The following is a 57,671-nucleotide window of genomic DNA, read 5'->3' on the forward strand; positions in this document are numbered from 1 at the left end:
TAAATATTTGTGTAAGTATTTATATAAGTATTTGGTGGGTTAAAAAATGGGGGTTATATTTTAATGATAATAAAAAATGCAAGATATAATATACTATTATTAGGATTAAAAGGCTTGACTTAGGGAAGATAAATTCCCTAAGTTTAGAAATATTAAAAAAATTTTAATATTTTAAAAAATACTCTTGAATTTTTTTAGGATCACTTGTTTTTGTAAGCGCTAACATAAGCAAAACTCTTGCTTTTTGAGGATTCAAATCTTCAGCACTAATAAAACCTAATTTTTCATCTGAATCACTCACAGCAACACGACCTGCTACAACCCTTGAACTTACAACAACATCAAGTCCTTTTTTTATAAGCTCTTTTAAAACATTTTTTTGATCTTCATGTATACTTCCTGCACCACTTCCTGCAACAACTATGCCCTTAGTTCCATGTTCAAATAAAGCTTTTGCAGCGACACCACTACCATCATTTGAATAGCTATAAAGAATATCTACTTTTGGCAAACTTGTGAGTTTGCTTACATCAAAAGGAGCGTTTTTTGCATGAGCTTTAGTAACATTATTATAGAAAAAGACTTTACCATCTACTATATAACCCAAATCCCCAAAATCAGGAGAAGAGAAAGCATCAACATTTAAACTATGGGTTTTTACTACACCTCTAGCACTTAAAATTTTATCATTCATAGCTACCATAACACCCTTGCCCTTAGACTCTTTATCAGCAGCTAATGCTACAGCATTGTAAAGATTTTTTGGCCCATCTGCACTTATAGCAGTTGATGGACGCATAGCGCCAACTAAAACTACAGGCTTATCACTTTTAATGGTTAAATTTAGAAAATAAGCAGTTTCTTCCATGGTATCAGTACCATGAGTTATAACCACACCATCCACCCCTTCAGCAAAAAGCTTATTGATTTCTTTAGCAAGCTTTAGCCAAATTTCATCACGCATATTTGAACTATCAATATTTGCTATTTGTTCCCCACTAATATTAGCTAAATCTTGAATTTGTGGAATCGCTTTGATTAAAACATCTACACCAACAACCCCAGCTGTATAACCTGTTGTGGCAACAGCACTATCAATAGAACCCGCTATAGTTCCACCTGTTGCTAAAATAGCAATCTTTGGTTTAGCTTCTGCCATACATGCTCCTATAGATAAAAATACTAATACACATAATAGTAACTTTTTCACAATTCTCCCCTTATTTTGTTAAAATTCGTTTCATTAATGAAACTTATATAATATTAATAAATAATAAATAAAAATTTTATAAAATTTATAAAATTTCTTTAATAACAAATTGTGGAGTTACTAATCCTCTAAATTCATTCTTAGAAATACTTCCAAGCAAAGAAATATTTTGATTCAATTCTGGCTCTTTATCAAAATTAAAAAATAAAGCTTCTATGGTTTTATTTTCCTTGGTTAAAATAAGCTTTAAGTGTTTTTCATCTTTACCTAGAAGTTTTTTATTTTTTACACAAAGATTTTCTAAAACAAAAAAAGGTCGTGGATTTTTATGTCCAAAAGGTTCAAAAGATTCTAAAATTTCAAGCATTTCAAAATCAATTTCGCTAGGTTCTAAGATTCCTAAAATTTCATCCGTATCCAAAAATTCACTTACAGAAATTTGCGAACATTCTTTTTTGATTTTATTTTTAAATTGTTCAAAATTTTCAGAGTTTAAACTGATTCCAGCAGCACCTTTATGACCGCCATAATTGCTTAATATAGAATTTGTCTTAGAAATTAAAGCTAAAATATCAATCTTGCCAACACTTCTTGCACTGCCTTTTAAGTGTTCTTCATTTTGAGAAAATACAAAAGCAGGTTTATTAAAATGTTTAGCTAAACGACTTGCCACAATCCCTAAAACCCCTTCATGCCAATTTAAGCCCGATACCACAATACAAGAATCGTTTTCATCGATTTGATTTAAACTATCTTCAAAAAGCTGTTTTTCTTCATCTTTACGACTTTCATTAAAACTAACAATTTGCTCTAGATATTCTAAAGCTTTATTAAAATCTTTAGTGTGTAAAAATTCATAAGAAATACTTGCATCATCCATTCTTCCAGCACTATTTATAAGCGGAGCAATTAAAAACCCTATATTATCAAGAGCAAATTTATCCTTTTGATAATAATGCTTAATAGCCCTAAAAGCAGCTCTTTTGGATTTGTTAATATGATCTATACCACGCCTTACTAAAGCACGATTTAAATCTCTAAGCTCCATCATATCTGCAATAATTGCAATCGCCAAAAGTTCTAAAAATTTACTCATATCGTATTTAAGCTTGCAAACTTCTTTTAAAGCCGCTATCAAATACCAAGCTACCTGTGCTCCACAAATTTCAATTTCTGGAAAATCACAATCTTTTTGCTTTGGATTGATAATGGCAAAAGCATCAGGCAAAACATCTTGAGGCATATGATGATCAGTGATAATCAAATCTATATTTTTTTCTTTGCAGAGTTTGGCTGCTTCAAGAGCAGCTATTCCATTATCTACTGTTATTATTAAATTTACATCAAGTTCGTTGATAATCTCAGCATTTAATCCATATCCATCTTTAAAACGATTTGGAATTCTTACTATATAATCAAAACCTATATCATCAAAAAATTCCGCCATAATAACACAAGAAATGATTCCATCAACATCATAATCCCCTACTATAGCGACTTTCTCATTTTTTTCTACAGCTTCTTTGATGCGATTAGCTGCTTTATATGCATCCTTTAAACAGCATGGCAAAGGCAGATCACAAAGTTTGGTATGCAAATCTTTTTCAAAGCGTGAAGCCAAAATTTTTTTAATTTCATTTTTATTAATTATCTTCATAGTTTATAGCTGCCTTGATAAAACCGCAAATCACAGGATTAACATGCTCAAGTCTTGAAGTAAATTCTGGATGAAATTGCACAGCCAAGAAAAAAGGATGACAGTTAAGCTCAACTGCTTCGATCAATCCTTTGCTTTCACCACTTACAATCAAACCGTGTTTTTCAAAATCTGCTCTATATTTTGGATTTGCTTCATAGCGATGACGATGGCGTTCTTTTACACTTTTTGCTTCATTATAAACCTTAGCCAAAAGGGATTTTTCCTTAATATCGCATTTATAAGCTCCTAAACGCATAGTTCCGCCTAAAGGAGTTTTTGCAGTACGAATTTGTTTTTCTCCATTTGTATCCATAAATTCATCAATCAAATAAACCACAGGATTTTGGCATTTCTCATCAAATTCACTTGAATTTGCATCTTTAAGTTTTAATACATTTCTAGCAAATTCCACCAAAGCAAGCTGCATACCCAAACAAATTCCTAAAAAAGGAATTTTATTTTCTCTTGCGTATTGAATGGCTTTTATCTTACCTTCTACACCACGATATCCAAATCCCCCTGCAACTAAAATTCCACTCACATCTTTAAATACTTCAGCACTTTCCATATTTTCAAGTTTTTCACTATCTACCCATTTTAACTCCACTTTAGTATCTAGGGCTGCACCTGCGTGTATAATAGCTTCAGTAAGGCTTTTATAGCTTTCTTTTAAATCCACATATTTACCTACAAAAGCGATTTTAACTTCATTACTTGGAGCTATAACTCTTTTTACCAAAGAATCCCAATTTTCCATATTAGGTTTTAAATTTTTCAAATCCAAAATTTCAGCAATAGGGCTTAAAATATCTTGCTTTAAAAAATTAAGTGGAATTTGATAAATACTAGCCGCATCAACACTTTCTATCACGCAATTTTTTTCCACCCCACAAGAAATAGCAATTTTATCTTTTAAATCTCTATCAAGAGCTTTTTCACTACGACAAATAATCATATCAGGACTAATGCCTATGCGTCTTAACTCGCCTACACTATGTTGAGTTGGCTTTGTTTTTAATTCCCCTGCAGCCTTGATAAACGGTACTAGAGTAAGATGAATATTCATAGCATTATTTTTACCCACTTCCAAACGCAAAGCACGAATAGCTTCTAAAAAAGGCAAGCCTTCTATATCCCCAACAGTTCCGCCTATTTCAACGATAAGTATATCTTTGCCTTCTCCTGCTTTTTTAATGCGATCTTTGATTTCTCCTACTATATGAGGGATAACTTGAATGGTTTTGCCAAGATATTCTCCACGCCTTTCTTTTTCAATCACACTTTGATAAACCCGTCCTGTAGTAAAGTTATTATCTTGAGATAAACTCTCATCCAAAAAACGCTCATAATGCCCCAAATCAAGATCCGTTTCTGCTCCATCATCAGTTACAAAAACCTCTCCATGCTCAAAAGGACTCATAGTGCCTGGATCAACATTGATATAAGGATCAGCTTTTAAAATACTCACTTTAAGCCCTGAATTTTTTAAAAGTGTTGCGATAGAAGCAGCAGCTATCCCTTTACCCAAAGAACTTAAAACTCCACCTGTTACAAAAATATATTTTGTTTGTTTCATTGATAATAAGCCTTATTTTTTTATCTAATTATAGCTTGATAAAACTTTTTATTTCATTAGAATTTTAAGTAAAAAATGCAAGAATTACAAAAAATATTTTTATCAAAAAAGGAATAAGCATGCAAATCACTTTACTTTTTCACACTCCATTATCTGTTTGTTCTCATGCAACAAGAACTTGTTGGCAAAGCTTTGAAAAAGGCGATTGCGGTGGCGAAAAAGATAAAGAACTTATCGATCGCGTGGGCAACAAATTCAAACACGCTTCAACCTTAGAACATCTAAACTATACTTTTTATATACAAGGAATTTCAAGAGCTTGCTTACAAGAAGTTGCAAGACACCGTCACACTAGTCCTAGTGTAAAAAGCACGCGTTATACCTTAAAAGAACTTCGCAATGAAGCTGAATTTAAAATAGGAGATTTTGAAAATGCAAGCCGTTATCTTGTGCTTTGTGGTAATGAAGAGGTTGATAACGCAAGCATTAAAGCCTTAGAAAATTTACGCACTATTTTACAAAAAAGCATTAGTCTAGATATAGCCAAATACTGCTTACCAGAAAGCTATAAAACCGAACTTACACTAACAATTAATGCAAGAAGTTTACAAAATTTCATATCTTTGCGTAGTTCAAAATCAGCTCTTTGGGAGATTAGAAATTTAGCAAATGCTTTATTTGAAGCCTTACCACAAGAACACAAATTTATATTTGAACATTGCTTACATAAAGATATAGAATAAATCATACTAATTTTATCTTATTTAAAATATTTTTATGCTACCATTATATAAAATCAAGCCTTTATACAAGTATATTTTCATATACCTTGTGCTTGATTATAGTTTCTTATAAGGACTTTTTATGGATAAACAATTTTTTCAAGATTTTCTAATGATTTCACAAGCTCATACTATAACTACTCTTGCTATGCTTTGTGTTGTTTTTTACGCATTAAAAAAAATGCGGGATATAAAAATCAATTTTTCTCTTCGCATGCTATTTGCGCTTTTAATGGGTTTGGGGTTTGGTTTTGCTTTGCAATATTTGGCAAATTTTCCAGATGCTAAAGAAGCAAGTAATATTCTTTGGTATAGTGAAACAAAACATTGGTTTGCATTTGTAAGTTCTGTTTTTGTAGCTTTTATAAAAATGTTGGTTGTTCCCCTTGTAAGCATTTGCATTATAAAAGTAATTATAGAAATTGATAAAAATATCAAAATATCCTCCTTGCTTGGAATAAGTCTTTTTTGGATACTCTTTAGCACAGCCATAGCTGCAACCTTGGGTATATTTTTAGGTTATAGTTTTGATTTAGGAAGTAATTTTGCTATACATGAAGGAGATAAACAAATTCGCGAAATTCAAACTTTTTCAAATATTATACTAGGGCTAATACCTAGCAACATCATTACAGCTATTAATAAAGAAAATATTATAGCTATTGTCATTTTTTCTTTTTTTGTAGGAATTAGTGCTAAAAAAATTTCTAAAAAAGAAGAGTATGAACAAGCCTTTAAAAGTTTTCATAATTTTATCCTAATCTTTTATAATATTATGATGAACATGACTGCTACAGTTATTAGATTTATGCCTTATGCTGTAGTTTGTATGATGGCTAATGTGCTTTTAAGCAATGGTTTTGAAGCTATCAAAACAGCTGGGCTTTTTATAATGCTTATTTATATGGCTATGTTTATAATGTTTGGGGTGCATTTTTTACTTCTTGCTTCACAAGGGCTAAACCCTATAAAATATGCAAAAAAAGCATTTCCTGTATGGTTATTTGCATTTAGCTCAAGATCTTCTTTGGGCACTTTGCCTATGACCACTTCAACTTTGCAAAATAAATTTGGAGTTAATTCAGCTATAGCTAATTTTGTAGCATCTATAGGTACAACAACAGGACTTAATGGTTGTGCAGGATATTTTCCAGCTTTAGCGGCAGTTTTTGTAGCTTTTGCTACACATACACATATTGATTTTACATTTGCTTTAATGATAGTTTTGGTAGCTGTTATTGGATCCTTGGGTATAGCTGGGGTACCTGGAAGTGCAACTATGGCAGCTTCTATTATGCTAGCAGGGATTGGATTTGGTAATAATTTTGTCATGCTAAGTTTGATTTTAGCCATAGATCCTATTATAGATATGGCAAGAACAGCAAGCAATGTCTCAGGAGCTATGACTTCGGCACTTTGTACTGCAAAAAATCTAAAAGCTCTAGATAAAGAAATTTACAATTCTTAATCTTTTAAAACCCAATGCTTTTCATTGGGTTTTAGTATTTATTGGCAACCTTCACATTCTATGCTACGATCTGCAACATTAACTTTTTCACTATCAGGGCTTTCGCTTCTTAAATAATAAGTAGATTTTACTCCAAGCTCCCAAGCGAGTTGATAAATTTCATTTAAATATCCCCCACTTGCTTTATCAAGTGATAAAAAGATATTTAAACTCTGCCCTTGATCGATCCATTTACCACGCACAGCAGCAGCCTTTACAAGAATTTTTTGATCAAGTTCGTAGGCTGGAGTATAGTATTGCCAAGTATCAAGGCTTAAATTTGGCACAACAACAGGTATCATACCACTTAAATTTTGTTCAAACCACTTTCTTTTGTAAACAGGTTCTATAGTCTGCGTAGTACCCACCAAGATAGAAATAGAAGAAGTAGGCGCAATGGCCATCAAATAACCATTTCTCATACCATCTTTTTTAACTTTTTCTCTAAGTTTAACCCAGTCGCATTCACTTTGATCAAATAAGCCTTCTCTTAAAGTTAAAGCTTTAGCCTTAGGACTTGCTACATCAATAGGAAAAATCCCCTTGCTCCAATTTGATCCTTCAAAATCTTCATAAGAACCTTTTTCAAGAGCTAAATTTGAACTCGCATTAATAGCTTCAAAGCTAATTTGCTCCATAATCTCATCGATTTTATTTAAATGCTCATCGCTTCCCCAATGAATCTTAGCCTCAGCAAGCATTTGTGCTTCACCCATCACTCCAAGTCCTATGGCGCGAGATTTTAAATTTGTATCTTTTACTTTTCTATGAGGATAAAAATTTAAATCAATTACATTATCAAGCATACGAATAGCCGTTGGCACAACACGCTCTATATCTTCTTTAGTATATACTTTGCTAAGATTTATACTTGCTAAATTACAAACGGCTGTTTTTCCATCATTTTTATATTTTTCCACTATATAAACTTTATTACCATCAATGCTATCTAAAGTTGATATTTTTTTGGCTGGTTTTTCATATCCCCCATCGATCACAACCTTTTGCTCTTCATCAAAATGAAGCTCATCTCCATTTTCAAAAACTACTTTAATTTGATAATAATTTGGCTCGGTATTTTGAAAAATTTCAGTACATAAATTTGAACTTCTAATAATTCCTACATGAGCATTTGGATTTGCTCTATTAGCACTATCCTTAAAACATAAAAATGGCAAGCCTGTTTCAAAATAATTTAGCAAAATTTTCTTCCAAAGCTCTTTAGCTTCTACGATTTCTTTGGTAATGCTTTCATCTTTTTCATATTCTTCATAGCGTTTTTCAAAAGCCTCGCCATATAAATCACACAAATCCGCTGTATCTGCAGGATCAAAAAGAGTCCATTTATCATTAGCTCTTACTCTCTTCATAAAAAGATCATTGATCCATAAAGCAGGGAAAAGTTCATGAGCACGGCGTCTTTCTTCACCTGAATTTTTACGCAAATCAATAAAATCACTTATATCCATGTGCCAAGGCTCTATATAAACCGCTATAGCCCCTTTTCTAGTACCTAGTTGATCTACTGCCACGGCAATATCGTTGGTAATTTTCAAGAAAGGTATAATCCCTCCTGCGGCATTTTTATGCCCATCTATGCTTCCACCCATAGCACGCACTTTAGACCAATCCCAACCTATACCACCACCAAATTTAGAAAGTAAAGCCATTTCTTGATAAGAATCAAAAATACCTTCAATATTATCAGGGGTTGATCCTATATAACAAGAGCTAAGTTGATGGCGCGTTGTTCTTGCATTAGATAAAGTTGGAGTTGCAAGCATGAGTTCAAATTTAGAAATAAGATCATAAAATTTCTTTGCCCATTCTTGGGGATTAAATTCATTCTGCGCTAAAAACATCGCAATGGCCATAAACATTTGTTGAGGAAGTTCTATAGGCATACCTTTACTATCTTTAATCAAGTATCTATCATATAAAGTTTTAATACCAAGATAAGTAAATTGCATATCGCGTTCAGGCTTAATATAAGCATTTAAATCATCTAAATCGTATTTTTCTTTAAGACCAAGTAAAATTCTTCCTTCTTTTTCGCCCTTTTCAAAATATTCACGCAAATGATTATAGCGATTCATACCATTAACTTTCTTATACAAATCAAATAAAAAAAGTCTAGCTGCAACAAAGGTCCAATTTGGACAATCAATATCTATCTTATCTACCGCGGTTTTAATTAAAGTTTTTTGAATTTCTTCAGTTGAAATTCCATCGCGAAATTGAATCTTTGCATCGAGTTCAAGTTCGCTTAAATTCACACCTTCTAAATCTTTTACAGCATCAGAGGTGCATTTTTTAATCTTAGAAATATCCAATTCTTCTGTGCGACCATTTCTTTTAATAACTTTCATTGCCTTCCTTGCTTTTTATTTAAATGTTCTTTTAAAAATTGCATCAACATTTTTTGTATAGTAGTTATAATCGAAACATTTTCTTACATCCTCTTCGCTCAAACTTTTTCTTAAATCCTCATCCTCTAAAAGTGCCAACAAAAACAAACTTTCATTTTTTTCATTGATAGCAGCCTTGCCATTTTGCAAATCCGCCCAAACTTTCATAGCATTTCTTTGAACTATTTTATAAGCTTCTTCACGACTAATGCCTTTAAATGGAAGCTCTAAAAGCACCCTCCCTGAAAATACAAGCCCGCCTGTAAGATTTAAATTTTTCATCATATTTTCAGGATAAACCAAAAGCTTATCAACCATATTTGTAAGACGCATAAGCATAAAATCAGCCGTGATAAAAGCATCAGGCAAAATAAATCTTTCGACACTAGAATGAGATATATCTCTTTCATGCCAAAGTGCAACATTTTCTAAAGCTGGAGTTACAAAAGATCTAAGCACACGACAAAGCCCTGTGATATTTTCACTTAAAACGGGATTTCTTTTATGTGGCATAGCTGAACTTCCCTTTTGTCCTACACTAAAATACTCTTCAGCCTCATAAACTTCAGTTCTTTGAAAATGTCTTATGGCTACAGCGATTTGCTCACAACTTGAAGCTAAAATCGCAATAGCAGAAATAACTTGAGCGTAACGATCTCTTTGAATCACCTGATTTGAAACAGGAGCAGCTTTAAGACCTAAATTTTTACAAACTTCTTCTTCAAATTCCAGAGGTGCATGAGCAAAATTTCCCATTGCACCGCTGATTTTTCCATAGCTTATCACTTCTTTTGCATGTTCTAAAAGCTCTTTTGCATGCAAAATTTCATCATACCAAATAGCTAACACCAAACCAAAAGTGATAGGCTCTCCATGAATTCCATGACTTCTTCCTACCATTAAGGTGTTTTTATGCTCCAAAGCACGCTTTTTGATCACTTCTAAAAGCAAAGAAACATCATCTAAAATAAGCTCCAAACTCTCTTTTATCTGTAAAGCAACAGCTGTATCTATACAATCAGAACTTGTCATTGCATAATGCACAAAACGACTCTCTTCTCCCAAACTTTCACTTACACTTGTAAGAAAAGCGATAACATCGTGTCTTGTGGTTTTTTCTATTTCATCTATTCTTGCAATATCAAATTTTGCATTTTTAAGAATTTTTTCGCAGTCTGTGTCATCAATGAGACCGAGTTTATTCCAAGCTTTTACAGCGGCTAATTCTACTTTTAACCACGCATCATATTTTGCTTGCATGTCCCATTTTTTAGCCATGATTTCTCTGCTATATCTTTCAACCATCTTTGAAACCTTTTTAGCTATAATTTTATATTTTAAAAAACGGAAATTATATCAAATTATCCTAAGAAAGTTATTAAATGGCCTACATAAAAATAAAACTCTCAAACAATGGAAAAAAGGCGTTTCAAGTCCTTATGGAAAATTTAAAAATTAGCATAAATGAAGCACAAAAACTCATAGACAAAAAAAGACTTTTTTGTAATGGAATTTTAGTAGAAGAAAAGAATAAAATTTTAAATGGTTTAGTAGAGCTTATAGTCTATGAAAACAACCCCAAAGGAGTAGAAATTGTCTTTGAAAATGAAGACTTTGCCATACTTGAAAAAGAAAGTGGGATCTTAAGCCATCCAAATGGTAGACATTGCAAATACAGTCTTAGTGATGAAATTTGGCATCTTTGGGGAAAAGAAGCTTGCGTAACACACAGGCTCGATAAAGAAACGAGCGGACTTATACTTATAGCCAAAAACAAAAAAGCACAAATTGATCTTAAAAGCTTATTTGAAAAAAAACTAGTTCAAAAAGAATACCTTGCTCTAGCTCATGGAAAAATAGAAGAAAATTTTATAGTTGATAAAGCTATAAATTTAACTAAAAACTACGATGATATAAAAACAAGAATGCAAATTTGCAAAGAAGGAAAACAGGCTATCACTGAATTTGAAATTTTAGAATACTTTCCTAAAATCAACGCCACTCTTTTACTTTGCAAACCCTTAACAGGCAGGCAACACCAAATAAGAGTGCATTTGCACTATAAAAACCATACCATTTTAGGAGATCCGCTTTATGGGCTTAGCAAAGAACAAATCGAAAGCATTTTAGATGAAAAATTAAATCCTAAAGAACGCTTAAAACTTACAGGTGCCTTGCGTTTGTGTTTGCATTCTTATCGTTTGAAATTTCAATATAAAAATCAAAATTTTGATATCAACTCAAAAATAAACATAAAAGAAATTTTCAACAATTCCATAAAATAAAATGATGTTTCACTACGCTACAATCAATCACTTTTTTACCAAATTTTAAAACAAAAAAATAATTCTTACTAAAACTTTAAGTATAATTAAATAAAAAAGCGAGATTTTCTAATGAAATTTGTTAATTTTATACAGGATCAAAAACCCAATCTAGGAGTACTAAATTCTAGTGGAAAAATTGTAAGTTTTGCTGATCTTGGCATTGAAACTAACGATATGAATGAATTTATTATCTATTTTGATAAATTTAAACACAAGCTTACAGACTTGGATTCTAAAATAGCCTATGAAATTCCAAAAGAAGATTATCTAGCTCCTATTATAGAACCTCGTCAAGATATTATATGTCTTGGGATTAATTTTTTAGATCATGCCAAAGAATCTGCCAAATTTAAGGGTGAAAAATTTGAAGAAAGAGAATATCCTGTATATTTTGGAAAACGCTGCAATCAAGCTACGCCACCTTTTGGCGATATACCTTTACATGCAGATGTAACTTCTCAGCTTGATTATGAATGTGAGCTTGCATTTATTTTAAGTAAAGATGCTTATAAAATCAAAGCTAAAGATGCAAAAAATTATATCTTTGGCTATACTATTATCAATGAAATTTCAGCTCGCGAACTTCAAAAACGCCACAAACAATTCTACCGAGCAAAAAGTCTTGAAGGTAGCACTATAATGGGACCTTATATCACAAGCGTAGATGAAATTTCTTATCCTCCTAAACTCCAACTTCAAAGCTATGTCAATGATGAACTACGCCAAAACTCTAACACCCAATTATTTATTTTTGATATTGCTTATGTCTTAGAAGAACTTAGCGCGGGCATGCTTTTAAAAGCTGGAAGTATTATATCTATGGGAACTCCTAGTGGAGTGGGCATGGGGTTAAATCCACCTACTTTTTTAAAATCAGGAGATAAAGTACGTTGTGTCATAGAAAATTTAGGAGAACTTTGCAATAAAATAAAAAAACTTTAAATAAAAAATATCAATATATTAAACAATTTACCAAAATTAAAGTATAATGACATTCTGAGAAATTTAAACTTAAGGTAGAAATTTATTATGAAAAAAATAATAATAATTTTATGTTTATCTTATGCAAATATAGTCTTTGCAGTAGATATGATAACCCCTATTCCAAATTCCATCCCTTATGATAAAGAAAAAGCTAAGCTTGGAAAAAGTCTTTATATGGATAAAAGCTTATCCAAAGATGGAAAAGTTTCATGTAATACCTGCCATAGGCTTGATCAACACGGCGTTGATGGACTTGAATTTTCAATAGGAGTTGATAATCAACTTGATAAACCTTTTAACACTCCTACAACCTTTAATTCTGTGTTTAATTTTGTGCAATTTTGGAATGGCAGAGCCAAAGATTTAGCAGAACAAGCAAAGGTGCCTTTTTTTAATCCAAAAGAAATGGGACTAAGTCCTGAACTTCTTTTACAAAAAGTTAATTCTAATGAAGATTATGTAAAAACTTTTAAAAAACTTTATGGAGAAGTTACGGTAGAAAACATAGCTCTTGCAGTTGCAGAATTTGAAAAAACCTTAATCACTCCAAATTCTCCTTTTGATCGCTATCTTAGCGGAGATCAAAATGCTATTTCAGCTCAAGCTAAAAAAGGTTATGAAGATTTTAAAGCTAATGGCTGTATTTCTTGTCATCAAGGTCAAAATATAGGTGGAAATATGTTTCAAAAAATCGGTATTTTTGAAGAATACCCAAATCAAGAAGATTTAGGACGCTATGAAATCACAAAAAGAGAAGCTGATAAAATGATATTTAAGGTTCCTAGTTTAAGAAATATAGCCAAAACCGCGCCTTATTTTCATGATGGTTCTATACCTACTTTAGATGCTTGTGTTCAGTTTATGGCTTACTATCAACTAGGAAAATTTTTAGATCAAAAAACAGTTGATAATATAGTTGCATTCCTAGAAAGCTTGACAGGAGAATATCATGACAAATAAAAAAAGTTCATTTTTGATAAAATTTATTATTTTATCTACGCTAGTTTTAGCTTTTATTCTTGTTTTGCTAGGTATTATTTTTAACAACTACTCCTCATCTAAAGATAATAAAGACTTAATAAACATAGTTCAGCAGCTACAAATTTCAGATGAAAAAATCAATTCCGTTTTTCAAAATAGTTTTAATTTTATTAACTATGATCCAAGTGTTCAAGCAATAAAAAAAATGCAAGAAAACTTTAAAAAACTTAAAACTTTTGGGATTGATATAAGCAAAGCGGAAGAAATTTTTAATGCCAAACTAATCCAGCTTAATTATTTCAAATCCGCAAATTCCATAGCGGTAAATTCAAAACTTTATTTGTTTGAGTTAGCTAAAAATTATTTTGAAGAATTAGAACAAAACCATGAAACAAATAAAAACAACTATAGAACAATGAGTTCTATGTTAAGCGTTCTTTCAACTGAAAGTATTTTGCAAAAAACAACACTCAATCAACTCAACAGCCTTATGAAAGAAATCAAAAACGATACAAAAAGTGAAAATTTACAACTTTTTCTAAAACACTATAAAATGATTGTAAAACAGATTTCTATTATGCAAGATAATTCTTCTATTTATGAGAATAATTCTCTTATGAAAGAGTTAAAACAACTTAACGCTTTCACTCAAAATGCTGTAGAACAATCTAATTTATTTAAATTTTATATCGCTTTAACAGTATTTGGAATCACTCTTGTATTATTTGTATTTTTTATTTTATTAACACTAAAAAAAGTCATCATGCCAATTCATACTTTAGAAAAACTAAGCGCTAATTTAGCTAGTAAAGAAGCCAATCTACACTCTCGTTTAAATATAGATCCAAAAAGCGAACTTGGACAAAGTGCTCAATATATTAATTCATTTATATCCACCGTTCAAAACTCAATCATAGAAGCCATAGAAAATGCTAAATCAAGTCATCAAAATTCACAAAAGCTCAAAAACAACTCTATGATGCTTGAAAACAGTTCTAATTCACAACATGAACAAATTCAAGGCGTTAAAGAAATCACCTATGTCTTAGATGATCATATCAATCTTGCGGGAAATTTAGCACAAGAAAGCATAGAAAATATGCAAGATATGCACATACTGATGGATAAGGTAGAACTTACTCTATCTGAACTTGTAAATTTAATAAATGAAAATAATGAAAAAGAGCAAAATATAGTAGCCAATATGGATAATCTAACTCAAAGTGCAGATAATATTATAGAAATTACGAGTTCTATTAGAGATATAGCCGATCAAACCAATCTACTTGCCTTGAATGCAGCTATTGAAGCTGCAAGAGCGGGCGAACATGGACGGGGTTTTGCAGTTGTTGCTGATGAAGTAGGTCAACTTGCCGATAAAACAAGTAAATCTCTTTTAAATATAAATGCTACTGTTAATGCTATAGTCCAACAAATCAATGACAACAAAGCCTTGATGGATCTTATCCATGATTCTATGAAAGAAACCTCTTTAAAAACCAATGATTTACAACAAGAACTTGTAAATTCTATGCATAAACTAGAAAGCTCTATAGAATCAACCCAAACCATGAAAGATAAAAGCATGGAAGTAAAAGATAAAATGCTTATCCTAGGAACAAGCATAGACAAGGTTAATGAACTTGCAAATTCTGTTAAAGATTTATCATCCGAAATCAATAATATCTCTCAAAATGTTCTAAATGGTGCGTCTAAACTCTCTGAAAAATTAAGTAGCTTTCAGTAACTTTTTTCGTGTTAATTTAAATTAACACGAAATTTTAATAAAAAATTTATCTTTAATTTATGTTTTTAAAGTAAAATTAACGGTTTTTATTTCATAAGGAGATACTATGGAGTTTCTTGAACTTTTATTAGTTTTAATCGCCTTGATACTGATTATCAAAAAACCAGAAAAAGAAAATTTGGCTTTTGGTTTAGTAATGGTAGCTTGGCTTTTAATGGTTTTTTTCTATGTTGGCCACAAAACAGGCGCACTATTAACAATAATGAATCTGTAAGGGAGGGCTAAATGAACGAAATCAATAAAACAAAAAATTTCTACACACTAATGTGTTTAGCAGGCTTTTTGATCATACTCTTACCTGTAGGTATTGCAAATTTTGTATTTGGTTATATGTTGGGTGATAGTCCCTGCACACTTTGCTGGGGACAAAGAGAAGCAATGAACTTTATCGGTGTGATGGCGCTTTTCATTGTTCGTTATGGTATGAAAGGTAAATACCTTGCTGCTCTTTTAATCATGACAGCAGTAGGCCTTTATCAATCTTTTGCTCACTATGGCAATCACGCTCATAGAGATTTAGATCAAGGTTTTGGTTTAGCAGTTTTTGGTATCCATACTTATTTTTGGGCTGAAGTGGTATTTTGGGCTGTTGTATTGCTTTTAGGTGTGATTTTTGCTTTTGCTCCTAAATTTAATGCTTTTGAAGCAGAATTAAATGGAGAAAAATTTAGAAAATATACGAAATTTTCTCTCGCAGCTGTAGTTATCAGTGCGATTGTAGTAGCTTCAAATGTTTTCCAAGCTTTTGTAAGCACAGGAATTCCTCCTTATGTGGGACAAGGCGATCCTGTAAGATTTAGCTTAAATCCAAAATACATCATTTGGAGTAAAGAAGGTTGGAATGGTTTATGGCAAAATATTTCTTTCTTAGGAAAGCGCGATGTTAAAGCTCCTGATTATGCTTTTGCACCTGCAAGTGAAAAACTTGGCATAAAATTTGATAATGATATCAACAATGCTCCATTTGCAAAAATCAATAATGAGCTTAAAATCACAAATGAACAAACTATAAATTTTGACAAAGCCATCAATACTCTTGATTATATCAACAATGAATTTGTAGCAAGCTCTAAATGGGATGTGGCTTTCTTAGATAATAATTTTAGCGTTAAAGAAGGTTTTGAGCTTGATCCTTATTTTTCAGCTACTATCGATCCAATTATTGGCATCATACCTTATATGAACGATAAATTCATTCTTATGGGCTCAAACAAATCTTTCTTAAGATTTGCAAAAAATCCTAATGCAAGTGAAGAAGATATCGCTAAACAATACGCTGATTTTGTAAAAGGTAATGATAAATTTAAAGGCCAAGGCGAAGGTTTAGGTCGTGGAAGACTTGATACTGTAAGAGCAAAATTTAACCATGTAGCAAGCATGACTACAGATGGAAATTATCTTTATCTTGCAACTGTTCCAAACAACAAAGACGCTAAAACTTTTGTAATCTCTAAAATTTCTTTAAAAGATCGTGTTCTTTCAGGAGAATTTACTCCAAAAGCAAATCTTAAAGAAGGTAAAACTTTAGGCGATCTTTATGTAACTTCTATGACTTTTAAAGATGGAGAAATTTATGCACTAAGCAAAAATCACAATGTGATTGCCGTAATTGATCCAGTTAAGGAAGAAGTAGTAAAAACTATCGCTTTCCCAAGCTCTATCACTAATGCTAGAAGCATTTTCTTTAAAGATGGAAAAATCAACATTCTTTCTTATCAAGATGGAGCAAACAAGCTTTATACTCTAAACTAAGCTTTAAGTCCTAGTGAAAACTAGGACTTATATTTGATCTTATCTTTAAACCCTGCTTTTTCAAAACCTCTTAAACGAAGCAAACAACTATCGCACTCCCCACATGCTTCATCTTCACTCTCATAACAAGACCAAGTAAGTTCTAAAGGTACATTTTCTTTTAAGGCTAGTTCTACAATTTTAGCTTTGTTCAGTCTAACAAGCGGAGTTTTTATACAAACTTTGAAATTCTTACTCGTACCTTCATTGATAAATTCTTGTGCCTTTTGTATAAACTCATCAGTACAGTCAGGATAACCACTGCCATCTTCTTCTACCACCCCTATAAAAATACTCTCACAATTTTCCTTTTCAGCCAAAGATCCTGCTATGCTTAAGAAAATTCCATTGCGAAAAGGCACATAGGTGATAGGTGGGGTATCGCTTATGCAAAGCTCATTTTTAGGAATGTCTATACTTTTATCGGTTAAGGCATTACCCCCTATATCTTTGATAAAACTCACATCTAAAATATAAGATTTTTCTACTTTTAAAGCCTTGCAAATTTGCTTAAAACATTCTCTTTCTTTCTCTTGAGTGCGTTGTTCATAATCAAAATGCAAAGCGATGATTTCATAACCTTCTTTTTTGGCTAGATAAGCACACAAAGTACTATCCATACCGCCACTTATGATACAAAGTGCTTTTTTACTCATTTTTATCCTTAAATTTGCTATAATTTCGCAATTTTAACGAAAATTTTTAAATTTAAATTGCAAAAAAGGCAAAAGCATGATAAACATAAAACTCATAGAACACATTTTTAAAGCCGCTTCTATCAGTCGTTGGAATGATTATCCAAGAATGGCAAATTTGGTTGAGCTTGACAAACAAGCTCATAAATTCATCATCGCATATTTTATCGCTAAAATGGAAAAAGATGTGGATATGAGGGTGATTATAGAAGGGGGAATTTTTGAGTTTTTAAGTCGTGTGGTAGTAACCGATATACGCCCTGATGTGTATCATGAAATCGTGCGTCAAAAAAAAGCTGAAGTTAATGCTTGGGTTTTAAGCAAAATCGAACCTATGATAGAAGATATAGAAGAAGGAGAGTTTTTAAAGCGTTTTGAAGCGTATTTAAACGGCAATGCTTACGCTAAAGAAAGGCTTATCTTAAAAGCAGCTTCGTATTTTGCTACAAGATGGGAATTTAACATAGTTTATCAAACCTCAGCTTTTTTAAATGATATTGATGAGATAAAAAATAAAGTTGAAGAAGAATTAGAAGATTACTATGAGCTTATAGGAGCTAGAAAAATCGCTTTAAATCAAAAAATTGCAAAAATTATTGATCTTAGCGGAAGACTTCGCTTTCAAAAGCGTTGGGCTCAAACTCCACGCATACCAGAAACTGCGGTTTTAGGACATATGCTTGTGGTGGCGATTTTAGGATATTTTTACTCACTAAAAATCAAATCTTGTGATAAAAGACTTGAGAATAATTTTTATTGTGCTTTGTTTCATGATTTGCCAGAGTCTTTAACGCGTGATATTATAAGCCCTGTAAAATATGGCATTGATGGGCTTCATGATATTATAAATGATTATGAAATGAAACTTATTAATGAAAGAATTTTACCCTTCGTTCCTGAGGGTTTAAGGGCTGAGTTTTCTTATATTTTAGGCATTAGAGAAGGTAGAAATGATGAGTCAAATTTTGTAAAAAATGAGTTTGAAAATCGCACTTATAAAAATGCTAAAATAGAACTTTGTAGCGGAAGTTTAAGCTCTTTTAATGAAAATGAATTTGGTGCTATAGATGGTAAGGCGCTTAAATACTGTGATAAAATCGCTGCTTTTATAGAAGCAGGACTTAGTATAAGCTATGGTGTAAAGTCTAAAGAACTTGAAAGTGGTTTTTTAGGAATGCATGAGTTTTTTAAAGAAAATCCTACTATAGATGGGGTAAATTTTTTTGAAATTTGTGAAAGTTTAAGAGAGTATTTTAAAATTTAAATAAGATTTTTATGCTCCTATTTTCAATATATTTTAAACAAAAATATTATAAATTCAAATTTTATTTTGTATAAAATATAAAGGAGTTATTATGAAAAAATACTTTCAAAAGCGCTATACTTTAGCCTTTTTTATAGGTATATTAGCGGGTATTTTCGGAGCTATTGTTAAATGGGGTTGGGAAGTACCTTTTCCTCCAAGAAATCCCAATGTTTTTTGGCCAGCAGATGCTTTAGAACGTGTTACTCCACCTAAAATTTTTCTAGAACAACTAGGCTTACCTACTGATTGGACTTATATGTTTTCAGGTATGCAAATGCCTTTGTCAATTTTTATAGTGCATGTTGGTTTTTCTATTGTTTTTGGAGTGGCTTATTGTATGATAGCGGAAAAATGGCACCGTATTACTATGTGGCAAGGTGCAGTTTTTGGATTTTTTGTTTATCTTTTTGCCCATGTTATTGTAATGCCTTTAATTGCAGAAGTTCCACCACTTTCTGAAATTCCTTTTGATGAACACCTGTCTGAAATTTTTGGACATATTGTTTGGCTGTGGGGCATGGAAATAGTTCGTAGAGATATAAGAAATCGTATAACTAAAGAAATAGAAGAATGAAAGGTTTCCTTTCATTCCATATCCAAAACCGCACCTTTACTAGCATTGCTAACAAGTTTTTGATACATTCTAAGCCATCTTGAAGGCACTTCTTTTTGAGGTAATACAAATTCTTTTTTGCGTTTAGCGATTTCTTCTTCGCTTAAATTTGCATGGATGGTATAAGCATCTACATCAATTTCTATTTCATCTCCATCTTTTAAAAGTCCTATAAGACCACCTTCAGCTGCTTCAGGGGAAATATGACCCACGCTTAAACCCCTTGTAGCCCCGCTAAAACGACCATCGGTGATTAAAGCTACATCAGCGCCCAAACCCATACCCATTAAAAGTGAAGTAGGACTTAACATTTCTTGCATACCAGGGCCACCTTTTGGACCTTCATAGCGTATCACACAAACATTTCCTTTTTGCACCTTGCCTTTGATAATGCCTTTTATAGCTTCATCTTGAGAGTTAAAACAAACAGCTTTGCCTTTAAATTTTCTTTTTCCAACTATTCCTGCGGTTTTTATAACACAACCTTGCTCAGCTAAATTTCCAAACAAAATAGCAAGTCCACCTACTTTTGAGTAAGCATTATCTACTCTACGAATGATATTTTCATCTTTGATTTTGGCATTTTTTAAGCGTTCTTTGAGACTTTCTCCTGTGATAGTCAGTGCATCAAGTTCTAAAATATGTCCTTGTCTGCTTGAAATTTCAGCCATAACTGCACTCACACCTCCTGCTTTGTGGATATCATCCATATAAACACTATTTAGCGATGGGGCTATTTTTGCTATGTGTGCAACTTTGCTTGAGATGAAATTTAAATCTTTAATATCTAGTGCTACCCCTGCTTCACGTGAAATGGCAAGCATGTGTAAAACAGTATTGCTACTTCCACCCATTGCCATATCTACTACCATAGCATTACGCACGGCTTTTTGAGTGATGATATTGCGAATTTTAAAACGCTCATCTAAGGCGATTTCACAAATACGACGCGCTGCTTTTCTTAAAAGCTCTTCTCTTTCTTTGCTTAAAGCTAAAATGGTTCCATTACCTTCTAGTGCTATACCCATAGCTTCGCATAAGGTATTCATGGAATTTGCCGTAAACATTCCCGAGCAAGATCCACCACTTGGACAGGCTGAACATTCTATGTCTTTAAATTCTTCTTCGCTAATTTTTTTGGCTTCATAAGCCCCTACAGCTTCAAAAACAGAGCTAAGACTGATCTTTTCTCCTTTTTTGGTTACTCCTGAAGCCATAGGCCCACCACTTACAAAAATGGTTGGAACATTAACCCTTAAAGCTCCCATTAACATACCAGGAGTGATTTTATCGCAGTTTGGGATACAGATTAAAGCATCAAGTTGATGAGCATTCATCACTGTTTCAATGGAATTTGCGATAATTTCACGACTTGGTAAAGAATAAAGCATACCTTCATGCCCCATAGCTATACCATCATCTACACCTATGGTATTAAACTCAAAAGGCACACAACCATTTTTGCGTATCTCATCTTTAATGATTTTAGCATAATCATTTAAAAAATAATGCCCTGGGATTATGTCTATATAGCTATTTGCTACACCTATAAAAGGTTTGTCAAAATCTTCATCTTTCAAACCACAAGCACGAAGTAAAGAACGATTAGGTGCTTTTAAATGTCCTTTTTTTATCGCATCGCTTCTCATTGTAACTCCTGATAATAATTTTTTAAAATTATATTTAGCAAAGCTTAATTTTTGTGAAATTTATTTTGATATACATTTTCATAAATGATAAAAATTATTAATTGACAAAAATATTTTTTTATAATACAATGCTTTTTGATAATCAAAAAGGAGTCAAAATGAGACAATATGAAACCTATAAATGCCAAAAATGTGGCAATGAAGTAGAAGTTCAAAATGTAGGCGGTGGTAAACTTAGTTGTTGTGGTGAAGAAATGAAATGTATCACTACAGATTTAACTGCAGTAAATTTGATGAAAGCTTTTGCAGGCGAATCTATGGCAAGAAACAAATACGATTTGTTTGCTGATGTAGCTGAAGAAGAAGGTTGGCACGCGGTTGCTAGACATTTTAGAGAAGCAGCTGAAAATGAAAAATGGCATGCAAGAGCAGAATTTAAAGCTTATCATGAAATCGTTGATGGCAAACCTTTAGAGGTAACTACAAAAAATCTAGTAAGTGCTGCAGAAGGTGAAAACTATGAGCACACAACTATGTATCCAAATTTTGCAAAAATTGCTGAAGATGAAGGCAAAAAGGCTATAGCGAGATTATTTACAGCTATTGGCAAAGTAGAAATCGAACACGAAAGAGAATATCTAGCGCTTAAAAAAATGCTTGAAGAAGAAGAATTTTTTAATAGCGAAGTAGAAGAATTATGGGTTTGTGAAGTATGCGGACATATACATCGTGGTAAAAAAGCTCCAGCAGCCTGTCCTTTATGTAAAGCACCAAAAGAGTATTTTAAACGCGAATTTTTGGGTTAAGTTAAGAAATTCTTATCCTTTTTAAGATAATATTACAATTATTTTTTAATAAAAGGATAATAAAATGAAAAAATTACTATTTTTATTTTTTGCTTTAACGGCTTTTCTCTTTGGTGCTGTAAATATCAACACTGCAACGCTAAAAGAATTAAAAAGTTTAAATGGTATTGGCGAAGCTAAGGCTAAAGCAATTTTAGAATACCGCAAAGAAGCAAATTTTACAAGTATTGATGATCTTAAAAAAGTTAAAGGCATAGGTGATAAGCTTTTTGAAAAAATCAAAAATGATATCATAGTAGAATAAAAGGGCATTTTTGCCCTTCTTTTTAGAAAAATTTGAAAACTTTATTTGACACAAAAGAACTTTTAAACGAATTTGACATAAATTTAATTGGTATTGATGAAGCAGGACGCGGTGCTTTGGCAGGTCCTATGATGATGGCAGCTTGCAAACTGAACAAAAAACTTCATGGGTTGTGTGATTCTAAAAAACTAAGCGAAAAAAAACGCGAAGAACTTTATGAAATCATCATCAAAAATTCAAACTATCTCATACTTGCTTTTTCTTCAGAGCAAATCGACGCACTAGGCTTAAGCACTTGTTTAAAAACAGGCTTAAAGCTTATAAAAAAGCATTTTAAAACAGAAAATAACTTCTTATATGATGGAAAGACCAACCTAGGTATAAATGGGATAAAAACACAAATCAAAGCCGATACTAGCATTTTGCAAGTAAGTGCAGCTAGCATACTTGCAAAAGTTAGTAAAGATAGGGTGATGAATTTCTTAGCTAAAGACTTTCCTTGTTATGAATTTGAAAAAAACAAAGCCTATGGCACAAAAGCTCATAAAGAACTTATAGCTAAATTTGGAATTTGCAAACTCCACCGAAAAAGTTTTAAACTTTTATGATTATTTTGCTAAATTTTGATGCAAACTCAAAGCACATTCTATACCATCTTTTATAGCCCAAACAACTAAAGATTGTCCTTTTCTAGCATCTCCACAAGCAAAGATTTTTTTATGAGTGGTTTGGAAATTTTCTGTGCTTATGTTGTTTTTCTCATCTAATTTCACTCCAAAATTTTTAGAGATAGCTTCTTCGCACCCGCTAAAACCCATAGCTAAAAGCACTAAATCCGCTTTATAAGTTTTTTTAGAATTTGAAAATTCGACATTTATAGCTTTGCCTTCTTTAAACTCGCGTTTTAAATCATTTGCTTCAACGCCTTCTACATGAGTTTTTCCTAAAAATTTCTTTGTCATTTTTTGATATTCCCTAGGATCTTTGCCATATACAGCAATGGCTTCTTCTAAACCATAATCAGTAGTAAAAATGTCAGCTTTTAAAGGCCAAGGATTGTTTTGGCTTCTTTGCAAAGGTCTTTTTGGACTTCTTTCAAAACGCACTATAGATTTAGCCCCTTGTCTTGTCGCTACAGCGATACAATCCACACTTGTATCCCCACTTCCTATAACCAAGACATTTTTACCTTTGGCCGTATCTGCACCCTTGCCTGTTTTTAACAAAGTTTTGGTATTTTGCGTTAAAAAATCAAGGGCAAATTCAACCCCTTTTAGCTTTCTACCTTCTATATCAAGATCTATAGGCTTACTTGCTCCTGTACAAAGCACCAAAGCATCAAATTCTTTTAGAAGTTTTGAAACCTTATCTTTGCTGTCTATATTTTCATTCACTTTAAATTCAATCCCGCTTTTTTTAAGCAAATCCACCCGTCTTTGAACTATACTTTTATCAAGCTTCATATCAGGGATGCCATACATCAAAAGTCCGCCTATTTTATCGCTTCTTTCAAAAACACTTACTTTATAACCTAGTGAATTTAAAGTATTAGCACAAGCAAGTCCAGCGGGTCCACTTCCTATGATAGCGATTTTTTTGCCATTGTATTGCTTAGGTTTATTTACTCTTACTAAATTTTCCTTAAAAGCATTTTCTATAATGGATAATTCATTATTTTTGATGCTCACGCTTACACCATTTATCGCACACACACAAGAATCTTCACAAGGAGCAGGGCAAACACGACCGGTAAATTCAGGAAAAGGATTAGTAAGTTCAAGTCTTTCATAAGCTTCTTTCCATAAAGAATGATAAATAAGATCGTTCCATTCAGGAATGAGATTGTTTAAAGGACAGCCTATATCTTTTCCTTCGCTCATCACGCCCGTATGACAAAAGGCCACACCACAATCCATACATCGTCCGCCCTGAATTTCTTGTTCTTTTTTATCCAAAGGTATAGTAAATTCTTTGTAATTTAAAATCCTTTCTTTAGGAGCAATTTTTTTAAAATCCATTCTTTTAAAGTCTAAAAAACCTCTTGCATTTCCCATTTTTACTCCTTATTTTTGCGTGATTTTCAAAAATGCTGCTAAATTTGGATCTTTTTCATTTTTACAAAGATCAAGCATTTTTAACATCTTTTCATAATCTCTTGGCATGACTTTAAAAAAGTCTTTTTTATCGAATTTTTCTAAAATATCTTTAGCCTTTTTAGAATCTGTATAAGCGATATGTTTTTCTATCACAGCTTTTAATTCTTTTTCATCCTTAGCATTAAGATCTTTAATATCCACAAGCTCGGTATTTACATGAGCTTCATTGTGTCTTCCAAAAATATAAACAACGCCCCCACTCATACCAGCAGCGAAATTCGCACCCACATCTCCAAGAACTACAACTTGCCCACCTGTCATATATTCACAACCATGCACGCCTGTTCCTAAAACCACAGCTAAAGCTCCTGAATTTCTTACACAAAATCTTTCCCCTGCTATACCATCTAAATACACTTCACCTTTTGTAGCTCCATATAAACAAGCATTTCCTGCGATGATATTTTCTTCAGGCGAAAAAGTAGCTTCATTTGAAATTTTTGCTATGATTTTACCACCACTTAAACCCTTGCCTAAATAATCATTGCTATCGCCTATAATCTCAAGTTTAATGCCCTTTAACAAAAACGCTCCAAAGCTATTGCCTGCATTGCCTATAGCTTTGATATGGATACTATCTTCATCTAAAGCATCTTTTCCATAAGTTTTTAAAATTTCACTTGAAAGCATAGTTGCAAAAGTACGACTTTGATTTCCTACTTCTAAAGAAAGTTTGATAGGCTCTTTTTTCTCCACAGCATTTTTACAAAGTGGTAGTAAAATTCTATAATCAATCGTTTTTTCAAGTTTATTGTCTTTATAATCTTTAAAATGCACAGCAGTTCTATTATAAGTAGGCAAGGATTTTAAAATTTTATCTAAATTTAGCTTTCCTGCTTTACCTTGCACACTTTTTTGGCGGAGTTTATCCACACGACCTATCATATCATCTAGGCGTTCAAAACCAAGCCTTGCCATGTATTCTCTAAGTTCCTCGGCTATAAAATACATGAAATTAATCACATCATCCACTTTGCCTTTGAAACGATCTCTAAGTTCTATATCTTGAGTAGCTATACCAAAAGGACAGGTATTTAGATGACAAACTCTCATCATCGTACAACCTAAAACAATCAAAGGCGCGGTTGCAAAACCAAATTCTTCAGCTCCTAAAAGTGCCGCTATGGCTAAATCACGCCCATTCATAAGCTTTCCATCAGTTTCTAATCTTACCCTATCTCTAAGCTTATTTAAAATCAAAGTTTGATGTGTTTCAGCCAAACCTAACTCCCAAGGAATTCCTGCATGCGGTATAGAAGTTCTAGGACTTGCACCTGTACCTCCATCATAACCTGAAACAAGGATTAAATTCGCTCCTGCCTTAGCCACACCTGCAGCAACCGTTCCTATGCCATTTTCGCTTACAAGTTTTACTGAAATTTTAGCGTCTTTGTTAGCATTTTTTAGGTCATAAATAAGTTGAGCTAAATCTTCTATAGAATAAATATCATGATGAGGAGGTGGGGAAATAAGCGTCACACCTGCAGTAGAATGTCTAGCCTTAGCTATCCAAGGATAGACTTTAAAGCCCATTAATTGTCCGCCTTCACCTGGTTTTGCGCCTTGAGCGACTTTGATTTGAATTTCTTTTGCATGACTTAAGTAGTTTAAATCCACGCCAAAACGCCCACTTGCTACTTGCTTAATGGCTGAGTTTTTATCCACACCCTCTTTGATTTCATAGCGTTCTTCATCCTCGCCACCTTCACCTGAATTTGATTTAGCACCTATTTTATTCATAGCCTGTGCTAAACACTCGTGTGCTTCTTTAGAAATAGAACCATAACTCATCGCTCCTGTTCTAAAGCGTTTAACTATACTTTCTACGCTTTCAACCTTATCTATACTGATAGCTTCACTAAAATCAAATTCCATCAAAGAACGCAAATTAACTTGTTTTTCATCTACTAAAGCCGAGTATTTTTTAAAGCTTTTATAGTCTTTGTTGCGGCAGGCTTGCTGAAGATTAAAAATCACAAGCGGATCGATTAAATGTTCTTCTTTAGCACTTCTAAAACCATGAATTCCTTTAGAATCTAAAGCCTTATGTGTATCGTTAAAAGCATATTTGTGTAAAGCAATGAGCTCTTTTTCAAAATCTTCTAAATCCATACCTTCAATGCGTGAAGTTGTAGAAGTGAAGTATTTATCAATCACCTTAGAGCTTAAGCCCAGACATTCAAAAAGTGCAGAGCCATTATAACTTTGCAAGGTAGAAACTCCCATTTTAGAAGCAATTTTGACTATGCCACTTGAACTTGCCTTGATGAAATTTTCTACCGCCTTTTCATAACTTAAATTTAAATCTTTATTGGCAATGAGTTTTTGTATGCTCTCATAAACCAAATAAGGATTAATAACAGTCGCACCATAGCCTAAAAGACATGCAAAATGATGAATTTCTCTAGGTTCACCACTTTCGATGATAAGACTTGTGTGTGTTCTTAAATTTTTTCTTACTAGATGATTATGCACTCCAGAAACAGCAAGCAAAGCGGGGATATAAGCGTTTTTTTCATCCACTCCTTTATCGCTTAAAATGATAATAGAAACACCTTTTTTAACCTCATCTTCTATCTTAACACAAAGTTCATCTAAAGCCTTTTCTAAAGTTTTTTTAGAATAATCATAAAGTATAGAAAATTCTTTAACTTGAAATTTATTTAAAGCCTTAACTTCAAAAAGTTCTTCATTACTTATCACAGGCAAGGCTATTTTTACACGTTTTGCATTGTTTTCATCGGGTTTTAATAAATTGCCTTCGCTTCCTAGATAAATCCTTGTAGAAGTAACGATCTCTTCTCTTATGGCATCAAGGGGAGGATTAGTTACTTGTGCAAAAAGTTGTTTAAAATAATTATACAAAGGTTGATAAGTTTTAGAAAGTATAGCCAAAGGAGTATCTACACCCATAGCTGCTATAGCTTCTTTACCATTTTGAGCCATAGCAGCCACACTCATTTTAAGCTCATCATAACTCCAACCAAAAGCTTTTTGAAGTTTTAAAACCTCATCTTCTTTTAAAAACTGATGTTTATAAACTCCGCTTTTTTGTTTTTCAAGTTCAACTAAATTTTTAAGCCATTTTTTATAAGGCTTAGCATTAGCATAATGCTCTTTGATTTCATTATCAGCTATAACCCTACCTCTTGCTGTATCAACGAGTAAAAGTTTTCCAGGTTCTAAGCGTTTTTTAGCTTTGATATTTTTTTCATCAAGTTTTAAAGCCCCTGTTTCACTTGAAAGTATGAGCATATCATCTTTTGTAAGATAATACCTTGAAGGACGAAAACCATTTCTATCCAAACTCGCCCCCATAATCACTCCATCAGTAAAAACTATAGCAGCAGGTCCATCCCAAGGCTCCATCAATAAAGAATGATACTCATAAAAAGCACGCTTTTTGCTTTCCATATTTTCATTTTTATGCCAAGGTTCTGGCACCATCATCATAAAAGCTTCTTCTAAAGTGCGACCATTTAGAGCTAAAAATTCTAAAGTATTATCAAACATTGCAGAATCACTGCTAGGCTTAGCTATGATGGGAAAAATTTCATCTAAATTTTCAAAATACTCACTTTGCATCAAACCTTCTCTAGCTCTTATACTATCAACATTTCCGCGTATGGTATTAATCTCTCCATTATGCACCATATAGCGGTTTGGATGTGCTCTTTCCCAACTTGGAAAGGTGTTAGTCGAAAAGCGAGAATGCACCAAAGCGATGGCTGATTTCATATTGACATCTTTAAAATCAAGATAAAAATCGCTCAATTGAGTTGAAAGAAGCATTCCTTTATAAACTATGGTACGTGAAGAAAAACTTGAAAAATAAAATTTTGGCACATTAATAGCTCTTTTTTCTATAAGGCGACGCGTACTATAAAGCACTCTTTCAAACTCAAGTCCTGCACTTATTTTACTTGGTTTTTTCACAAAGGCTTGTAAAAAATAAGGCATAGCTTTTAAAGCACTTGCACCTATATCACTAGGATTAAAAGGCACTTCTCTAAAACCTAAAAATTCAAGTTTTTTATCCTTTAAACCTTGTAAAAATATTTCTTTTGCTTCTTCTTTTGCATCAGTATTGGGTGATAAAAACATCTGTGCTACAGCATAATTACCCTTTTTAGGAAGTTCAAAACCCAATTCTTGAGTTTTAAAAAAATCATGTGGAATTTGGATCAAAATCCCCGCCCCATCACCTGAATTTTCTTCAGCTCCTGCACCACCTCGGTGCTCAAGATTCATCAAAATTTCTAAAGCATCACAAATAACCTTATAAGAGGCAATACCGCGTATATTAGCAATTGCAGCGATACCGCAGGCATCATGTTCGTTCTTTGGATGATATAAACCTATGCTTTGATTACTTTCTAGGATATTTTCTAAATCCATTCTGCTCTCCTTATAAGACTGATTTAAATTTTGTTAGCTTTATAAAGGATTATAGCATATATTTTTTTAAAATCAATATAATTTTTATCTTAAAAATAAATAAATTAAAAAATATTTTGATAGATTTGTAAAAATTATAAAAACATGGCGATAATACTACCTAAAATCAATAATGAGCCATTATAAAAAATAAAAGTTGGTATGCAAGTATCTTTAATGTGATCGTGTTGTTTATCAGCATTTAATCCTACAGTAGTTCCCATGGTTGTTTCACTAGCTGGACTTCCTGCATCTCCTAAAGCTCCTGCTACTCCTAAGATAAATATAATAAGTGCTGTACTAAAACCAAGTTCCAAACAAATAGGACAAAAAAGCGTAGCTATGATAGGTATAGTTCCAAAAGAAGTACCTATACCCATAGTGATGATAAGTCCTATTAAAAGCATAAAAAATACTGCTAAAAATTTACTTTGTTCCATCCAAGGAACGACTGAATTTACAAGCTCTACTACTGATCCACTTTCTTTTAAAACTTCTCCATATCCTGCAGCAACAAGGATAACAAAAGCTATAAAACCCATCATTTTAAGCCCATCATCAAAAACTTCATTGACTTTTGAAAATTCAACTCCACCCAAAATAACCATTAAAACAAAACCCAAAAGCCCTGATAAAGGTAAATTCATAGTCAAAATTTGCAAAATTAAAGTTAAAACAAGCCCAGCTAAAACGCCCCATTCCTTACGAGTCATTTCAAGATTTTCTAAATTTACTTTAGCAATTTCTACTTCTTGATACTCTCTTGGCTTACGATAAAACACAAAAAGCGCTAGAAAAAGTCCTGTTATCATACAAATAGCAGCAAAATACATAGTATTTGTAACATCATTTAAAGATACACTTACATTATTTGCATTTAAATTATCTTTTAAAAGATCTTGAAAAGTAAGTCCAAAGCCTACTGGCAAAACCATATAAGGCGTAGTAAGTCCAAAAGTTAAAGCACAAGCAACCGCTCTACGATCAATTTTAAGTTTATTAAAAAGACTTAAAAGAGGTGGAATTAACAAAGGTATAAAAGCCACATGAATAGGAATTAAATTTTGAGAAAAACAAGAAATCAAAGCTATAGACAAAAGCAATAAATATTTTTTATGAGATATAAAATGGCTTACTATCTTAATCAAATATGCAGTTAAATTTGTCTTTGAAATCGCTGCGGCAATGGCCCCTAAGAGTATATAGCTAAGAGCTGTTTTTAAATTTTCCTTCATTCCGCTTATAAGTATATTCATAGTATCTACGAGTTCAAGATGAGAAAATACACCTGCAACAAGAGCTGAAATCAAAAGACTCAAAAGCACATTAAAACGAAACAAACAAAGTAAAGTCATCAAAACAACACTGATAATGATAGGATTAGTAAGTAAAGTCAAAATCATTCCTTAAATAATTTTAAAAATTTAATTGTAGAAAAAACTTAGTTAAAATGTAATAAAACTCGAACATATGATGATTTTATTTAATATGTAAAATTATAAAAATAATTAATTTTTTTAATTTAAATAATTAATATAATTAATTATTTAAATTTTTAAAATTTATAATAAAATAAAAGATTATATAAATATTTAAGGATATTTCAATGAAACAGAACGATCAAAAAGAAAATCGTAGAGACTTTCTAAAAAATATAGGACTTGGTTTATTTGGCATTAGTGTATTGTCAAATTTTTCTTTTGAGAATTTTTTAGGAAGTAAGGCTTTGGCAAAAGAATTACCTGATTTTAAAATAGAAGGTAAAAAAGATCTTATCTATCATGGTGAAAAACCATTAACAGCAGAAACTGAAATTTATGCTCTTGATTCTGATTTTACAAAATCTGAAAATTTCTTTGTTAGAAATAATGGCTTACCACCAAGCCTAGAAACGATAAAAGAAAGACTTCATAAAGGTTGGACTTTAGAAATCGATGGAGAAAGTATTATCAATAAAAAATCTTACACCATAGAAGATTTAAAAAAGAAATTTAAAACCTATACTTATGCCTTAACAGTTGAATGCGGTGGAAATGGTAGATCTGAAGTTATACCTAGCACAAAAGGAACTCAATGGGGTTATGGTGCAGTAGCTTGTGGTAGATGGACAGGAGTGCGTTTAAAAGATATTTTAAAAGATTGTGGCATCAAAAATGATGCGGTTTATATCGGATATTATGGCATAGATACAAAATTAAATGGTGAAGAAACTTCACCTATTAGTAGAGGAGTTCCTATTTCTAAAGCTTTACAAGATGAAACTCTAATAGCTTGGGCTTATGAAGGCAAAGATATTCCTTTAGTCAATGGCTATCCACTTAGACTTGTTTGTGGTGGTTACCCTGCAAGTACAAGCGGTAAATGGCTTTATAAAATTTCAGTAAGAAATAAAATTCATGATGGTGAAAAAATGGAAGGTTCTTATAAAGTTCCTGTAAATCCGGTAAAACCAGGAGATTTTAACTATAAAGGCGAGATGAAAATCATAGAATCAATGCCTATAAGATCTGTAATTACTAATATCAAAAATGGTTCTGAAATAAAAGCAAATAAAAAATTTGAAGTTAGAGGTAAAGCTTGGGCTGGAGAACTTGAAGTTAGTGAAGTTTATGTAAGCAATGATTATGGCGTAACATGGACTAAAGCAAAGGTAGAAAAACCATTAAATAGATTAGCATGGCAAAAATGGAGTGCTCAAATATCAATACCAACAAAAGGATATTATGAAATTTGGGCAAGAGCTATCGATAGTCAAGGTAACAGTCAACCTATGGTTTTAGCACAGTGGAATCCAGGAGGATATATCAATAATGCATGCCATAGAGTTAATGTTTATGGAGTTTAAGAATGGTGAAAAAAATTATATTGATCTTAGCATTGTTTTTAAGTGCAAGTTGGGCTCAAAATCTTGAAATTAACCCTGATACAGGATTGATTATCGATCCTGATTCACCTTTAGTGGAAGCAAATTGTTTAGCTTGTCATGGATCCAATCTCATTACCAATATGCACGCAAGTAGAAAAGCTTGGTTAGCAGCTATAAGATGGATGCAAGATAGTGAAGGACTTTGGGAAATAGAACCTGAAGATGAAGAAAAAATTTTAAATTATCTTGAAAAATATTATGGAGAAAAATACGATACAAGAAGAAGAATTCCTCTAGCTATATTCTTACAAAGCAAAACTCATTGAAGAAATCATTTCTTCAATGATAAATTTACACATCCAAATGTTTTACATCTTTAGCATGTGCTTGAATATAATCGCGTCTTGGTTCAACCTCATCGCCCATAAAGAGATTAAAGGTATCGTTTGCACTTTGTGCATCTTCAATAGTAATTTTTAAAAGTCTTCTTACGCTTGGATCCATTGTGGTTTCCCAAAGTTGCTCAGGATTCATTTCTCCTAAACCTTTATAGCGTTGTATAGTAGCACCTTTTTTAGCATTGGTTTCAACATCTTCAAGAACTTCTAAAATATCTTTATCAAATTCCAAGCCTCTATCTTTAATCTTATCAAAAATATAACTTGCTTCTTCATATAGTGGATGAGTGAAAAGTTCTTCATTGATCACAAGTTCTTCTAAGCCATTTTGAGTTTGAACGAAAGCTCGAATTTCATTTTCATTGATATAATGATTTAAGATATTGTGTCCTTGTGTTTCTAAAAATTGTTTAATTACACTAAATAATTCTTCATTATTTGCTTTAACTAAATTTGAATTTTCTATCATATAGCGTATCACAGAAATCACATTAAAACGCTTTTCAAGATCTTTTAAAATCGCACGATAAGCTGCGACGATTTTTAAATAATCTTTTAAATCATTCATTCCTATACCTTCATAATTTAAACCTTCTATTCCCGTTTCTATCAGGTATTCGCTCAAAGCTTTTTCATCTTTTAAATAAATTTGCTTTTTAGCTTTTTTATAAAGATATAAAGGTGGTTGTGCTAAATAAATATGTCCATTTGTCACAAGTTCATTCATAAAACGGAAGAAGAAAGTTAAAAGCAAGGTTTGTATATGCGATCCATCAACATCTGCATCTGTCATGATGATGATTTTATGATATCTTAGTTTTGAAAGATCAAAATCTTCACCTATACCACAGCCAAAAGCGGTAATCATATTTTGAATTTGCTCAGATTTTAAAATTTTATCCAGTCTTGCTTTTTCAACATTTAAAATTTTACCACGCAAAGGCAATATAGCTTGGAAAGATCTTTCTCTACCTTGTTTTGCAGAACCTCCTGCAGAATCCCCTTCCACAAGATAAATTTCACTTTCACTTGGATCTTTACTTTGACAATCAGCTAATTTCCCTGGTAAAGTTCCTACGCTTAAACTTTCTTTTTTACGCGTTAATTCTCTGGCTTTTTTCGCTGCTTCTCTACCACGAGCAGCCATTAAAGCTTTATTCATAATAGCTTTTGCTTCGATAGGATTTTCTTCAAAATATTTAGTCAAATACTCAAAACTTGCTTTTGAAACTATAGGACGCACATAAGTTGAACCAAGTTTTCCTTTGGTTTGTCCTTCAAATTGTGGTTCAGGCACCTTTACACTCACAACAGCGATTAAACCTTCACGCACATCTTCACCCGTGATTTTATTATCCTTTTCTCTAGCACTTGCATTTGCTTCTATGTAGTTACTTATCACACGAGTTAAGCCCATTCTAAAACCAGCTTCGTGTGTTCCACCATCTGGAGTTTTGATATTATTTACAAAAGAGAGTAAATTTTCGCTATAAGTATCATTGTAAAGCAAAGCTACTTCAACATTCACATCTTCTTCATCTACGCTAAAGAAAATTGCTTTAGTTAAAGCTTCTTTTTTATTTAAGTCTGTAACAAACTGAGAAATTCCACCTTCAAAGTGAAAACTTTCATGTTTGCCTACGCGGTTATCTTTAAAATTTATAGTGATTTTTGGATTTAAGTATGCAAGTTCACGAAATCTTTTAGCCAAAATTTCATAATCAAATTCAGTCACTTCAAAAATTTGATCATCAGGCCAAAATTCTATAGTTGTTCCTGTCTTTTTACTTTTTCCTATCACACCAAATTCACTGATAACTTTACCTTCTGAAAATTCTTGACGATAAATTTCTCCATTTCTTTCAACTGTAGCTACAAGTTTTTTAGAGAGTGCATTTACAACCGAAACCCCAACACCGTGCAAACCACCTGAAACTTTATAAGTATCTTTATCGAATTTTCCCCCTGCATGAAGGACAGTTAAAACAACGGTTAAAGTTGGCATATTTTCAGTTGGGTGCATATCAACAGGAATACCACGACCATTATCACTAACTATACAGCTTCCTTCAGTAGTGATTTCTACATCTATAGTATCACAATGTCCTGCCATAGCTTCATCGATAGAATTATCCACAACTTCATAAATCATATGATGAAGTCCGCTTATGTTTGTATCTCCTATATACATACCTGGGCGTTTTCTAACAGCTTCTAGGCCTTTTAGGACTTTAATATTACTCGCACCGTAATTTTCTTGCATATTTTTCCTTTATCTTTTACTTGTTCTTATTATAAAACCATAGGCATGATAATCATTGATAGTCCTTGGGATTTGACTATAAATGCTGAATTAGGTTCATTTACACTTAAAGTGAATTTTTCTTCTTCTATAGAAGTTAAGAAATCAAGTAAATATTTGATTTTTATAGTAAGATTAAATTCTTCACTCACTCCTGTTTGAATTTCAAGCTCTGTTTTTGCTTCCATATTGTCTAAACTTATACCTTCAAAGATGATTTTATCTTTGTTAAAATGAAGTTTCATTTTTTCAGTTACAACGCTGATTTTTTTAAGACTATCTATAAAATCTTCAGTTGAAAAGCTGAGTTCTTGTTTGAAAGTTTTTGGTATAACTTTTTCATAATCTGGAAATTTATCGTTAATAAGTTTTGTAAAGAATTCAAAGTTTTCATTTTTAGCGATAAGCATATTTTGATCATAAAAGATTTCTATTTTTTCATAGAAAAGTTTTTGCATTTCCATGATAGCTTTTTTAGGGATACTAAAACTAAATTCTTGATTATTTGCTTTTTCTAAAGTATAGATTGCAAGGCGTTTTGTATCGGTTCCTACGAAGTTAATTTTATCTGTTTTTATATCTAAAAATGCACCGTTTAAGGAGTATTTTGGATTGTTTGTATCAATACTTGGTAATATCTTTTTAAGAGAACGACTTAAGTCACTTGAGTCAATGTCAAATTGGTTTTTTCCTTCTGTATTTGGAAAATTTGGAAAATCTTCGTGATTAAACATAGGAAGTTTATATTTTGTGCTTTTTTGTCTTATAAATAAGAAATTATCAATAGTTTCTAAAACAACTTCTTCATTATTTAAGCTTTTAATAACATCTGTAATACTTTTTGCATTTGCAGTAGCAAAACCACTTGATTCTACGCGGATTTTTTTTATCTTATAGTTGATACCTATTTCATAATCACTAGCTCTAATAAGAAGTTTATCTTCATCAACATGAAAAAAAAGATGAGAAGTAATGGTGCTTGAATCTTTTTTTTCTACATAAGCATTACATAAAATCACTGCAGATTCTAAAGTATTTTTATTGATACTGAACTTCATTTTTTCTCCTTGGTTTATTTTAATTTTAAATTCGTTGTAATAATAAGCTTGTTGAAATTGTGAAATTCTTCAAAGCAAAATAATCAAATTTGTATTTTATCATACTTTGCTTAATTTCTTTTTTTCACATTCTAGAATTTATTTTTCACATCCTTTCACTTAACTTTGACTTTTAACAAGAATTTTGTTTTTAAGTTCTTCGATTTTTGCTTTTAAAGAAGCATCATTTTCTATCATTTCTGTGATTTTTTTAACATTATGTGAAATAGCCGTATGATCTTTCATTTCAAAATAATTCGCAAGTTGTGGCATAGTCAAAGCCGTAAGTGTCCTAGCTAGGTAAATCACAATGCGTCTTGCTGTGACTATATTTTGAGTTTTTTTATTGGATTTCACATCACTTGGTTTGATGTTAAATTCTTTACATACCAAAGATAAAATGTCATCTATGGTGATATTTTCTTTCTTTTCTTTGATATGATCTTTCATCACACTTTTGGCAAGTTCGAGTGTGATTTCTTGTCCTAGTATGGTTGCATAAGCATTTAAACTTATGATGATGCCTTCGATTTCTCTTATATTATCCCCTAAAGAAGTGGCGATATAGTTTATGATATCATTAGAAAGATTGATATCGTTAAATTCACATTTTTTTCTTATGATGGCTATTTTTGTATCTAGTTGAGGTGGAGTTATATCAGCTATGATCCCATGTGCAAAACGACTTTTTAAGCGTTCGGTTATACCTTTTAGCATGTTGGGTGGATTGTCTGAAGTCATGATGATTTGTCCATCGTTATTTTTGATTTCATTAAATATAAAGAAAAATTCTTCTTGAATTTTATCGGTTTTTCCTAAAAACTGCACATCATCTATAAGCAAAACATCGCAGTTTCTATACTTTTCATGAAATTTATCTAAAGAGCCATTTTTTAAATTTGAAGTAAAATCATTTATAAAATTTTCACTTGTAGCGTAAATGACTTTTTTTCCCATTTCTAAACTTGCATTTCCAACCGCTTGAAGTAAATGTGTTTTTCCAAGTCCTGTAGGCCCATAAACAAAGATTGGATTATAAAGTTTTCCAAGTTTGTCTTTATGTATTATAGCTTTACATGCTCCATAAGCGTATTTGTTAGAATCCCCCACAACAAAACTTTCAAAAGTAAAAGAAGGATTTAAAATCGTGCTTTGTGCCTTTATATGAGCTATGTCGATTTTTGTGTTTTTGTTGCTTTGTTTAGTACTTTGTGCTTGTATGTTTATGATGGCTTTATTTCCGCTTTGCACTTCATAAAAATGTGCGATTTTTTTGCCGTACTTTGTTTGTATGAATTTAGCCATGAGTTCATTTGGAGCATTAAAAACCAAAAGATCTGCTTTGCTTTGCTTTTCGTTGAATTTTAAATTTGATAGATAGTTTTCGTATTCGTTTTCGCTTAATTCTTTTTTTAAATTTTCAAGTATTTGGCTTGGATTCATAATCTCTCTTTAAATTTTGCATAATGTATAAATTTTATCTTAAATTTCATAAAAAAAGGTTAAAATCCGCTTTTGTATTTTATTTTCAAAAGGTATGAATTTGAAAATTTTAGGTATAGATCCAGGTTCAAAAAATTGCGGTTATGCTATCATAGAAGCCAGCAAAGGAAAAAATATTCTCATAGAAGCAGGATTTATAAAGATAAAGCCAAGTACTTTACAGTATCAAATCACAGAGCTTTGCGAGGGTTTGGATTTGATTTTTAAAAATCATTCTTTTGATGAGGTGGCTATAGAAGATATCTTTTTTGCTTACAATCCAAAAACTGTTTTAAAACTCGCACAATTTCGCGGAGCTCTATCTTTAAAAATTCTTCAAATTCATGGAGACTTTGCAGAATACACTCCCTTACAAGTGAAAAAAGCCGTCACAGGAAAAGCCAAAGCAACCAAAGAACAAGTTGCTTTTATGGTAAAAAGACTTTTAGGACTTAGCAAAGATATCAAGCCTTTAGATATTACAGATGCTATAGCAGTGGCTTTAACCCATGCGGCAAATTTAAGAGTTAGGGTGTGATTTAGTAATTTTCATTACATAAAAGCCCAAAGCTCCATAAACTCCTAAAATACCTTTAAATTTTTTCTATAAATTTTTAAAAAATTCATAAAAAATTTCAAAAGTTGGAACAGAACTTGCTTGTAAAACTTCACATAAACGCAAAAGTTTTTTAAAGCCAAAGCGTTAAATTTTTAAAGCAATATTTTATAAAGGATTTAAGATGATGAGATCACTTTGGTCTGGCGTAAGCGGACTACAAGCACATCAAGTTGCGATGGATGTTGAAGGTAATAACATTTCAAATGTTAATACCAATGGTTTTAAATACTCTCGTGCAGATTTTGGAACTATGTTTAGCCAAACAGTAAAAATCGCTACAACTCCAACTGATGGAAGAGGCGGACAAAATCCACTTCAAATCGGTCTTGGTGTTTCAGTAAGTTCTACTACAAGAATTCACTCTCAAGGTTCAGTTCAAACTACAAATAAAAATACTGACGTTGCTATCAATGGTGATGGTTTTTTCATGGTGAGTGATGATGGTGGTCTTACAAACTATCTTACGCGTGATGGAGACTTTAAGCTTGATGCTTATGGTAACTTTGTAAATAATTCAGGTTTTATTGTTCAAGGATGGAATATCAACTGGAATGATCAAACCATAGATAGTTCAAGAACTCCACAAAACATTTTTATCGATCCAGGTATGCATATCCCTGCAGCAAAATCAACCGAAGTAGCTATCAAAGCAAATTTAAATAGTGGTTTAAATATAGGAACTTCAAGCACTAATTTATACGGACTTGACTCAGTTCATGGCTATAATACTAAAACCAACAAAGCTGAAGATGAAAACGATACAGGAACCACTCAGTTTTATACTACTTCTAAAAATTCGGTTGAAGTAACAGAAAAAGGCGTAGATGCAGGAGCTTTGTTTAATGCAAAAGGAACAGGGCTAAATCTAAGAGATGGACAAGGAATTTGGGTTTCATACGCAGATGCAAAATATACTACAAATAAAACTGGAAAAGTATTTGATCCTAATAGTAAAGCAAATCAAAACTCAGTTATTTTTTGGGGTGATAAGGACAATAAAGTAACTTTAGATATAACTTTAAATGGTGTAAATATTTATAATGCTGATATTCAAAGTCTTGATGATGCCATAGCTTATATCAATACTTTCACCGCACCAACTGATACTAGAGAAGGAACAGGAGTAAAAGCGGTTAAAAAATCAGATGGCTCAGGCATAGAATTTGTCAATGATAATGCTGATGGCACTACAGATAACATGAAAAATATTGATCTTACTGTAAAAAAGACAAATACAGCAGGAGAATTATTTAATATGACTTATACTGCAAATACGGATAAATTTACTGCAGCGCCACAAAAAAATAATGGAAATTCAAATTGGATTGATGATGCAACAAGTAATACTACGACTGGAGCTGAAAATGTAAAAGTTATTACCGCGCATAAGTATATTTATAGTTCAAATCCTGTGGATTTACCTCCTATGTATAATCCTGATGGGGGACCATCTTATGTTCCAGGAGCTAATAATACAACTAAACCAACCGATCCTGCTTCTGCAAACTACTGGGATGCTTTACATGGAGGTTTGCAAAATACTGATGCAAGAGTATTTAGAACGACTGAAGATTTAAGAGAACTTTTGCAAAGAGATGCTAGATATGGGGTGGATTATGATGGTAGTGGCAATAAAGGAGATGGATCTAAAGTAGATACGAATGATATCAATCAAAATGTCAAAGTTGTAGTAAATTCAAGCGGACATTTTGCTATATCTAATGCAAATGAAGACTCCACCATACCTTCAGGTGCAGGTGTTAATGGTGGAGGAGCTTTAAGTGTGGCAGCCAAAAATATGAGTTTTAATATCACTGCTTATTCTAATAAAGAAGGCACAGTAAGCACCAATGATGCTTTTACAGCTATCTTTAAAGCTTGGGATGGTCCTTTAGTAACGGGTGGATCGATCAAAGAAAGCGAACAGCTTAAACTTTCATCCTTTTCAGCAGGGCTTGAAATTTATGATTCTTTAGGTTCAAAACACACTTTAGAAGTGCAATTTGTTAAACAAAGCACCACTCAAGATGGGGGTAATGAATGGCAAATGATCATCCGTGTGCCAGAACCTGCAGAGATCAACACTACAGGAGAAGGTCCTACGAACATCATCGTAGGTAGTGCAAGATTTAACAACGATGGATCTTTGGCTAGCTATACACCAAAAACTATAAGCTTTTCACCAAATAATGGTGCCGCACCAAATCAACAAATCAAACTTTCTTTTGGAACAAGCGGAAGCAATGACGGCCTTGTAAGCTCAAACTCTGCTTCAACTCTAACAGGACAAGCAACCGATGGTTATACTTCGGGTAACTTAAAACCTGATGCTATCCGTGTTGATGATAAAGGAAATATCTTAGGCGAATTTACCAATGGTAAAACTTTTGCAGTAGCAAAAATCGCTATGGCTTCAGTGGCTAATAACTCAGGTCTTGAGGAAATCGGCGGAAATCTTTTCAAAGTTACTGCAAATAGTGGTAATATCGTAGTAGGAGAAGCTGGAACAGGGGGTCGTGGTGAGATGAAAACCTCAGCTCTTGAAATGTCAAATGTGGATTTGAGCCGTTCTTTAACAGAACTTATCATTATCCAAAGGGGTTATCAAGCAAACTCAAAAACCATTTCAACCAGTGATCAAATGCTTCAAACCTTGATCCAGCTTAAACAATAATTTAAGCTTAGCATTCTATAAAATATTGTTTTTGCTCCCTTAAAGGGAGCAAGCCTTGCTTTGCAAGCCTATCTTGGTAGTCTTGTAATACTAGGCTTAGGCTTGAACTGCCTTCAATTTATTGCTAACTCACTCTTGCTAGGGGTGAGTTGCAATAAAATTGTATTTTCTTATCTGTATCATAATCGTTTTAAAAACTTATTTTGTTATAATTTTTGCTTGAAATTTAAATTTTAAGGAAAATCTATGCGTTATGGTGAAAAAGAAATCAAAGAATTTGACGTAGAAAATATGGAAATTTGGCCAAATGATGCGAAAAATGACTATATCATTAAAATTACTTTGCCTGAATTTATGTGTTGTTGTCCGCGTTCGGGTTATCCTGACTTTGCAACGATTTATCTTGAGTATATGCCTGATAAATTTGTGGTTGAACTTAAGGCGATAAAACTTTATATCAATACTTTTATGTATAGAAATGTTTCACATGAAGCAAGTATCAATGAAATTTACAATACTTTAAAAGATAAATTAAAACCAAAATGGATTAAAGTTGTGGGGGATTTTAACCCGCGTGGAAATGTGCATACGGTGATAGAATGTCGTAGTGATATAGTTGTTCCAAAATAATATTTGAGTAAAATATTCACATATTTTTATGTAAAGATTAAATATTTTATAAAAAATTCTTATTTAATCTTTGAAGAATATATAATATAAAAAGATCTAAATTTTTTAGATCGAATTTTATTATAAGGAGTTAGGTTATGAATAAAAAATTGTTAAGCATTATCGCAAGTGCTACTTTGTTTTCAAATTTGGCTTTAGCAGATGAGAATTCTGGTTTTTTTATAGGTGCTGATGCAGCTTGGATGCATGCTCAAGTAAAAAGTGAGTTAAAACATAAGAATACAAAGCAAAATTTTAATGGAGATATTTCAGGTAATATACCATCGTTTGGTCTAAAACTTGGATATCGTTTAAATGAAAATCATAGAATTTATGCTGGTTATAATTATTCTGATGAATTTAGTGATTTTATCAAAACTCCTAGAATTCAAATCGAAGGTGATTTTACTACACATAAATTTTTAACAGGTTATGATTTTACTCCTAAGCTTTTTGAAAAAACCAGAGCTGTTTTAGGTGTGTATGGAGGATATGCAAGAACAGATCTTACCTTAAAAACAAGCTTTTTATCTTTGTCGCAAAATTTTGACGGTTATTTTTATGGAGCGAAAATAGGTGCTTTATATGATTTGACACCACATAATGAAATAGAATTAGGCTTTAAAGCAGAGCAAATTCATTATAATTCTAGAAATTTTTATCAAAATCAAGTGGGTTCAAACTTTTACGATCCTAAACAAACAAATTATGGTGTGTATTTAGGATATAATTATAAATTTTAATCTAATGCAAGTTTTTATAACTTGCATTAATGAAATCAACCTCCACCAATAAAGTATTTTTCAACATCATCAAGTAATTTTTCACAAATTTGAGAATCTGTATTTTTTTCTACTATAAGATTTATATAAGTTTTAGTATCTCTAAAGCTTCCTGCTGATTTTGAATTTTCGCGAGTGAGTTTTTGAGTGTCTCTAGTGTATTCTATATTGATGTTAAATTTAAGTGCAGCACTTGCTTCGCCTAAATTTGTTTTTACTACTACATTCATGTTAGAAGCTTTAGCGAGTGTGGCTTGGGTTTTATTTATGATTTCTTTAAAGCGTTGGCAAGATCGTATGAGTGTAGCGATAAATTTGTTATCAAGCCCCTCATAAGCTACTTTGAGTTTGTTTTTGATGTCTTTTGTACTTTCTTTTTCAGGGGCTACAAAAACCATGTAAAAACCATTTTTTATAGCTACATTGTCTGTTTTTACATCGCGTCCACTTGACATAACTTTAACATAAATGGCATTATCAAGATAAACACGATCTACCATAGGGCCATAAATTTCGTATTCTTTTTTTCGGACTATGACTTCACGAGCCAGGACATTTAATTTCACATTGGCTTCGTGGATAACAGGTTCCATTTCTTTTTTAATCTCTAAGAGTTCTTTTAACATCAACATCCTTTTTGTTACTTAAAACTACAATTATATCAATAATTTTCTTAATTTAAGAATTTTACAAGCACATTTACTAAAAATATGATACATCAAGGATTAATTTTAACAAAGGAGGAAAAGATGAAGCAAATTTGTAAAATTTCAAATTCAGTCCAACAAAAAAGTAAAGACAATACTTTTAATCTGCTACTGCAATTCTCATTCTAAAACTCAATTTTTATTTTTAATCATTTTTTTACATTTTTAATTTTTTATCATTGTTGTTAAGTTTTTGAATTTTTTAAATTCATTTAGTCTGTTTTGGTTTTAAAGGATTAAATCGTGAAAGATAATAAAATCATAATCTTTGATATCACTTTGCGTGATGTGGAAAATGAGATTTAGAAGAAGTGGTTATGGCGATAAAAACTTGCCTTGAAAATTTAGACCACGATGAAAGTACTTATAAGTTAGATGATGTTTATGTTTGGTGAGTTTTGAAAATTTTTGTAATGGTTCTTCAAGAGAGCATGCGTCTTGGGCTTTGGTTGATCATGGTATTAGAGTTATTATCGCACCTTCTTTTGCGGATATTTTAAAAACAATGCCTTAGGAAATGGTTTGCTTACCATAGAACTTACTAAAGATGAGGTTTTGGAAATAGTTGATGAGTTAAAAAAATCCCAAGATAAAAATATAGAAATTTCTTTATTGTAAAAAAGAGTATTTTTTAAAGATAGGATTTTTCTTTTGATTTAGATGATTTTCACAGAATTTGTCTTTTGGAAGGACTTGATAATATAGCTTTGACTTTAAAACATGAAGCACAAATTAAAGCCTATGAGAAAAACTCAAAAAGCTTTTTGGTTTAGAATTTTTTCATAAGCTAAAAAAGGATCTTGGTAATTAGGTATGTTAAAATTTCCACAAAAATTAAAAACAAGCTTTTTAAAAAGCGAATTCATAGGAAAATTTTTACTATGAGTATCTGCTCTTAAACTTGCCTTGTGATTTTCCAAGGCAAAATTTTCGCAAAAATTTAAAAGTTTTTGTGCTACGCCTTTGCCCTTTGCCTTTTGTTTGACGGCTAAACGGTGTAGATAAAAGGCTTTATCATCATAATTTTTGTTAAAAATAACTTGTTTATAAAATTCAGGTTCAAATTTTTCATTGATACAGATAAAGCCTAAAATTTCATCATTTTCTTTAAACACATAAAGTTCTTGTGCTTGTATATCTTCTTGAAAAACTATTTCATTAGGATAATTCTCATCCCATTGGTGAAAATTCATAGCTTTCATAGCATTTAAAGCATCTTTTGTGATTTCAAGTATAGAATTTAAATCTTTATGGATGGCTTTTTGTATGATAGTGTTTTGCATGATAATCCTTTGTATAAGGAAGGGTGATGGTGGCTCCGATTGGACTTGAACCAACGGCCACTACCATGTCAAGGTAGTGCTCTACCAGCTGAGCTACGGAACCATATGGTGGAGCATAGCGGGTTCGAACCGCTGACCCCAACGCTGCCAGCGTTGTGCTCTCCCAGCTGAGCTAATGCCCCTTTGTAAGTCCGAGATTTTATCGTAATATTACTTGTTTTTGGCTGAAAACTAAAATCAAATTTTTAATTTATGATGTAATATACTACTTTATTAAAAGATTTAAATCAAGTTTCTAAATATGTTAAAGATGAAAAAATTAAAAAACTTTTAATAGAAAAAGATAAAGATAAAAAAGGCGAAAATGGCGGAATAGGAACTCCAGCAACAAGAAGTAATCACATAGAAACTTTAATAAACAGAGGCTATATTGTAGTTTCAAAGGATAAAAAGCAAGTTGTTAATGCTACAGAACTTGGAATTAATTTAATCCAAAATTTAGATCCTATATTGACAAATCCAGACATGACAGCTTTATGGTTTGAATCTCAAAAAGAAATACAAGAAGGAAAACTAAAAAGAAGCGATTTTTTAAATTCAATTAATGATTTTATTTTAAAAATAATTGATAATGAAAAGAGTTTAAACAAAAAAATTGTTTCTAATGAAGAAAAAGAAAAAATAACTTGTCCTAAATGTCAAAAAGGTTTTTTAAGAGAAATAAATGGAAAATTTAGAAAATTCTTTTCTTGTTCTGAGTATTCTAATGGTTGTGATTTTAAGGCGAAATCTGTTAATGGAAAACCTGAATTAGAAAATAAAAGCACTAATTTAAATACATCTTTTAAATGTCCTCAATGTAATCAAGGAAACTTAATAAAAAGAGAAAGTAAAAATGAAAAAAACAAATTTTGGTATGGTTGTTCTGAATGGAAAAATGGTTGTAAATTTATGTGTCCTGAATTAAATGGCGAACCTAATTTAAATGCTAAAAATAATTTTCAAAACAATTATAAGCAAAAGGTTAAATACAAATGAAAAAAATAATTTTATTTTTATTGCTGTTTAATTTCTTATTTGCAGAAGGAACAAATAATGGGCAAGGAGTTATTTCTGAAACTACTAAAGAAGAAATGCAAAAAATATTTTCTAATAGAAATGATGACATAGAAACTAATGATGGATGTAGTTGGGAGTGTAGAAAGGTTAATAGCGGATATGGAACTCAAATCATAGGATTTGATTTTAAAAATGGGACAACTTTTTGTAGAGTTTATAAAAATGAAAATTTTGATTTAGATTTAAAATTTAATGCTTCAAAAACTAATTTATCTTGTGCTAAACAAGTGTATACAGGACTTGATACTGAATTAAAAAATTATGAAAATATAGATAGAAAAATTAATTTAGAAAGTATAATTAAATGGACGCCAAGCGATACTAAAATTAATTTTGCAAAATATTTAGTTGCTTTAGCAACTTTAAATCCAAATATTATTGATAGAGAAAAAACTTATAATTTAGGAGAATTAACCTTAAAAGATGGTATAGATAATTTTAGCATTAAAACTATACAAAAAAATCAAAGTTTTATGGATTTTTTGATAGCTCCAAATTCTGTTTTAAATCAAAATAAAGGATTTTCTACTTCAAGTATAAGTTTGCAAGAAGCTTCAGCTGTAGATGGTTTTAATAAAAACAATATGGCGTATTTTTCAAATCTATTTTTAACCAATGAAAAAATTTATCAACATTTACAAATTCTAATTCTTGTTTTAGTTGGCGGATTTTTTCTTACTTCAATTAGTGCAGAAAAAATTCAAGCTTACTTAGAAAATAAGGGTGAAAGCGAAGGAAAACAAAAATTTTTACATAAATTTTATATTCCAATGATTATGATGGGAATATTTTTTATGCCTATACCTGAAGGAAATGGTTTAGCTCACTCAACAATTATGCAAAACGTCATTAGATATTTTGCATTAAAATCAACAGATATTGCAGATATGGCTAGTGCAATTGGTGGAAAAACCTATATGGATAAAATTTATAAAAGTATAGGTGGAGTAAATATTCAAGGTATTAAAGCCTTATTAGAAAAAAAGAAAGAAAATGAGTTTCTTATAAGTTAAGGAGATGAAATTTATAAAAAAACTTGTTCTTTAAGATATAAAAACCAACTATCTGCTATTAGAGAAAGCTATATCACTTCTTTAACAGATGAAGATAAAGAAAAAATAAAACGATTTTTAGCTGAAGATAGTAATGATATGGCAGGAAAAAATGGCGATATTTCCTTGGAAGCTTGTATAGCTTTAGAAGCTGATATTTTAAAAGCAAGAAATGAAATAACTAAAATAAATTCTCAAATGGAAAAAATTGATAAATTAAGAGATAACACTCAAAAAATCAATGAAATGAAAAATCTTGATGCTTATTTTGCAGTAAGAGAAATGCAACTTGGATGGATAAATTCTTTATTTACGCCAAGTAGTGCAATTTTAGCAGAAGTAACTATGTTTAAAGAAGAGTAAGGTGATGAAGATGAACAAAAAGAAAGGATGATTAAAGCAACTAAAAAAAATATTCAAAACACTAAAGAAAATATAAATAAAGGAGATATTGAAATTAGTAAAGATGATATTACAGATAGCTCTTTAGGATGGATAGCAGGTAAATTAGTATGGATGATGTTACCAGGAGCTTCAACTATAAAAGATTTTGTAATGGAAAATACTGGAAAATTCATGGCTGTAATTCAAGCAGCAGCAGCTTCTACTGTGCCAATCATAGGAACAGTAGGTGGAGCTATCGTTGGATACATAACAGGAACAGTTGCCTCAACAATTACAGGATATGCTATAGCTATAATGTTAATAGAATGGACTTTTCAAAAAATACCATTATTGGTTTGCACTACAGCTTCTATTATAATATTTGTATCTTATTTAGTTTCTTTGATAAAATATTTTTATATTTCACCATTCGTTGTAGCTTTCTCCTTAGCAACTAAAAGAATGGATAAAATTATTGAATTCTTAATTAATGGTATGGCTATATTTTTAAAACCCGTATTAATTATTCTCTTTATATATTTATCATTATTTATAAATGTTTTAGTAGACGAATTTTTCTTATTTGTTTCTGTAGAACAATTTACAGGAATTAAAACTAGCGTATATAATTTTCACACTAACTTTATTATAGGTGCAATCACAGGCTTATTAACTATATTTGCAAAAATTGCTTCAGCGGTAATTATGTGGAATTTAATTATTAAAGGGTCTTCATGGGCTTTATCATTAGTAGGTATTGATGGAAAACAAAGTGAAATGATTTCTCAAGGTATGGAAAACACTTTAAACAAGAGAGCAAATATTGTTTAAAGAAATCTCAACTAAACCAAATATATACAAAGGAATAAAATGGAAAATAAAATGAAAAAAATATATAGAACTTGAAAGAAAAGAAGGACAAATCAATGACATTCCATATGTTATTTTGAAAGTTGAATATCCTAATCTAAAAGAATTAAAAGATAAGGATTTATTAATGCAAAATGACAAAGGACAATGGCTTTGTGGCTATATTGGCTTAAAACACGAACAAGAATTAGATTTTAATAAGTTGGAAAATGAAGTTTGTATAGCCCCTATTTATTTAGAAAAATTTGACACTGATTTATTTGAAAAAGACGAGAATGTTACTAAAATCATATTTTTTGATCAAAATCATTCTTGGAATAAAAGTAGGATAAATACTCAGTTAGATGAAGATTTATGCTTAAAAGATATTGAAAAAGTAGTAAATCACATTATTAATTTTAACAAAAATAATATAAAAGAAGAAAATTCCAATAAAGAATATAAATTTCAAAGGAGAAGAAAATGACAAAAATAGATTATTATAATTTTTTAGATGAAGCAGATTACTTAATGAAAAAATACAAAGAAGAACAAAAGGAGCTTACAGAAGAAGTATTTTTAAATTTTTTAAAAGAAATGGTAGAAAAATACAATCTTAATAAAAGAAAATATGATTTTTTTGTGCTTCATAATAATTTTCTCTTTGTAACAAAAAACAAGCAATGTTACACAATAATCAGCTTTGAAAAAGACAAAGATAGAAAAATAGATTTTTCAGGATATAGCCTTGAAACAAAAGAACAAGGACAAAAATATTTTGAAGAAAATTTTAAAGAATATGAGAAAGTTGATTTTTTATGGAAAACATAAAATTTGAGAAAAAATTAAAAGAATTAGAACTTACAAAAAAAAGAATTTGTAAATATGGAAAGAGTAACTATGTTAAAATTACAAATCCAAACGCAACAAAAAAAGATATAGAAAAGAATAAAAAGAAAATGGTAGAAGAGAAAGAAAGTAAGGGGAGCAATCTTATACAATTAAGAATTAGCGATAAGACGAAAGAATACCTTCAAGAAAGAGCTGACAGCTTAGGTTTTCCTTTAAATACATATATTTACCATCTTATTATGAAAGATATGGAAACTTTTAATCAAAAGTGATTTAAAGTTTTTTCGAAAAATGCTAAACTCAAAGAAACACTAGATAAAAAAGCTGAAGAGTTAGGCATTAACACAACTCAACCCATAAAAACATTTTAATTATCAGAAATATCACAAAATTTCCTTCGCAAATTACACTCAACGCTAAGTATACTATAATGATCATTATAATTTATAATCATTATATCAGCATATTCATATCTTCCATTTTCAATTTCTTTTTTAGATTCTTTTTGTGAATTTAAAAGAAAATTATAATCTCTTTCTTTAAGTGTTTTAATATTTTTTATTTCGCTTAAATCAATTAAAGAATACTTTCCACTTGTTTTATACTCTTCATCAATTTTTTTAAGTGCAAATTCATATCCTTCTTTACTTCCTTGCTCTGAATTATAAGTATATTCTTTAAGTTTAGGTTCTCCACAACCTATAAAAATTAAAGATAATCCAAAAATAATTAAATGCAAACTTTTTTCTTTTTTCATTTTAGTTCCTTTTTATTTTATCTTTTAAATTTTCTTGATATTCATTTTTTTCATTTTTTAGAGCGAAATGTTTTCTTTTTTCTAGTTCATTTTTAACTTCTTTTATTACTATTGTGTCAAATTTTTCAAAGTTTTTATAATAACAAGCTTCTTCCAAAGCTTGAAAGTATTCTTCTTTTGAAGAATACTTAATATTGATAGGTGGATAATTATTTTTAACAAGCTCATAATTCATTAAAAGCCTTGACATTCTTCCATTACCATCAATAAATGGGTGTATTCTAACAAAGTCAATATGTATTCTTGAAGCTCTAATAATAGGGTGTAAATTTTGTGCTTCATTCTCATACCAATTTAAAAAGTTTTTCATTTCAAAATCAATACTCAAATAATCAGGTGGAATATGTTTTGCACCGCTAATCACTACATTAGCCTTTCTATATACTCCAGCATTCTTTATATCAATTGTTTGTAAAATAATTTGATGTAAAGATTTAATATCAAATTCATTTAAAATTGTATTAGCATTTGCAAGTTCTAACATAAAATCAATAGCATGTGAATGGTTTATGGTTTCTAAGTGTTCTTTTACACTTTTTCCTGCAATAGTCATACCTTCAAGCACTGCTTTTGTTTCAAATAAGGTAAGTGTATTCCCTTCGATTGCATTAGAATCATTTGTATATCTTAATTTAAAATCTTCTTCTAGTGATTTTTTAGTTTCAAAAGCTAGTTTGTGTTCTTTCAAAAAATCTTTTAGAATATCAATTTCCTTTAGAACATCTTTTAAATTCATTTTCTTTTCCTATTTTTTATAATGATAGAATATTTTTTTATTTTATCAATTTTTCTATTAATTTAACCATCCCAATACAAAAAACAGATATTTCTCCATATAAGACAGAAATTCCCTAACTTTTCTTTTGTTATTCATTTTTTTCTCCTTTTATTCCAAAGATAATCAATATTATATTATATAGTATTATATTATAAAATTTTCACTCCTTAACTTCTAATAACTCCTTGTTTTCGTAGATATTGCCTACGATTTCAAAATTATAATAATATTTTTCATAATAAGTTATTTCTCCACCTTGTTCCGCATCTTCATCTATATTCGATGTAAGCACAAAACCATTTTTCCCAAATTTAACAATACCCATATATTTTTGCCAAAAATGATAAGCTGTGATAAATGTATAAAAAGATTTATTTTTTATGAAAAATTATTTGATTAATTCTAAAATATCTCTTTTTTTGTTAAGTTCAAGTTGTCTAGAATAATAAAAATATTTGGTCAAAACCAAAATTCCTATATGGAATTCTTTTTTCTTATCTAAAAATTTCTTAATATATTGATGAGCATTATTAATAATTTCCAATGCATCTTTTGGGCGACTTTTAAAATATTCAATTACTGCTGACAAATTCTCATTATCAATCAAAGCAAAGTGATAATTTGGTTTTAAAGTTCCTTCCATAAACCAAGTTTCGCAAGTTATTTTTGGAGCTAAAACTAAAGAATTAGAATTCATAGCCCATTTTAAGTTGCTTGCTACATCGTTACACTCTAAAGAAATTATAAATTTATATTTCATTTGTTCTTTTTTGTTTAAAAAGTTTTTTTTCCATTGGCTAGGTTGTTTTGAAGTATCTCCTATATTGCAAAAAGTTCTACCAAAATAAGAATCAAAAAATTCTTTTCTATGTTTTTGATATACTGCTCCTCTAAATATTGCTATATCCTTTTTATTTTCATAGTTTATGTTATCTTTTAAAAAGCAAAAGTGCCTATTTTTATCAAGTTTTAATAAAATATTATTTATATTATTTTCCAAAGATCTTGATTTGCAAATAGTTGCTTCTTTAAAAGTATGTCTTACATCGCCAAATTCTTTATTCCATAAAAATTCATCTTTAAAGTATTTACTGATTTCATAAGCATCAAAAGCATAAGAGGTGTCTTTAAAAGGAAATTTTCCTATTTTTTCCTTTGCTGTAGGTGTAAAAAATTCATTTATTTGATTATAATATTTAACTCGAGTTTGTATTTCTTCTAAGTCTTTAATATTGTATTTTAAAATATCATTAAAAATTTTATCTAAATTTATTTGAAAAAAAATATCTTGGTATAAAAGATATTCCCATTCCTTTTAAATTCATCAAAAGTCTTGATTGTAGCATTATAAAAAACCTAATAAATAAAATTTTTAATATTTTATCAAAAATTTAAGAATTTGTAAACAATAAAATAACTTTTGACAAAACAATAATTTTTAAATATTAAAAATAAGAATGGCAGACAGGAAGGGATTCGAACCCTCGAAAGCTTGCACTTTACACGCGTTCCAGGCGTGCTCCTTCAACCGCTCGGACACCTGTCTATGAAATAAAGCTTTCATTATATCTATAAAAGCTTTAAAAATAAAGAAATTTTTTAAATATTGAAAATAAAATTATTTTTTTAAAAAATCAGAAAATTTTTAGTAAAAAGTAGTATAATTATATTTTTATTTTTAGTCAGGGTAGCTCAGCTGGTTAGAGCGCTGGTCTCATAAGCCGGAGGTCGGGAGTTCAAGTCTCCCCCTTGACACCATTAAATGTAATAATTATTTTTTTTCTTTTGTTACTACAAAAACAATTCCACCAAAACCTATAATTACAACAGCTGTTATAAAAACGATTTCGAAAATATCTAGCATTGTCATTGTTCTTTTGCCCTTTCTTTAAGCTGTCCACAAGCAGCTGAGATATCAAGCCCTTTACTTTCTCTTATAGTGCAAGTTACACCTTTATTGCTGAGTAAATCTTGAAATTTAATCGCATTTTCTAAACTAGGGCGTTTATATAAACTTCCTTCATGTGGATTAAAAAGTATTAAATTCACTTTGGCTTTAATGCCATTTAAAAGCTTGACTAATTCTTTAGCGTGTTCAAGCTTATCATTGATACCATCAATTAAAAGATATTCAAACATTACCCTTTTTCTTTGATCTATAGGAAATTCACGCACCGCATCCATAATTGCAGCGATATTATAAGCTTTATTGATAGGCATAAGCTCAGTTCGAAGTTCATCATTAACCGCATGCAACGATATAGCAAGTAAAGCACCTAAATTCATTTGACCTAATTCTTTGATTTGTTTTGCTAAACCGCTAGTGCTGATGGTTTGACGGCGGGGACTTATGGCAAGCCCCTCATTTTGTGCTAAAATTTTTACCGCTTTAGAAACATTTTTAAGATTATCCAAAGGCTCACCCATACCCATATATACTATATTTACACGCCGTTCATAAGGGATATTATTTTGTTTTTTGATCCATAAAATTTGTCCGACTATCTCCCCTGCACTTAAATTTCTTTTCAAACCACCCTTGGCAGTAAGACAAAAACTACATCCACTTTTACAACCTACTTGAGAAGAAACACAGATAGTGTATCTTGCATGAGAAATTCTTTTGCCCTCCGCGTCTATTTTTTCTTCTTTCATAGGCAAAAGCACACTTTCTACTCTTAAACCATCGATGAGTTCAAAAAGATATTTTATACTTCCATCTTTACTTTGCTCATTTTTAACGCATTTTACAGGTGAGAAATGAAAATTTTGTGTAAGTTCTAAACGTAGATCTTTTGGTAAACTTGACATATCGGAAAAATTATTGGCGTATTTTTGATAAATCCATTGATAAATTTGTTTCACGCGAAACATCGGTTTGATTTTTTCTCCTAATTCTTCAGGTAAAAAATCTAAAATATTAACAAGCTCTTTCAAAATTATTTTCCTTTTTGAATTTTTAAATATAATGATATTTTTTTAAGTATTCTTCTAATTTTTCTTTTGCCTTTTGATGATTTTTTATAAAATCTTCGTGAGCATTTTCATTGCAAAAATTTGTCGCACATAAAATACACTCTGCATCAATATCTAAATTTTGAGCTACGCTTAAAACAGAAAAGGCTTCCATATTTTCTGCAAAAAAACCTAATTTCGAAAATTCTTTTGCTGCTTTTGAATTTTGACAAATATAATTTGAAGAATTGATTTTGATTGTTTCACGAGAAACATTTTCTTTTTCTAAGCAAATTTCATATTTTGCAGGAGTATAAAATGCATGTGAAATTTTAGAAAATTCTACATTAAAAGCGTGCAAACTTCTATAAATTTCTAAAATTTCCCCCTTATCATAAAGCCCACAAGTTCCTATAAATATGAGTTTTGATGGTTTTTCTTTTAAGCAAAGTTGACCCAAATGAAAAGCTGATTCAACCAAACCTATACCTATGGCTTTTGCAAAAGAAAAATTTTCATTTCCACCCGCACAAACAATCATTTTGATCCTTATGAAATTTTACAAAAATAATTCTACCTAAAAAGACTTAATTAAGAATTTTTAGATAAAATTATTTCTTATGGTTAAAGCAAAAAAACAATACGGACAAAATTTTTTAATCGATAAAAGCGTATTAGTAAAAATCATCCAAGCCATACCCAAAGAGATGAACAATATCATTGAGATTGGGCCTGGCTTAGGTGATTTAACGCAAGAACTTTTAAAAATTTCTCAAGTAAAAGCTTATGAAATCGATAATGATCTCATACCTATTTTAAAAAAGAAATTTCAAAAAGAACTTGAATGTGGAAAATTTAACTTGATCCATCAAGACGCAAGCGAAGCTTTTAATCCTAGTCTTGATGAAAAACCATATTTTTTGGTTGCAAATTTGCCTTATTATGTTGCAAGTCACATTATATTAAAAGCTTTAGAAGATAAAAATTGTCTAGGGCTTATTGTAATGGTACAAAGAGAAATGGCTGAAAAATTCTGCGCTAAAGAAGGGAATAGTGAGTTTTCTTCCTTGGGTGTTTTAAGTGCAATGATTTGCGAAAGAAAAATACTTTTTGATGTTGATCCACAATGTTTTAATCCACCGCCAAAAGTTATATCAGCGGTGATGAGTTTGATTAAAATTAAGGATTTTGATGAACTTTGTGAAATAGAAAATTTCAAAAATTTTCTAAAAGACTGTTTTAAAGCTCCTAGAAAACAACTCTTAGGAAATTTAAAAACATATAAAGCAAAAGTTTTAGAAGTTTTAAGCATTCTTGGCTTAAAAGAAAACATCAGACCACATGAAATTTGCGTTAATTCATACCTTAAAATTTATGACAAATTAAAGGATGAATATGGACGAAAACAAAGAGATAAATAAAAACGAACAAAATCCGAACTCAAATTCAAAAAACAATAAACGCTATAAATATAAAAATCGCAGAAAAAAATTAGTTGATTCTTTGCAAAATGAAAATGATACTCCAAAAATCGATCAAAATTCCAACAAGGAAAATTCTGAAAACTCAGAAAATAAAACTGAGAAAAAAAAGAAGAAAAATCGTAATCTTCCTTCAAAACTCACAGGCAATGAAGATTGGCAAATCGCTCTTGCAGAATGTATAGAAGCTAACCGTGTTTCACATGAAAACCGCTTACACCCTTTAAAATATAATAATTCTAGCGAACATAAAATCCGCATTACTCCTTTAGGAGGCTTAGGAGAAATCGGTGGAAATATTAGCGTTTTTGAAACCAATAAAGATGCAATCATAATAGATATAGGCATGAGTTTTCCTGATGGAACTATGCATGGGGTAGATATTATCATCCCTGATTTTGATTATGTAAGAAAAATTAAAGATAAAATTCGTGGTATAGTGATTACCCATGCACACGAAGATCATATCGGTGCGGTGCCTTATTTCTTTAAAGAATTTCAATTTCCTATCTACGCTACGCCTTTGGCTTTAGGGATGATTTCAAACAAATTTGAAGAACATGGCTTAAAAGCAGAACGCAAATGGTTTCGCCCTGTAGAAAAACGCCGTGTTTATGAGATAGGCGAATTTGATATAGAATGGATCCATATCACGCATTCTATTATTGATGCTTCAGCACTTGCGATCAAAACAAAAGCAGGAACTATTATCCATACAGGTGATTTTAAAATCGATCAAACCCCAATCGATGGCTATCCAACAGACTTAGGGCGTTTGGCACATTATGGGGAAGAAGGGGTTTTATGTCTTTTAAGCGATAGTACAAATTCCTATAAAGAAGGCTATACAAAAAGTGAAAGCTCCGTAGGACCAACTTTTGATCAAATTTTTGCACGCACTAAGGGCAGAGTGATCATGAGTACTTTTAGTTCTAATATCCACCGCGTTTATCAAGCTATCACTTATGGTTTAAAATACGGCAGAAAAGTTTGTGTCATCGGTCGTTCTATGGAAAGAAATCTTTATACCACTATGGAATTAGGCTACATCAAACTTGATAGAAAAATTTTCATCGATGCTGATGAAGTAAGTAAATATAAAGACAATGAAGTGCTTATTGTAACCACAGGAAGTCAAGGCGAAACCATGAGTGCGCTTTATAGAATGGCAACAGATGAGCATAAATTTATAAAAATCAAACCTACAGATCAAGTAATCATTTCAGCTAAAGCCATACCAGGAAATGAAGCAAGTGTTTCTGCGGTGCTTGACTATCTTTTAAAAGCAGGAGCTAAAGTAGCGTATCAAGAATTTAGTGAAATTCATGTAAGCGGACACGCTAGTATAGAAGAGCAAAAACTTATGCTAACCCTTACCAAACCTAAATTTTTCTTACCAGTTCATGGAGAATACAATCACATCACCAAGCACAAAGAAACAGCGATGAAGTGCGGTATCCCCGAAAGAAATATTTATCTTATGAGTGATGGCGATCAAGTAGAACTTTGTCAAAAATATGTCAAACGCATAAAAACCGTAAAAACAGGTAAAGTTTTTGTGGATAATCAAATCAACAAACAAATCGCCGATGATGTAGTTATAGATCGCCAAAAACTTGCAGATAGTGGTATAGTGGTTATTATCGCACAAATTGACAAAGCCACAAAAACACTGATCAACAAACCAAGAGTATTTAGCTATGGGTTAGTAGCTGACAAACACGATCATGCTTTTAGCAAAGATATGGCTGAAGTTTTAGGACAGTTTTTCATCAATGTTAAAGATGAAGTACTCAATGATCCAAGATTTTTAGAAAATCAAATCCGCCAAGTTTTAAGAAAGCATATTTTTAGAAAGATTAAAAAATACCCAACCATAGTTCCAACTATTTTTGTAATGTAAAAAAGGGCAAAAACGCCCTTTTTAAGGAAGATCAAATGAGAATTAATAAATTTATATCCCATAATACCTGCTATTCACGTCGTGAAGCTGATGAGCTTATCAAACAAGGCTTAATAAAAATAAACAACAAAATTGCCCTTTTAAGCGATGAGGTTAAATTTGATGATAAAGTCTTTGTTAAGGGTAAAAGAGTGCAAAAAAGAACGCAATTTAGCGTGATAATCTATCATAAACAAAAAGGTGAAATTGTCAGTAAAAAAGACGATCGTGGAAGAAAAACTATATATGATACCTTGCCAAGACAATTTAGTACTTGGCTTAGCGTAGGTAGGCTGGATTATGCAAGTGAAGGCTTACTTTTGCTTACAGATTCTTCTGTGATTGCCGATGCTTTAATGCATAGCGATTTAGAAAGAGAATACTACCTTAAAGTTAAAGGCACGGTGAGCAAACAAGTCATCGAAGCCATGCAAAATGGACTTGAGATTAAAAATGAAAAAAAAGGCGCACATGCAAAAACTAAAATTACCTCTATGAGTTTTGCTCCTTTTATAGACTTTGAAATTTTTGGATCAAGTGGAGGCTATACTAAGCTTAGAGTGGTTATAAATGAAGGTAAAAATAGAGAGCTTAGACGCTTTTTTGGACATTTTGATCTTGAAGTCATGGATCTTAAGCGTGTTGCTTTTGGGGCTTTAGATCTTGGTATGTTAAAGGCAGGAAAACATCGTTATTTAGAAAATGGCGAATATGAAAAATTAAGAGATTTTTTAAAATTTAATGAAATAAGATATTGACCATTATATACAAAAATTTAAAAAATAATGATAATTTTTAAATTCTAAAAATTCTATTTTTATCCTTTTTAAAAGGAAAATAATAGAAAAATTTCATCAAATTCCTTGACTTTGAAAACAAGATTTTATATACTCTCATTTCAATTTTTATAAATTGGTTAGTTTTTAACTAACGAGTTCTTTTTAAAGGAAATATTATGGAAAGAATTAGGCTTAAGCTAAAAGCTTATGACCATCGAGTACTAGACAGAACAGTTGCAGCAATCGTAGAAGCTGTTAAAAGAACAGGTGCGGATATCAGAGGTCCGATACCAATGCCTACTAAAATCAAACGCTATACAGTTTTAAAATCTCCACACATTAACAAAGATTCTCGTGAGCAGTTTGAGATAAGAATTCACGCGCGTATGCTAGATATAGTAGCAGCGACTCCAGATACAGTTGATTCTTTAACTAAGCTTGATTTAGCGCCAGAAGTAAGCGTTGAAGTAAGAGCTATGGGTAAGTAAGGATAAGATATGGAATATATTGTAGAAAAAATCGGAATGAGCAGAACAATTACTAATCCAAGTATCGCTGTAACTTTACTAAGAGTTGTAAATGCAAAAGTATGTGAAGTTGAAGGCGGAAAGGCTTTAGTAGCATATCCAAAAGGTAAAGCAAGTAATAAATGTGTCGCAGGACAACAAAAAAAGTATAATCTTTCTGCAGAATACAATAGATTTGCGACTTTAGAAGTAGCAAATACTGAAGCAGGAGATTTAGAT

At 31.2% G+C, this 57,671-nt stretch carries 52 protein-coding genes, 4 tRNA genes and 2 pseudogenes (1 of these 58 running past the window's edge); 33 read left to right on the plus strand and 25 right to left on the minus strand.

The window, feature by feature from the left end:
• Positions 1 to 163: 163 nt before the first annotated feature.
• From AJ884_RS01715 to AJ884_RS01725, 3 genes are all read right to left on the minus strand, one after another.
• Positions 164 to 1,210: a type II asparaginase gene (locus tag AJ884_RS01715; RefSeq protein ID WP_074469943.1), complete on the minus strand. Its 1,047-nt coding sequence runs from the start codon at positions 1,208 to 1,210 to the stop codon at positions 164 to 166.
• 85 nt (positions 1,211 to 1,295) lie between these two features.
• Positions 1,296 to 2,867 (minus strand): single-stranded-DNA-specific exonuclease RecJ, encoded by a 1,572-nt coding sequence (gene recJ / locus AJ884_RS01720; protein ID WP_070286369.1) that lies wholly within the window; start codon positions 2,865 to 2,867, stop codon positions 1,296 to 1,298.
• Positions 2,854 to 4,485, minus strand: coding sequence for a CTP synthase (locus AJ884_RS01725; protein ID WP_002860871.1), 1,632 nt, complete (start codon positions 4,483 to 4,485; stop codon positions 2,854 to 2,856). The genes recJ and AJ884_RS01725 overlap by 14 nt, the downstream gene beginning before the upstream one ends.
• A gap of 119 nt (positions 4,486 to 4,604) precedes the next feature.
• On the opposite strand from AJ884_RS01725, the gene thyX reads away from it, so the two are divergent.
• Together thyX and AJ884_RS01735 are read left to right on the plus strand one after the other, a co-directional pair.
• On the plus strand, positions 4,605 to 5,228 hold the full coding sequence (thyX, locus tag AJ884_RS01730) for an FAD-dependent thymidylate synthase (protein WP_002853111.1): 624 nt from the start codon (positions 4,605 to 4,607) through the stop codon (positions 5,226 to 5,228).
• A 121-nt stretch (positions 5,229 to 5,349) separates the two neighbouring features.
• Positions 5,350 to 6,735, plus strand: a complete 1,386-nt coding sequence (locus AJ884_RS01735) for a cation:dicarboxylate symporter family transporter (RefSeq protein WP_070286370.1) — start codon at positions 5,350 to 5,352, stop codon at positions 6,733 to 6,735.
• A 38-nt stretch (positions 6,736 to 6,773) separates the two neighbouring features.
• Here AJ884_RS01735 and AJ884_RS01740 read toward each other — a convergent pair whose 3' ends face one another.
• Positions 6,774 to 9,143, minus strand: a complete 2,370-nt coding sequence (locus AJ884_RS01740) for a ribonucleoside-diphosphate reductase subunit alpha (RefSeq protein WP_002860869.1) — start codon at positions 9,141 to 9,143, stop codon at positions 6,774 to 6,776.
• A 15-nt stretch (positions 9,144 to 9,158) separates the two neighbouring features.
• Positions 9,159 to 10,487, minus strand: a complete 1,329-nt coding sequence (gene purB / locus AJ884_RS01745; protein WP_070283740.1) for an adenylosuccinate lyase — start codon at positions 10,485 to 10,487, stop codon at positions 9,159 to 9,161.
• 77 nt (positions 10,488 to 10,564) lie between these two features.
• On the opposite strand from purB, the gene AJ884_RS01750 reads away from it, so the two are divergent.
• The 6 genes from AJ884_RS01750 to dsbI all read left to right on the plus strand — a co-directional run bounded on the left by AJ884_RS01750 (position 10,565) and on the right by dsbI (position 17,033).
• Positions 10,565 to 11,467, plus strand: a complete 903-nt coding sequence (locus tag AJ884_RS01750; protein WP_070277449.1) for an RluA family pseudouridine synthase — start codon at positions 10,565 to 10,567, stop codon at positions 11,465 to 11,467.
• 111 nt (positions 11,468 to 11,578) lie between these two features.
• Positions 11,579 to 12,451, plus strand: coding sequence for a fumarylacetoacetate hydrolase family protein (locus AJ884_RS01755; RefSeq protein ID WP_002860866.1), 873 nt, complete (start codon positions 11,579 to 11,581; stop codon positions 12,449 to 12,451).
• 87 nt (positions 12,452 to 12,538) lie between these two features.
• Positions 12,539 to 13,453 (plus strand): cytochrome-c peroxidase, encoded by a 915-nt coding sequence (locus AJ884_RS01760; RefSeq protein WP_044778565.1) that lies wholly within the window; start codon positions 12,539 to 12,541, stop codon positions 13,451 to 13,453.
• Positions 13,443 to 15,221, plus strand: a complete 1,779-nt coding sequence (locus AJ884_RS01765; RefSeq protein WP_002860864.1) for a methyl-accepting chemotaxis protein — start codon at positions 13,443 to 13,445, stop codon at positions 15,219 to 15,221. Before AJ884_RS01760 ends, AJ884_RS01765 begins: the two co-directional genes overlap by 11 nt.
• Before the next feature lie 106 nt (positions 15,222 to 15,327).
• Positions 15,328 to 15,495, plus strand: a complete 168-nt coding sequence (gene dba / locus AJ884_RS01770) for a disulfide bond formation protein Dba (protein WP_002779270.1) — start codon at positions 15,328 to 15,330, stop codon at positions 15,493 to 15,495.
• An 11-nt stretch (positions 15,496 to 15,506) separates the two neighbouring features.
• Complete coding sequence (gene dsbI / locus AJ884_RS01775) at positions 15,507 to 17,033, plus strand: disulfide bond formation protein DsbI (RefSeq protein WP_070286371.1); 1,527 nt, start codon at positions 15,507 to 15,509, stop codon at positions 17,031 to 17,033.
• 20 nt (positions 17,034 to 17,053) lie between these two features.
• On the opposite strand, the gene queC is transcribed toward dsbI, so the two are convergent.
• On the minus strand, positions 17,054 to 17,728 hold the full coding sequence (queC, locus tag AJ884_RS01780; protein ID WP_002880646.1) for a 7-cyano-7-deazaguanine synthase QueC: 675 nt from the start codon (positions 17,726 to 17,728) through the stop codon (positions 17,054 to 17,056).
• Positions 17,729 to 17,804: 76 nt separating this feature from the next.
• Here queC and AJ884_RS01785 point away from each other — a divergent pair, with 76 nt between their 5' ends.
• A complete protein-coding gene (locus tag AJ884_RS01785) occupies positions 17,805 to 19,031 on the plus strand; it encodes an HD domain-containing protein (protein WP_044779735.1) in 1,227 nt (408 codons plus the stop codon).
• A gap of 91 nt (positions 19,032 to 19,122) precedes the next feature.
• Positions 19,123 to 19,647 (plus strand): YagU family protein, encoded by a 525-nt coding sequence (locus tag AJ884_RS01790; RefSeq protein WP_002860860.1) that lies wholly within the window; start codon positions 19,123 to 19,125, stop codon positions 19,645 to 19,647.
• A gap of 11 nt (positions 19,648 to 19,658) precedes the next feature.
• Here the strand turns inward: AJ884_RS01790 and ilvD are convergent, their stop codons facing one another.
• Entirely contained in the window at positions 19,659 to 21,335 is a 1,677-nt protein-coding gene (gene ilvD, locus AJ884_RS01795) for a dihydroxy-acid dehydratase (RefSeq protein ID WP_052949447.1), read from the minus strand.
• A gap of 158 nt (positions 21,336 to 21,493) precedes the next feature.
• Here ilvD and AJ884_RS01800 point away from each other — a divergent pair, with 158 nt between their 5' ends.
• The 3 genes from AJ884_RS01800 (at position 21,494) to AJ884_RS01810 (ending at position 23,053) form a co-directional block, all read left to right on the plus strand.
• Entirely contained in the window at positions 21,494 to 22,141 is a 648-nt protein-coding gene (locus AJ884_RS01800) for a ferritin family protein (protein ID WP_002855562.1), read from the plus strand.
• Between the two features lie 64 nt (positions 22,142 to 22,205).
• Positions 22,206 to 22,445 carry a ComEA family DNA-binding protein gene (locus tag AJ884_RS01805; RefSeq protein ID WP_044778569.1) on the plus strand — a complete coding sequence of 80 codons (240 nt, stop codon included), beginning with the start codon at positions 22,206 to 22,208 and terminating at the stop codon, positions 22,443 to 22,445.
• Between the two features lie 32 nt (positions 22,446 to 22,477).
• Positions 22,478 to 23,053: a ribonuclease HII gene (locus AJ884_RS01810; RefSeq protein ID WP_044778570.1), complete on the plus strand. Its 576-nt coding sequence runs from the start codon at positions 22,478 to 22,480 to the stop codon at positions 23,051 to 23,053.
• On the opposite strand, the gene AJ884_RS01815 is transcribed toward AJ884_RS01810, so the two are convergent.
• From AJ884_RS01815 to AJ884_RS01825, 3 genes are all read right to left on the minus strand, one after another.
• Positions 23,054 to 24,499: a glutamate synthase subunit beta gene (locus AJ884_RS01815; protein WP_070278429.1), complete on the minus strand. Its 1,446-nt coding sequence runs from the start codon at positions 24,497 to 24,499 to the stop codon at positions 23,054 to 23,056. It lies immediately after the preceding gene.
• A 9-nt stretch (positions 24,500 to 24,508) separates the two neighbouring features.
• Entirely contained in the window at positions 24,509 to 28,999 is a 4,491-nt protein-coding gene (gene gltB / locus AJ884_RS01820) for a glutamate synthase large subunit (RefSeq protein ID WP_070286372.1), read from the minus strand.
• A gap of 134 nt (positions 29,000 to 29,133) precedes the next feature.
• On the minus strand, positions 29,134 to 30,441 hold the full coding sequence (locus tag AJ884_RS01825; RefSeq protein ID WP_044779740.1) for a Na+/H+ antiporter family protein: 1,308 nt from the start codon (positions 30,439 to 30,441) through the stop codon (positions 29,134 to 29,136).
• Between the two features lie 203 nt (positions 30,442 to 30,644).
• On the opposite strand from AJ884_RS01825, the gene AJ884_RS01830 reads away from it, so the two are divergent.
• Entirely contained in the window at positions 30,645 to 31,883 is a 1,239-nt protein-coding gene (locus AJ884_RS01830; protein WP_070278425.1) for a sulfite oxidase, read from the plus strand.
• 5 nt (positions 31,884 to 31,888) lie between these two features.
• A complete protein-coding gene (locus AJ884_RS01835; protein ID WP_070274248.1) occupies positions 31,889 to 32,230 on the plus strand; it encodes a monoheme cytochrome C in 342 nt (113 codons plus the stop codon).
• Positions 32,231 to 32,255: 25 nt separating this feature from the next.
• Here the strand turns inward: AJ884_RS01835 and gyrB are convergent, their stop codons facing one another.
• The 3 genes from gyrB to dnaA all read right to left on the minus strand — a co-directional run bounded on the left by gyrB (position 32,256) and on the right by dnaA (position 37,144).
• Positions 32,256 to 34,565 carry a DNA topoisomerase (ATP-hydrolyzing) subunit B gene (gene gyrB / locus AJ884_RS01840; RefSeq protein WP_070286373.1) on the minus strand — a complete coding sequence of 770 codons (2,310 nt, stop codon included), beginning with the start codon at positions 34,563 to 34,565 and terminating at the stop codon, positions 32,256 to 32,258.
• 29 nt (positions 34,566 to 34,594) lie between these two features.
• The gene (gene dnaN, locus AJ884_RS01845; RefSeq protein ID WP_070286374.1) at positions 34,595 to 35,662 is read right to left on the minus strand and encodes a DNA polymerase III subunit beta; all 1,068 of its coding nucleotides are present in this window, start codon (positions 35,660 to 35,662) and stop codon (positions 34,595 to 34,597) included.
• Between the two features lie 159 nt (positions 35,663 to 35,821).
• A complete protein-coding gene (dnaA, locus tag AJ884_RS01850) occupies positions 35,822 to 37,144 on the minus strand; it encodes a chromosomal replication initiator protein DnaA (RefSeq protein ID WP_070286375.1) in 1,323 nt (440 codons plus the stop codon).
• A gap of 94 nt (positions 37,145 to 37,238) precedes the next feature.
• On the opposite strand from dnaA, the gene ruvC reads away from it, so the two are divergent.
• From ruvC to AJ884_RS01875, 4 genes are all read left to right on the plus strand, one after another.
• Positions 37,239 to 37,721 carry a crossover junction endodeoxyribonuclease RuvC gene (gene ruvC, locus AJ884_RS01855; RefSeq protein ID WP_083267219.1) on the plus strand — a complete coding sequence of 161 codons (483 nt, stop codon included), beginning with the start codon at positions 37,239 to 37,241 and terminating at the stop codon, positions 37,719 to 37,721.
• Positions 37,722 to 37,923: 202 nt separating this feature from the next.
• Positions 37,924 to 40,476, plus strand: coding sequence for a flagellar hook protein FlgE (flgE, locus tag AJ884_RS01860; RefSeq protein ID WP_070286376.1), 2,553 nt, complete (start codon positions 37,924 to 37,926; stop codon positions 40,474 to 40,476).
• Positions 40,477 to 40,722: 246 nt separating this feature from the next.
• Positions 40,723 to 41,106 (plus strand): preQ(1) synthase, encoded by a 384-nt coding sequence (gene queF, locus AJ884_RS01870; protein ID WP_044778580.1) that lies wholly within the window; start codon positions 40,723 to 40,725, stop codon positions 41,104 to 41,106.
• A 137-nt stretch (positions 41,107 to 41,243) separates the two neighbouring features.
• The gene (locus AJ884_RS01875; RefSeq protein WP_070286377.1) at positions 41,244 to 41,888 is read left to right on the plus strand and encodes an outer membrane beta-barrel protein; all 645 of its coding nucleotides are present in this window, start codon (positions 41,244 to 41,246) and stop codon (positions 41,886 to 41,888) included.
• Between the two features lie 35 nt (positions 41,889 to 41,923).
• On the opposite strand, the gene AJ884_RS01880 is transcribed toward AJ884_RS01875, so the two are convergent.
• Complete coding sequence (locus AJ884_RS01880) at positions 41,924 to 42,553, minus strand: hypothetical protein (RefSeq protein WP_070285762.1); 630 nt, start codon at positions 42,551 to 42,553, stop codon at positions 41,924 to 41,926.
• 469 nt (positions 42,554 to 43,022) lie between these two features.
• On the opposite strand from AJ884_RS01880, the pseudogene leuD reads away from it, so the two are divergent.
• A pseudogene (gene leuD, locus AJ884_RS01885) lies at positions 43,023 to 43,407 on the plus strand (3-isopropylmalate dehydratase small subunit); the annotation flags it as partial.
• Here leuD and AJ884_RS01890 read toward each other — a convergent pair.
• From AJ884_RS01890 to AJ884_RS01900, 3 genes are all read right to left on the minus strand, one after another.
• Positions 43,387 to 43,917: a GNAT family N-acetyltransferase gene (locus tag AJ884_RS01890; RefSeq protein WP_070278417.1), complete on the minus strand. Its 531-nt coding sequence runs from the start codon at positions 43,915 to 43,917 to the stop codon at positions 43,387 to 43,389. The pseudogene leuD and the gene AJ884_RS01890 overlap by 21 nt on opposite strands.
• 27 nt (positions 43,918 to 43,944) lie before the next feature.
• A tRNA-Val gene (locus tag AJ884_RS01895) sits at positions 43,945 to 44,020 on the minus strand.
• A gap of 3 nt (positions 44,021 to 44,023) precedes the next feature.
• A tRNA-Ala gene (locus AJ884_RS01900) sits at positions 44,024 to 44,099 on the minus strand.
• A gap of 115 nt (positions 44,100 to 44,214) precedes the next feature.
• Between AJ884_RS01900 and AJ884_RS01905 the strand changes: the two are divergent.
• From AJ884_RS01905 to AJ884_RS01935, 7 genes and pseudogenes are all read left to right on the plus strand, one after another.
• Positions 44,215 to 44,955 (plus strand): annotated as a pseudogene (locus AJ884_RS01905) (DNA topoisomerase); the annotation flags it as partial.
• Positions 44,952 to 46,049, plus strand: coding sequence for a hypothetical protein (locus AJ884_RS01910; protein WP_070278413.1), 1,098 nt, complete (start codon positions 44,952 to 44,954; stop codon positions 46,047 to 46,049). The pseudogene AJ884_RS01905 and the gene AJ884_RS01910, both read left to right, overlap by 4 nt.
• A 138-nt stretch (positions 46,050 to 46,187) precedes the next feature.
• Positions 46,188 to 46,451, plus strand: coding sequence for a hypothetical protein (locus tag AJ884_RS01915; RefSeq protein WP_070278411.1), 264 nt, complete (start codon positions 46,188 to 46,190; stop codon positions 46,449 to 46,451).
• Between the two features lie 27 nt (positions 46,452 to 46,478).
• Positions 46,479 to 47,303, plus strand: a complete 825-nt coding sequence (locus AJ884_RS01920; RefSeq protein ID WP_070278409.1) for a hypothetical protein — start codon at positions 46,479 to 46,481, stop codon at positions 47,301 to 47,303.
• Positions 47,304 to 47,469: 166 nt separating this feature from the next.
• Complete coding sequence (locus AJ884_RS01925) at positions 47,470 to 47,808, plus strand: hypothetical protein (RefSeq protein ID WP_053872653.1); 339 nt, start codon at positions 47,470 to 47,472, stop codon at positions 47,806 to 47,808.
• Positions 47,805 to 48,152, plus strand: a complete 348-nt coding sequence (locus tag AJ884_RS01930; protein ID WP_070278407.1) for a hypothetical protein — start codon at positions 47,805 to 47,807, stop codon at positions 48,150 to 48,152. Before AJ884_RS01925 ends, AJ884_RS01930 begins: the two co-directional genes overlap by 4 nt.
• Positions 48,140 to 48,445, plus strand: a complete 306-nt coding sequence (locus AJ884_RS01935; protein ID WP_070286378.1) for a hypothetical protein — start codon at positions 48,140 to 48,142, stop codon at positions 48,443 to 48,445. Before AJ884_RS01930 ends, AJ884_RS01935 begins: the two co-directional genes overlap by 13 nt.
• A gap of 95 nt (positions 48,446 to 48,540) precedes the next feature.
• Here the strand turns inward: AJ884_RS01935 and AJ884_RS01940 are convergent, their stop codons facing one another.
• The 5 genes from AJ884_RS01940 to AJ884_RS01955 form a co-directional block, all read right to left on the minus strand.
• On the minus strand, positions 48,541 to 48,930 hold the full coding sequence (locus tag AJ884_RS01940; RefSeq protein WP_053872655.1) for a hypothetical protein: 390 nt from the start codon (positions 48,928 to 48,930) through the stop codon (positions 48,541 to 48,543).
• Between the two features lies 1 nt (position 48,931).
• Positions 48,932 to 49,726 carry a Fic family protein gene (locus AJ884_RS01945; RefSeq protein WP_070286379.1) on the minus strand — a complete coding sequence of 265 codons (795 nt, stop codon included), beginning with the start codon at positions 49,724 to 49,726 and terminating at the stop codon, positions 48,932 to 48,934.
• Positions 49,727 to 49,928: 202 nt separating this feature from the next.
• Positions 49,929 to 50,093, minus strand: coding sequence for a YopX family protein (locus AJ884_RS09560; RefSeq protein ID WP_004305855.1), 165 nt, complete (start codon positions 50,091 to 50,093; stop codon positions 49,929 to 49,931).
• 63 nt (positions 50,094 to 50,156) lie between these two features.
• A complete protein-coding gene (locus tag AJ884_RS10050) occupies positions 50,157 to 50,768 on the minus strand; it encodes a glycosyl transferase family 90 (protein ID WP_070286380.1) in 612 nt (203 codons plus the stop codon).
• A gap of 458 nt (positions 50,769 to 51,226) precedes the next feature.
• Positions 51,227 to 51,314 (minus strand) — tRNA-Ser (locus AJ884_RS01955).
• A 135-nt stretch (positions 51,315 to 51,449) separates the two neighbouring features.
• Here AJ884_RS01955 and AJ884_RS01960 point away from each other — a divergent pair.
• Positions 51,450 to 51,526, plus strand: a tRNA-Met gene (locus AJ884_RS01960).
• 13 nt (positions 51,527 to 51,539) lie between these two features.
• On the opposite strand, the gene AJ884_RS01965 is transcribed toward AJ884_RS01960, so the two are convergent.
• Genes AJ884_RS01965 through AJ884_RS01975 form a run of 3 tightly spaced genes read right to left on the minus strand, consistent with a single transcriptional unit; the run spans position 51,540 to position 53,264 of the window.
• Positions 51,540 to 51,638: a hypothetical protein gene (locus AJ884_RS01965; protein WP_002869298.1), complete on the minus strand. Its 99-nt coding sequence runs from the start codon at positions 51,636 to 51,638 to the stop codon at positions 51,540 to 51,542.
• Entirely contained in the window at positions 51,635 to 52,705 is a 1,071-nt protein-coding gene (gene rlmN, locus AJ884_RS01970; RefSeq protein WP_070286381.1) for a 23S rRNA (adenine(2503)-C(2))-methyltransferase RlmN, read from the minus strand. The genes AJ884_RS01965 and rlmN overlap by 4 nt, the downstream gene beginning before the upstream one ends.
• A 22-nt stretch (positions 52,706 to 52,727) precedes the next feature.
• Complete coding sequence (locus tag AJ884_RS01975; protein ID WP_070286382.1) at positions 52,728 to 53,264, minus strand: purine-nucleoside phosphorylase; 537 nt, start codon at positions 53,262 to 53,264, stop codon at positions 52,728 to 52,730.
• 79 nt (positions 53,265 to 53,343) lie between these two features.
• Between AJ884_RS01975 and rsmA the strand changes: the two genes are divergently transcribed.
• The 5 genes from rsmA to rplC form a co-directional block, all read left to right on the plus strand.
• Positions 53,344 to 54,144: a 16S rRNA (adenine(1518)-N(6)/adenine(1519)-N(6))-dimethyltransferase RsmA gene (gene rsmA, locus AJ884_RS01980; RefSeq protein WP_070286383.1), complete on the plus strand. Its 801-nt coding sequence runs from the start codon at positions 53,344 to 53,346 to the stop codon at positions 54,142 to 54,144.
• Positions 54,113 to 56,107, plus strand: coding sequence for a ribonuclease J (locus tag AJ884_RS01985; protein ID WP_079396795.1), 1,995 nt, complete (start codon positions 54,113 to 54,115; stop codon positions 56,105 to 56,107). Before rsmA ends, AJ884_RS01985 begins: the two co-directional genes overlap by 32 nt.
• Before the next feature lie 35 nt (positions 56,108 to 56,142).
• Positions 56,143 to 56,904: a pseudouridine synthase gene (locus AJ884_RS01990; RefSeq protein ID WP_070286384.1), complete on the plus strand. Its 762-nt coding sequence runs from the start codon at positions 56,143 to 56,145 to the stop codon at positions 56,902 to 56,904.
• 197 nt (positions 56,905 to 57,101) lie between these two features.
• Entirely contained in the window at positions 57,102 to 57,413 is a 312-nt protein-coding gene (rpsJ, locus tag AJ884_RS01995) for a 30S ribosomal protein S10 (RefSeq protein WP_002779353.1), read from the plus strand.
• Positions 57,414 to 57,422: 9 nt separating this feature from the next.
• Positions 57,423 to 57,671, plus strand: the 5' portion of a protein-coding gene (gene rplC, locus AJ884_RS02000) for a 50S ribosomal protein L3 (RefSeq protein ID WP_002779987.1). It continues 327 nt past the right edge of the window; 249 of the gene's 576 nt are visible here — the first part of the coding sequence; it begins with the start codon at positions 57,423 to 57,425; its stop codon lies off the right edge, out of view.

It is taken from the genome of Campylobacter sp. BCW_6463 (genome assembly GCF_001762785.1).
GTDB classification, from domain to species: domain Bacteria; phylum Campylobacterota; class Campylobacteria; order Campylobacterales; family Campylobacteraceae; genus Campylobacter_D; species Campylobacter_D jejuni.

Coding starts and splice junctions, on each gene's coding strand:
- dba (WP_002779270.1), top strand. CDS start 15,328: ATGGAGTTTCTTGAACTTTTATTAGTTTTAATCGCCTTGATACTGATT.
- queC (WP_002880646.1), bottom strand. CDS start 17,728: ATGAGTAAAAAAGCACTTTGTATCATAAGTGGCGGTATGGATAGTACT.
- AJ884_RS09560 (WP_004305855.1), bottom strand. CDS start 50,093: ATGGGTATTGTTAAATTTGGGAAAAATGGTTTTGTGCTTACATCGAAT.
- rpsJ (WP_002779353.1), top strand. CDS start 57,102: ATGGAAAGAATTAGGCTTAAGCTAAAAGCTTATGACCATCGAGTACTA.
- AJ884_RS01830 (WP_070278425.1), top strand. CDS start 30,645: ATGAAACAGAACGATCAAAAAGAAAATCGTAGAGACTTTCTAAAAAAT.
- rsmA (WP_070286383.1), top strand. CDS start 53,344: ATGGTTAAAGCAAAAAAACAATACGGACAAAATTTTTTAATCGATAAA.
- ilvD (WP_052949447.1), bottom strand. CDS start 21,335: ATGAGAAGCGATGCGATAAAAAAAGGACATTTAAAAGCACCTAATCGT.
- flgE (WP_070286376.1), top strand. CDS start 37,924: ATGATGAGATCACTTTGGTCTGGCGTAAGCGGACTACAAGCACATCAA.
- AJ884_RS01790 (WP_002860860.1), top strand. CDS start 19,123: ATGAAAAAATACTTTCAAAAGCGCTATACTTTAGCCTTTTTTATAGGT.
- purB (WP_070283740.1), bottom strand. CDS start 10,487: ATGGTTGAAAGATATAGCAGAGAAATCATGGCTAAAAAATGGGACATG.
- recJ (WP_070286369.1), bottom strand. CDS start 2,867: ATGAAGATAATTAATAAAAATGAAATTAAAAAAATTTTGGCTTCACGC.
- AJ884_RS01765 (WP_002860864.1), top strand. CDS start 13,443: ATGACAAATAAAAAAAGTTCATTTTTGATAAAATTTATTATTTTATCT.
- queF (WP_044778580.1), top strand. CDS start 40,723: ATGCGTTATGGTGAAAAAGAAATCAAAGAATTTGACGTAGAAAATATG.
- dnaN (WP_070286374.1), bottom strand. CDS start 35,662: ATGAAGTTCAGTATCAATAAAAATACTTTAGAATCTGCAGTGATTTTA.
- AJ884_RS01930 (WP_070278407.1), top strand. CDS start 47,805: ATGACAAAAATAGATTATTATAATTTTTTAGATGAAGCAGATTACTTA.
- AJ884_RS01800 (WP_002855562.1), top strand. CDS start 21,494: ATGAGACAATATGAAACCTATAAATGCCAAAAATGTGGCAATGAAGTA.
- AJ884_RS01750 (WP_070277449.1), top strand. CDS start 10,565: ATGGCCTACATAAAAATAAAACTCTCAAACAATGGAAAAAAGGCGTTT.
- gltB (WP_070286372.1), bottom strand. CDS start 28,999: ATGGATTTAGAAAATATCCTAGAAAGTAATCAAAGCATAGGTTTATAT.
- AJ884_RS01940 (WP_053872655.1), bottom strand. CDS start 48,930: ATGAAAAAAGAAAAAAGTTTGCATTTAATTATTTTTGGATTATCTTTA.
- dnaA (WP_070286375.1), bottom strand. CDS start 37,144: ATGAATCCAAGCCAAATACTTGAAAATTTAAAAAAAGAATTAAGCGAA.
- AJ884_RS01760 (WP_044778565.1), top strand. CDS start 12,539: ATGAAAAAAATAATAATAATTTTATGTTTATCTTATGCAAATATAGTC.
- AJ884_RS01965 (WP_002869298.1), bottom strand. CDS start 51,638: ATGACAATGCTAGATATTTTCGAAATCGTTTTTATAACAGCTGTTGTA.
- AJ884_RS01755 (WP_002860866.1), top strand. CDS start 11,579: ATGAAATTTGTTAATTTTATACAGGATCAAAAACCCAATCTAGGAGTA.
- AJ884_RS01785 (WP_044779735.1), top strand. CDS start 17,805: ATGATAAACATAAAACTCATAGAACACATTTTTAAAGCCGCTTCTATC.
- thyX (WP_002853111.1), top strand. CDS start 4,605: ATGCAAATCACTTTACTTTTTCACACTCCATTATCTGTTTGTTCTCAT.
- AJ884_RS01880 (WP_070285762.1), bottom strand. CDS start 42,553: ATGTTAAAAGAACTCTTAGAGATTAAAAAAGAAATGGAACCTGTTATC.
- AJ884_RS01985 (WP_079396795.1), top strand. CDS start 54,113: ATGAATATGGACGAAAACAAAGAGATAAATAAAAACGAACAAAATCCG.
- AJ884_RS01910 (WP_070278413.1), top strand. CDS start 44,952: ATGAAAAAAATAATTTTATTTTTATTGCTGTTTAATTTCTTATTTGCA.
- ruvC (WP_083267219.1), top strand. CDS start 37,239: ATGAATTTGAAAATTTTAGGTATAGATCCAGGTTCAAAAAATTGCGGT.
- AJ884_RS01825 (WP_044779740.1), bottom strand. CDS start 30,441: ATGATTTTGACTTTACTTACTAATCCTATCATTATCAGTGTTGTTTTG.
- AJ884_RS01725 (WP_002860871.1), bottom strand. CDS start 4,485: ATGAAACAAACAAAATATATTTTTGTAACAGGTGGAGTTTTAAGTTCT.
- AJ884_RS01915 (WP_070278411.1), top strand. CDS start 46,188: ATGGCAGGAAAAAATGGCGATATTTCCTTGGAAGCTTGTATAGCTTTA.
- AJ884_RS01990 (WP_070286384.1), top strand. CDS start 56,143: ATGAGAATTAATAAATTTATATCCCATAATACCTGCTATTCACGTCGT.
- AJ884_RS01890 (WP_070278417.1), bottom strand. CDS start 43,917: ATGCAAAACACTATCATACAAAAAGCCATCCATAAAGATTTAAATTCT.
- dsbI (WP_070286371.1), top strand. CDS start 15,507: ATGAACGAAATCAATAAAACAAAAAATTTCTACACACTAATGTGTTTA.
- AJ884_RS01740 (WP_002860869.1), bottom strand. CDS start 9,143: ATGAAAGTTATTAAAAGAAATGGTCGCACAGAAGAATTGGATATTTCT.
- AJ884_RS01805 (WP_044778569.1), top strand. CDS start 22,206: ATGAAAAAATTACTATTTTTATTTTTTGCTTTAACGGCTTTTCTCTTT.
- AJ884_RS01920 (WP_070278409.1), top strand. CDS start 46,479: ATGATTAAAGCAACTAAAAAAAATATTCAAAACACTAAAGAAAATATA.
- AJ884_RS01935 (WP_070286378.1), top strand. CDS start 48,140: ATGGAAAACATAAAATTTGAGAAAAAATTAAAAGAATTAGAACTTACA.
- AJ884_RS01875 (WP_070286377.1), top strand. CDS start 41,244: ATGAATAAAAAATTGTTAAGCATTATCGCAAGTGCTACTTTGTTTTCA.
- AJ884_RS01945 (WP_070286379.1), bottom strand. CDS start 49,726: ATGAATTTAAAAGATGTTCTAAAGGAAATTGATATTCTAAAAGATTTT.
- gyrB (WP_070286373.1), bottom strand. CDS start 34,565: ATGCAAGAAAATTACGGTGCGAGTAATATTAAAGTCCTAAAAGGCCTA.
- AJ884_RS01975 (WP_070286382.1), bottom strand. CDS start 53,264: ATGATTGTTTGTGCGGGTGGAAATGAAAATTTTTCTTTTGCAAAAGCC.
- AJ884_RS01925 (WP_053872653.1), top strand. CDS start 47,470: ATGCAAAATGACAAAGGACAATGGCTTTGTGGCTATATTGGCTTAAAA.
- AJ884_RS01735 (WP_070286370.1), top strand. CDS start 5,350: ATGGATAAACAATTTTTTCAAGATTTTCTAATGATTTCACAAGCTCAT.
- AJ884_RS01815 (WP_070278429.1), bottom strand. CDS start 24,499: ATGGGAAATGCAAGAGGTTTTTTAGACTTTAAAAGAATGGATTTTAAA.